The 55,273-nt window shown below is 62.8% G+C and carries 53 protein-coding genes and 1 pseudogene (2 of these 54 cut by a window edge); 24 read left to right on the top strand and 30 right to left on the bottom strand.

Features of this window, described 5'->3' with window-relative positions; genetic code table 11:
• Nucleotides 1–462: the 3' portion of a DnaJ domain-containing protein gene (locus BTO32_RS12250; RefSeq protein WP_076724905.1), read on the top strand. Its footprint begins 30 nt before the window's first position; only the last 462 of its 492 coding nucleotides appear in the window; its start codon lies off the left edge, out of view; the stop codon is at nt 460–462.
• Between the two features lie 2 nt (nt 463–464).
• Here BTO32_RS12250 and BTO32_RS12245 read toward each other — a convergent pair whose 3' ends face one another.
• On the bottom strand, nt 465–1,265 hold the full coding sequence (locus BTO32_RS12245; protein ID WP_076724904.1) for a secretin N-terminal domain-containing protein: 801 nt from the start codon (nt 1,263–1,265) through the stop codon (nt 465–467).
• Nucleotides 1,266–1,621: 356 nt separating this feature from the next.
• Here BTO32_RS12245 and BTO32_RS12240 point away from each other — a divergent pair, with 356 nt between their 5' ends.
• Nucleotides 1,622–2,674, top strand: coding sequence for a 3-deoxy-7-phosphoheptulonate synthase (locus BTO32_RS12240; RefSeq protein ID WP_076724903.1), 1,053 nt, complete (start codon nt 1,622–1,624; stop codon nt 2,672–2,674).
• On the opposite strand, the gene BTO32_RS12235 is transcribed toward BTO32_RS12240, so the two are convergent.
• Together BTO32_RS12235 and BTO32_RS12230 are read right to left on the bottom strand one after the other, a co-directional pair.
• Nucleotides 2,619–3,290, bottom strand: a complete 672-nt coding sequence (locus tag BTO32_RS12235; protein WP_076724902.1) for a LysE family transporter — start codon at nt 3,288–3,290, stop codon at nt 2,619–2,621. The genes BTO32_RS12240 and BTO32_RS12235 overlap by 56 nt on opposite strands.
• 120 nt (nt 3,291–3,410) lie before the next feature.
• Nucleotides 3,411–3,689, bottom strand: coding sequence for a DUF2061 domain-containing protein (locus tag BTO32_RS12230; protein WP_076724901.1), 279 nt, complete (start codon nt 3,687–3,689; stop codon nt 3,411–3,413).
• A 238-nt stretch (nt 3,690–3,927) separates the two neighbouring features.
• Between BTO32_RS12230 and BTO32_RS12225 the strand changes: the two genes are divergently transcribed.
• The 5 genes from BTO32_RS12225 (at nt 3,928) to BTO32_RS12210 (ending at nt 7,416) form a co-directional block, all read left to right on the top strand.
• A complete protein-coding gene (locus BTO32_RS12225; RefSeq protein WP_076724900.1) occupies nt 3,928–4,401 on the top strand; it encodes a Dps family protein in 474 nt (157 codons plus the stop codon).
• A gap of 356 nt (nt 4,402–4,757) precedes the next feature.
• Nucleotides 4,758–4,883: a hypothetical protein gene (locus BTO32_RS18205; protein ID WP_281251527.1), complete on the top strand. Its 126-nt coding sequence runs from the start codon at nt 4,758–4,760 to the stop codon at nt 4,881–4,883.
• Nucleotides 4,880–5,626: a metal ABC transporter ATP-binding protein gene (locus tag BTO32_RS12220; RefSeq protein ID WP_076724899.1), complete on the top strand. Its 747-nt coding sequence runs from the start codon at nt 4,880–4,882 to the stop codon at nt 5,624–5,626. The genes BTO32_RS18205 and BTO32_RS12220 overlap by 4 nt, the downstream gene beginning before the upstream one ends.
• The gene (locus BTO32_RS12215; protein WP_076724898.1) at nt 5,623–6,495 is read left to right on the top strand and encodes a metal ABC transporter permease; all 873 of its coding nucleotides are present in this window, start codon (nt 5,623–5,625) and stop codon (nt 6,493–6,495) included. Before BTO32_RS12220 ends, BTO32_RS12215 begins: the two co-directional genes overlap by 4 nt.
• 24 nt (nt 6,496–6,519) lie before the next feature.
• A complete protein-coding gene (locus tag BTO32_RS12210; RefSeq protein ID WP_076724897.1) occupies nt 6,520–7,416 on the top strand; it encodes a metal ABC transporter solute-binding protein, Zn/Mn family in 897 nt (298 codons plus the stop codon).
• Between the two features lie 76 nt (nt 7,417–7,492).
• Here BTO32_RS12210 and BTO32_RS12205 read toward each other — a convergent pair whose 3' ends face one another.
• Nucleotides 7,493–8,356: an alpha/beta fold hydrolase gene (locus tag BTO32_RS12205; RefSeq protein WP_076724896.1), complete on the bottom strand. Its 864-nt coding sequence runs from the start codon at nt 8,354–8,356 to the stop codon at nt 7,493–7,495.
• 33 nt (nt 8,357–8,389) lie between these two features.
• The gene (locus tag BTO32_RS12200; protein ID WP_076724895.1) at nt 8,390–8,569 is read right to left on the bottom strand and encodes a type 2 periplasmic-binding domain-containing protein; all 180 of its coding nucleotides are present in this window, start codon (nt 8,567–8,569) and stop codon (nt 8,390–8,392) included.
• 4 nt (nt 8,570–8,573) lie between these two features.
• On the opposite strand from BTO32_RS12200, the pseudogene BTO32_RS18095 reads away from it, so the two are divergent.
• Nucleotides 8,574–8,728: pseudogene (locus tag BTO32_RS18095) on the top strand (IS91 family transposase); the annotation flags it as partial.
• A gap of 49 nt (nt 8,729–8,777) precedes the next feature.
• Here BTO32_RS18095 and BTO32_RS12195 read toward each other — a convergent pair.
• The gene (locus BTO32_RS12195) at nt 8,778–9,728 is read right to left on the bottom strand and encodes a LysR family transcriptional regulator (RefSeq protein WP_076724894.1); all 951 of its coding nucleotides are present in this window, start codon (nt 9,726–9,728) and stop codon (nt 8,778–8,780) included.
• 114 nt (nt 9,729–9,842) lie between these two features.
• On the opposite strand from BTO32_RS12195, the gene BTO32_RS12190 reads away from it, so the two are divergent.
• The 8 genes from BTO32_RS12190 to aldA all read left to right on the top strand — a co-directional run bounded on the left by BTO32_RS12190 (nt 9,843) and on the right by aldA (nt 17,919).
• Entirely contained in the window at nt 9,843–11,144 is a 1,302-nt protein-coding gene (locus tag BTO32_RS12190) for an MFS transporter (RefSeq protein WP_076724893.1), read from the top strand.
• A gap of 19 nt (nt 11,145–11,163) precedes the next feature.
• Nucleotides 11,164–12,348 carry an L-rhamnonate dehydratase gene (rhmD, locus tag BTO32_RS12185; protein WP_076724892.1) on the top strand — a complete coding sequence of 395 codons (1,185 nt, stop codon included), beginning with the start codon at nt 11,164–11,166 and terminating at the stop codon, nt 12,346–12,348.
• 128 nt (nt 12,349–12,476) lie between these two features.
• On the top strand, nt 12,477–12,806 hold the full coding sequence (gene rhaM, locus BTO32_RS12180) for an L-rhamnose mutarotase (protein ID WP_076724891.1): 330 nt from the start codon (nt 12,477–12,479) through the stop codon (nt 12,804–12,806).
• Nucleotides 12,803–13,690 carry an amidohydrolase family protein gene (locus tag BTO32_RS12175; RefSeq protein WP_076724890.1) on the top strand — a complete coding sequence of 296 codons (888 nt, stop codon included), beginning with the start codon at nt 12,803–12,805 and terminating at the stop codon, nt 13,688–13,690. Before rhaM ends, BTO32_RS12175 begins: the two co-directional genes overlap by 4 nt.
• Before the next feature lie 45 nt (nt 13,691–13,735).
• Nucleotides 13,736–14,794 (top strand): L-rhamnose/proton symporter RhaT, encoded by a 1,059-nt coding sequence (rhaT, locus tag BTO32_RS12170; protein WP_076724889.1) that lies wholly within the window; start codon nt 13,736–13,738, stop codon nt 14,792–14,794.
• Between the two features lie 26 nt (nt 14,795–14,820).
• A complete protein-coding gene (lra1, locus tag BTO32_RS12165) occupies nt 14,821–15,591 on the top strand; it encodes an L-rhamnose 1-dehydrogenase Lra1 (RefSeq protein WP_076724888.1) in 771 nt (256 codons plus the stop codon).
• Between the two features lie 11 nt (nt 15,592–15,602).
• Nucleotides 15,603–16,409: an HpcH/HpaI aldolase family protein gene (locus tag BTO32_RS12160; protein ID WP_076724887.1), complete on the top strand. Its 807-nt coding sequence runs from the start codon at nt 15,603–15,605 to the stop codon at nt 16,407–16,409.
• A 73-nt stretch (nt 16,410–16,482) separates the two neighbouring features.
• Nucleotides 16,483–17,919 carry an aldehyde dehydrogenase gene (gene aldA / locus BTO32_RS12155; protein ID WP_076724886.1) on the top strand — a complete coding sequence of 479 codons (1,437 nt, stop codon included), beginning with the start codon at nt 16,483–16,485 and terminating at the stop codon, nt 17,917–17,919.
• Nucleotides 17,920–18,317: 398 nt separating this feature from the next.
• On the opposite strand, the gene BTO32_RS12150 is transcribed toward aldA, so the two are convergent.
• The 7 genes from BTO32_RS12150 to BTO32_RS12120 form a co-directional block, all read right to left on the bottom strand.
• Nucleotides 18,318–19,442, bottom strand: coding sequence for an NAD(P)/FAD-dependent oxidoreductase (locus tag BTO32_RS12150; RefSeq protein ID WP_076724885.1), 1,125 nt, complete (start codon nt 19,440–19,442; stop codon nt 18,318–18,320).
• Nucleotides 19,442–20,755 carry an SAM-dependent methyltransferase gene (locus BTO32_RS12145; protein ID WP_076724884.1) on the bottom strand — a complete coding sequence of 438 codons (1,314 nt, stop codon included), beginning with the start codon at nt 20,753–20,755 and terminating at the stop codon, nt 19,442–19,444. Before BTO32_RS12145 ends, BTO32_RS12150 begins: the two co-directional genes overlap by 1 nt.
• 146 nt (nt 20,756–20,901) lie before the next feature.
• A complete protein-coding gene (locus BTO32_RS12140; protein WP_076724883.1) occupies nt 20,902–22,197 on the bottom strand; it encodes a TRAP transporter large permease in 1,296 nt (431 codons plus the stop codon).
• The gene (locus tag BTO32_RS12135; protein WP_076724882.1) at nt 22,194–22,739 is read right to left on the bottom strand and encodes a TRAP transporter small permease subunit; all 546 of its coding nucleotides are present in this window, start codon (nt 22,737–22,739) and stop codon (nt 22,194–22,196) included. Before BTO32_RS12135 ends, BTO32_RS12140 begins: the two co-directional genes overlap by 4 nt.
• A gap of 110 nt (nt 22,740–22,849) precedes the next feature.
• Entirely contained in the window at nt 22,850–23,926 is a 1,077-nt protein-coding gene (locus tag BTO32_RS12130; RefSeq protein ID WP_076724881.1) for a TRAP transporter substrate-binding protein, read from the bottom strand.
• A 149-nt stretch (nt 23,927–24,075) separates the two neighbouring features.
• Nucleotides 24,076–24,534, bottom strand: a complete 459-nt coding sequence (locus tag BTO32_RS12125; protein WP_076724880.1) for an ATPase — start codon at nt 24,532–24,534, stop codon at nt 24,076–24,078.
• A 65-nt stretch (nt 24,535–24,599) separates the two neighbouring features.
• Nucleotides 24,600–25,673, bottom strand: a complete 1,074-nt coding sequence (locus tag BTO32_RS12120) for an acyltransferase family protein (RefSeq protein ID WP_076724879.1) — start codon at nt 25,671–25,673, stop codon at nt 24,600–24,602.
• Between the two features lie 160 nt (nt 25,674–25,833).
• Here BTO32_RS12120 and BTO32_RS12115 point away from each other — a divergent pair, with 160 nt between their 5' ends.
• A complete protein-coding gene (locus BTO32_RS12115; RefSeq protein ID WP_076724878.1) occupies nt 25,834–26,901 on the top strand; it encodes a beta-N-acetylglucosaminidase domain-containing protein in 1,068 nt (355 codons plus the stop codon).
• Between the two features lie 4 nt (nt 26,902–26,905).
• Here BTO32_RS12115 and BTO32_RS12110 read toward each other — a convergent pair whose 3' ends face one another.
• Nucleotides 26,906–27,616, bottom strand: coding sequence for an SIMPL domain-containing protein (locus BTO32_RS12110; RefSeq protein WP_076724877.1), 711 nt, complete (start codon nt 27,614–27,616; stop codon nt 26,906–26,908).
• Nucleotides 27,617–27,714: 98 nt separating this feature from the next.
• Between BTO32_RS12110 and BTO32_RS12105 the strand changes: the two genes are divergently transcribed.
• Nucleotides 27,715–28,272 (top strand): macro domain-containing protein, encoded by a 558-nt coding sequence (locus tag BTO32_RS12105; RefSeq protein ID WP_076724876.1) that lies wholly within the window; start codon nt 27,715–27,717, stop codon nt 28,270–28,272.
• On the opposite strand, the gene BTO32_RS12100 is transcribed toward BTO32_RS12105, so the two are convergent.
• Both BTO32_RS12100 and BTO32_RS12095 read right to left on the bottom strand, forming a co-directional pair.
• Nucleotides 28,241–29,179: a ChaN family lipoprotein gene (locus BTO32_RS12100; protein ID WP_076724875.1), complete on the bottom strand. Its 939-nt coding sequence runs from the start codon at nt 29,177–29,179 to the stop codon at nt 28,241–28,243. The genes BTO32_RS12105 and BTO32_RS12100 overlap by 32 nt on opposite strands.
• A gap of 76 nt (nt 29,180–29,255) precedes the next feature.
• Nucleotides 29,256–29,444: a CopG family transcriptional regulator gene (locus tag BTO32_RS12095; protein ID WP_076724874.1), complete on the bottom strand. Its 189-nt coding sequence runs from the start codon at nt 29,442–29,444 to the stop codon at nt 29,256–29,258.
• A 115-nt stretch (nt 29,445–29,559) separates the two neighbouring features.
• Here BTO32_RS12095 and dauA point away from each other — a divergent pair, with 115 nt between their 5' ends.
• The 3 genes from dauA (at nt 29,560) to BTO32_RS12080 (ending at nt 35,104) form a co-directional block, all read left to right on the top strand.
• Nucleotides 29,560–31,287 (top strand): C4-dicarboxylic acid transporter DauA, encoded by a 1,728-nt coding sequence (dauA, locus tag BTO32_RS12090; protein ID WP_076724873.1) that lies wholly within the window; start codon nt 29,560–29,562, stop codon nt 31,285–31,287.
• Nucleotides 31,288–31,356: 69 nt separating this feature from the next.
• Complete coding sequence (locus BTO32_RS12085) at nt 31,357–33,303, top strand: CASTOR/POLLUX-related putative ion channel (RefSeq protein ID WP_076724872.1); 1,947 nt, start codon at nt 31,357–31,359, stop codon at nt 33,301–33,303.
• Between the two features lie 208 nt (nt 33,304–33,511).
• The gene (locus BTO32_RS12080) at nt 33,512–35,104 is read left to right on the top strand and encodes an isocitrate lyase (protein WP_076724871.1); all 1,593 of its coding nucleotides are present in this window, start codon (nt 33,512–33,514) and stop codon (nt 35,102–35,104) included.
• 225 nt (nt 35,105–35,329) lie between these two features.
• On the opposite strand, the gene BTO32_RS12075 is transcribed toward BTO32_RS12080, so the two are convergent.
• The 11 genes from BTO32_RS12075 to BTO32_RS12025 all read right to left on the bottom strand — a co-directional run bounded on the left by BTO32_RS12075 (nt 35,330) and on the right by BTO32_RS12025 (nt 47,884).
• Entirely contained in the window at nt 35,330–36,901 is a 1,572-nt protein-coding gene (locus tag BTO32_RS12075; RefSeq protein ID WP_076724870.1) for a cation:proton antiporter family protein, read from the bottom strand.
• A 135-nt stretch (nt 36,902–37,036) separates the two neighbouring features.
• Nucleotides 37,037–38,323, bottom strand: a complete 1,287-nt coding sequence (gene purD, locus BTO32_RS12070) for a phosphoribosylamine--glycine ligase (RefSeq protein WP_076724869.1) — start codon at nt 38,321–38,323, stop codon at nt 37,037–37,039.
• Between the two features lie 12 nt (nt 38,324–38,335).
• A complete protein-coding gene (gene purH, locus BTO32_RS12065; RefSeq protein ID WP_076724868.1) occupies nt 38,336–39,916 on the bottom strand; it encodes a bifunctional phosphoribosylaminoimidazolecarboxamide formyltransferase/IMP cyclohydrolase in 1,581 nt (526 codons plus the stop codon).
• A 114-nt stretch (nt 39,917–40,030) separates the two neighbouring features.
• The gene (gene fis, locus BTO32_RS12060; protein ID WP_076724867.1) at nt 40,031–40,348 is read right to left on the bottom strand and encodes a DNA-binding transcriptional regulator Fis; all 318 of its coding nucleotides are present in this window, start codon (nt 40,346–40,348) and stop codon (nt 40,031–40,033) included.
• Nucleotides 40,345–41,343 carry a tRNA dihydrouridine synthase DusB gene (gene dusB / locus BTO32_RS12055; protein WP_076724866.1) on the bottom strand — a complete coding sequence of 333 codons (999 nt, stop codon included), beginning with the start codon at nt 41,341–41,343 and terminating at the stop codon, nt 40,345–40,347. The genes fis and dusB overlap by 4 nt, the downstream gene beginning before the upstream one ends.
• A gap of 219 nt (nt 41,344–41,562) precedes the next feature.
• Nucleotides 41,563–42,792 (bottom strand): DUF3426 domain-containing protein, encoded by a 1,230-nt coding sequence (locus BTO32_RS12050; protein WP_076724865.1) that lies wholly within the window; start codon nt 42,790–42,792, stop codon nt 41,563–41,565.
• Nucleotides 42,793–42,854: 62 nt separating this feature from the next.
• A complete protein-coding gene (prmA, locus tag BTO32_RS12045; RefSeq protein ID WP_076724864.1) occupies nt 42,855–43,751 on the bottom strand; it encodes a 50S ribosomal protein L11 methyltransferase in 897 nt (298 codons plus the stop codon).
• Between the two features lie 2 nt (nt 43,752–43,753).
• A complete protein-coding gene (gene accC, locus BTO32_RS12040; protein WP_217697025.1) occupies nt 43,754–45,094 on the bottom strand; it encodes an acetyl-CoA carboxylase biotin carboxylase subunit in 1,341 nt (446 codons plus the stop codon).
• A gap of 24 nt (nt 45,095–45,118) precedes the next feature.
• A complete protein-coding gene (accB, locus tag BTO32_RS12035) occupies nt 45,119–45,580 on the bottom strand; it encodes an acetyl-CoA carboxylase biotin carboxyl carrier protein (RefSeq protein WP_076724862.1) in 462 nt (153 codons plus the stop codon).
• Between the two features lie 2 nt (nt 45,581–45,582).
• A complete protein-coding gene (gene aroQ / locus BTO32_RS12030) occupies nt 45,583–46,047 on the bottom strand; it encodes a type II 3-dehydroquinate dehydratase (protein ID WP_076724861.1) in 465 nt (154 codons plus the stop codon).
• 223 nt (nt 46,048–46,270) lie between these two features.
• Entirely contained in the window at nt 46,271–47,884 is a 1,614-nt protein-coding gene (locus tag BTO32_RS12025) for a diguanylate cyclase (RefSeq protein WP_076724860.1), read from the bottom strand.
• Nucleotides 47,885–48,009: 125 nt separating this feature from the next.
• On the opposite strand from BTO32_RS12025, the gene BTO32_RS12020 reads away from it, so the two are divergent.
• Entirely contained in the window at nt 48,010–50,019 is a 2,010-nt protein-coding gene (locus tag BTO32_RS12020; RefSeq protein ID WP_076724859.1) for a bifunctional diguanylate cyclase/phosphodiesterase, read from the top strand.
• 8 nt (nt 50,020–50,027) lie between these two features.
• A complete protein-coding gene (locus tag BTO32_RS12015) occupies nt 50,028–51,080 on the top strand; it encodes a DUF2333 family protein (protein ID WP_076724858.1) in 1,053 nt (350 codons plus the stop codon).
• 58 nt (nt 51,081–51,138) lie between these two features.
• Here the strand turns inward: BTO32_RS12015 and ppa are convergent, their stop codons facing one another.
• From ppa to rpiA, 3 genes are all read right to left on the bottom strand, one after another.
• On the bottom strand, nt 51,139–51,675 hold the full coding sequence (ppa, locus tag BTO32_RS12010) for an inorganic diphosphatase (protein WP_076724857.1): 537 nt from the start codon (nt 51,673–51,675) through the stop codon (nt 51,139–51,141).
• A 129-nt stretch (nt 51,676–51,804) separates the two neighbouring features.
• A complete protein-coding gene (locus tag BTO32_RS12005) occupies nt 51,805–52,944 on the bottom strand; it encodes an acyl-CoA dehydrogenase family protein (RefSeq protein ID WP_076724856.1) in 1,140 nt (379 codons plus the stop codon).
• Between the two features lie 128 nt (nt 52,945–53,072).
• Nucleotides 53,073–53,753: a ribose-5-phosphate isomerase RpiA gene (rpiA, locus tag BTO32_RS12000; protein WP_076724855.1), complete on the bottom strand. Its 681-nt coding sequence runs from the start codon at nt 53,751–53,753 to the stop codon at nt 53,073–53,075.
• Nucleotides 53,754–53,887: 134 nt separating this feature from the next.
• Here rpiA and ilvA point away from each other — a divergent pair, with 134 nt between their 5' ends.
• Nucleotides 53,888–55,273 carry the 5' portion of a threonine ammonia-lyase, biosynthetic gene (gene ilvA / locus BTO32_RS11995; RefSeq protein WP_076724854.1) on the top strand. The gene runs 150 nt beyond the window's last position, so the window shows 1,386 of its 1,536 coding nt (coding positions 1–1,386); it begins with the start codon at nt 53,888–53,890; the stop codon falls past the right edge of the window.

Raw genomic sequence — 55,273 nt, 5'->3', positions numbered from 1 at the left:
GGCCTGGTCTTTTTCGCGCTGCGCTACTGGGCATCGCTCGCGCCCGAGGCGAAAAAGCGAGCCTCGTGGACATTGGTGCTCGGCGTTGCCGGGGCGGTGTTGCTGGTCCTGGTGCTGACCGGGCGGATACACCTGATCACAGCGGCGGTTGCGGCGGTGATTCCCCTGCTGCGCAAAGTCCCGGCACTGCTGCGGCACCTGCCCATCCTGACGCGCCTGGTGTCAGGCGTCAAGCGCGACCGGAACGGCCCCGACGAGCGGCTGCGGAGGGCGGCCGATGGCATGTCGGAGCGGGAAGCGTGCGAGGTGCTGGGCGTGGCCCCCGGCTGCTCCCGGGAGGAAGTGATCGCAGCGCACCGCCGGCTGATGCAGAAACTGCATCCGGACCGGGGCGGTAACGACTACCTGGCCGCCCAGGTCAACGAGGCCAAGCGAGTGCTGCTGGCCCGGCGCCCGGTCTGATCTCAGGGCAGCAGTTCGACCTTCACCTCCACCTGGCGGTCGCGGCTGCGACTGCTGTTCACCTGGTAGACCAGACCCTGGTTCTGGCGCTCCTCGCTGGTGGCGACGCCGCCCAGGGTAATCCATTGGCCAGGCTGCACCCGCCGCAGGGTCACCAGGGCTTCGGTTTCGTAGCCCTCCAGGCTGGCCGGGTCTTCCTCGAAGGACACAATGGACAGCTCCACGGCTTGGTCCGAGATCACCTGAGGCGTGACCAGAAAACCGCTGCGGGTCTTGACCTGAGCCAGGACCGCCGCCGGATTGCGGCCGGCACGGACGGCCACCGGCAGGGTCCGGATTTGCCCGGAGCTGATATGGGCGGTTTGTCCGTCCTGCACCACCAGGCTCCGCTGCTGTCCACTGCGGGTGCTGATCACCTTGCGCTCCGCCTGGGCGGCGACCTGGCCGTTGCCGCCGGACAGGCCCGCGCCGGATCGGCCGCCGCCGATGAGGTCTCGGGTTCGCAGGGTGATGCGCAGCTGGGCCGGTGCCACATCGATGGAGCGCACCAGGGTGGCGATTTCCTCCAGCTCCCGGCGGCTGGCCCGGACGATCAGGGACTGACCGTGGGGCGTGACCCGGGCGTCCGGATACAGCGCCCGGACCTGGGTTGCCACGTCGCTGGCGGGACGTTCCTGCAGGGTGAAGGTGCGGGTGGTGGTGTCGGCGAGGGCCGGCGCGGGGGACGCCAGCCCCAGAGCCAGGGTGGCCAGCGCAACAACAAGCAGGAGCCAGGTGGTTGCGGATGCCGGATGACGGGCCATGGTTACTCCATCGGTGGCGGGTCAGGCTAAAAAAGCGACATTCGGGTTGCCAAGGCGGAAACCGGAGGTATATAGTGCACAGCATGAACATCAGAAACGCGACCTGTCAATTCAATCTTCTGCAAGCTTTTGGCCTTGAACCGAAAGCGGTCGCTGCTGTGTTCTTTTGGTGGTTTGGTTATGGCTTTTACTTTAGCCAGAGCCCGGGCCGCCCATAGGATACTGATCCAAAACGTTTACGAGGAAGGCAGCCCGGCAGTTCACCCAGGCTGCCACCGGACTCGAAAAAGCCCCGACTGGTAGCCAACCCAGCCGGGGCTTTTTTGATTCTGACACAGGGAAACGGGAACACCGCGATGAACATGCCACTGAATACCGACACTCTGGAACGGGCCGTTGCCGAAGCCGCCGGCCACCGACAGGAACTGGCGCTGCCAACGCCTGCGGAACTCAAGGGTCGGTTTCCGGCCGATGATGCCCTCCTGGCCGAGATCGCGGGGCACCGCCAGGCGATACGCTCGATTCTGCGCGGCGAGGACCCTCGCACCCTGATCGTCCTCGGGCCCTGCTCCATTCACGATGAGGTGGCGGCACTGGACTATGCCCACCGGCTTAAGGCGCTGTCCGACGAGGTCAGCGACCGCTATCTTCTGGTGATGCGGGCATATCTGGAAAAGCCGCGCACCACGGTGGGCTGGAAAGGGCTTCTGTACGACCCCGAGCGCACCGGTCGGGGGGACCTGCACCAGGGGCTGGTCCGGTCCCGGCGCCTGCTGCTGGCGTTGGCCTCTCTCGGTCTGCCCCTGGCCACCGAGGCGCTGAGTCCGTTCGCCATGGACTATCTAGGCGATCTGGTGAGCTGGACCGCCATCGGCGCCCGCACCACCGAGTCCCAGGTGCACCGGGAAATGGTCAGCGGGCTGCCGATGCCCGTGGGCTTCAAGAACGGGACGGACGGCGGCATCGAGGTGGCGATCAACGCCATGAAATCCGCGGCCCACCCCCATCATCACATGGGCGTTTCCGCCACCGGCCTGCCGGTGATGGTGTCCACCCGAGGCAATCGCGACACCCACTTGGTGCTCCGGGGCGGCCGAGGGCTGACCAACTACGATGCCGCCAGTATTGCCGCGGCGGTCCGCCGCCTCGCCGAGGCCGGGTTGTCCACGGCGGTGATGGTGGACTGTAGCCACGACAACGCCCGTAAGCAGGCGGAGCGTCAGGTGGAGATCGCCCGGGAGGTGATGGCGCAGCAACGGGCCGGAAACGACCACATCCGGGCGCTCATGCTGGAGAGTTTCCTGGTGCCGGGGCGCCAGGACGACGGTGATGACCTGATCTACGGCTGTTCGCTTACCGACCCGTGCCTGGGCTGGGAGCAGACAGAGGCGTTGATCCGCTCACTGTAGACAGCAGCAGCTCGCCCGCCAGCAGGAGCAGGATGCCGCCCATCAGGCGGTCCAGCCAGTGCCCGAAGCGGGCGAAGGCCCGACGAACCCGGGGCAGGGTGAAGAACACCGCCACCAGGGTGAACCAGGTCGCGGTGGCAAGGGCCATGTATAGACCGTAACCGGCCTGGACGGCCACCGGTGTGCCGGGGCTGATGACCACGGAGAATAGGGCCACGAAGAACAGAGTGGCTTTCGGGTTAAGGGCGTTGGTGAGAAACCCGAGTCGGAAGGCGGCGCCCGGGGCCTGTTCCCGTTGCGATTCCATCACCACTTCCAGGGCGCCGGCCCGTGCCCGCAGGCACTGAAACGCAATCCACAGCAGGTACAGTGCGCCGACCACTTTCAGGACGTTGAACAGAACGAGGGACTGCTGGATCAGCAGCCCGATCCCCAGCAGTGAATAGGCCACATGCACCAGAATACCGGTGCCCACGCCCAGTGCCGTCAGCCAAGCGTTGCGCCGGCTCTGGCACAGGGCTTGGCGCAGCACCACCGCGAAATCCGGTCCGGGGCTGGCAACCGCCAGCAGGTGGGCAACGGCGATGGTCAAGAACTCGGGCCAGTATTGGGACATGCGCCTATTTCTCCAATCAGGGCTGAGGTGGGGTCAGCCGTTTAGGGTAGGCGATTTTCGGTGACTTGTCGCGCCGGGGGGCGGACAAGGAAGGGAAGGGCCACGGTGGCCCGGGCGGGGTCAACCGTGGCTGGCGGAAGCGGTTGAAGAAACGGTAATGGCCCGTTGCCTTGCTTTTTGCTGGTAGCGGGCCCATATCTTCTCGTGGAAGAAGTAGGCCACAGTGTTGATGGACGGCTCGACCATCGCAATCAAGCTGCCGATGATGATGTCCCCGGTCAGCACGTAGGCGACGGTGAACGCGACGGTAAAGTGGGTAATGGCAAAGGTGATCGTTTTCAGCAACGATTGGTCTCCCTTGATGCCATGGTCGTGGACGAACAGTTTCAAGACACTCATGATTCAATCCCCCCAACGTGTCGTGGTGTCTAACTCATAGTTAAGGGCAATTGAGAATTATTTCTAAATTGATTGTTTCAAGAGTTTTGATAGCTTGATGCTATCTGGTGCCAGGGCTGAGTATTGATTCGGTCTATGGTCGGAATTGCCACTGGCAACTTCACGCCGTTCCGGCTAATGGCTTATAGTGGCAACAAATACATTTTCAATAGATCAGGAACTGACAAGGAGAGTACCCATGAGCAAGAACTTCATCGGTCTTGATACCGGCAAAACACTGGAACTGGCAGACGCCCTGAACGATCTGCTTTCCAACTACCAGATCTTCTACATGAACGTCCGTGGCTATCACTGGAACATCAAGGGCGAAAACTTCTTCGAACTGCACGCCAAGTTCGAGGAGCTGTACAACGACCTGCTGGTGAAAATCGATGAGATCGCCGAGCGGGTCCTGACCCTGGGGCACCGGCCGGCCCATGCCTACAGCACCTACATGGAGCGGTCGGAAATCCCCGAGCGCAAAGATGTGACTGACGGCCGCGAGGCGGTGGAAAACATCGTCGAAGGCTTCGGTAAGCTGATCGGCAAGCAGCGGGCACTGCTGAGTCTGGCCGGCGAGGCCAACGACGAGGGCACCGTTGCCCTGATGAGCGACTACATTTCCCAGCAGGAAAAAACCGTCTGGATGTACCGCAGCTACCTCGGTCAGTAAATCCGGCGATGAGAGAGACGAGGCGGCCCCCGTGGCCGCCTTTTTTTGTGCGCCCGGCCGAGTCCGAAAACCAGTCGTTTAGGCCAGGATGCTGCGCTCACACCACCGCGGCAGGGGCTGCTGTGCCCGTTGGCTCGAATGGAGCCGACTCTGGCGAAAAAACGGGCAGATTGTCAGCGACGTGAGTGGCATTCAGGCGTATTCGGGGTTGTCGAACGGTTGCCGGACTTGCCATTCGCAGTCAGAGCCTGTCGGAGCTGCTGGACCTGGGCGAAATGGGTGTTTATTCTTTCTATACCGTTTTGTTATGTTATAACATATCAGGCTGTATTGTATTACCGTCGCCCGGAGTGGCCATGAAGATTTCCGACCCGTTTCTGTCCTCCTTGATGGCCCAGACATCGCTACGCCGCTTGGCGGGCATCGTGGCCATTCTGGTACCACTCTGGCTCATGATTGCCTGGGCGGTGTCGCTGCCATGAGCTTTCCAGGTATCCGCCTCGAGAACGTCACCGTCGCCTACGACCGACACCCGGCCGTGCATCATGTCTCGGGCCAGTTCGAACCGGGCAGCTTGACGGCCATCGTCGGACCGAACGGCGCGGGCAAGTCGACGCTCCTGAAGGCGATGATGGGCGAGTTGGCCCGCACCGAGGGCAGGATCGACCTTGGCGGTCTGTCGCCCCGCGATTTTGGCTATCTTCCCCAGGCCGCCGACATCGACCGGCGTTTTCCGCTGAGCGTGGCCGACACGGTCATGCTGGGCGCGTGGCGAGAGATCGGCGGCTTTGGCGGCGCCACGCCGAGCCTGGCCGAGAAGGCCCGCCAGGCGCTGACGGCGGTCGGGCTGGAGGGGTTCGAACGACGGGCCATTGGCTCGCTCTCGGCCGGTCAGTTTCAGCGCGTGCTCTTTGCCCGGCTCCTGTTGCAGGATGCACGGGTGATCGTGTTGGACGAGCCGTTTACCGCCATTGACGCGCGCACCACGCGCGACCTCCTCGAGATTGTGCGCCGCTGGCATGACAACGGTCGCACCGTCATCGCGGTGCTCCACGATTTCGAGCAGGTACGGGCGCATTTTCCGACAACACTCCTGCTGGCTCGCCGGGCCATCGCCTGGGGGGCGACCGATGAGGCGTTGTCGCCGGACAACCTCCGACGTGCCCGTGCCATGGCCGAGGATTGGGACGAGGATGCCATGGTATGCAAGGAGGACGTGGCATGAGCCTTCATTCGTTTCTCGTCTCGCCCTTCGCCGACTATGGGTTCATGCGCCGGGCCTTGGCCGCTTCCATCGCCCTCGGGTTTGGTTCGGGCCCCGTCGGGGTCCTGCTCATGCTGCGCCGCATGAGCCTTGTCGGCGATGCCATGAGCCATGCGGTCCTGCCCGGCGCCGCGATTGGTTTCCTGATTGCCGGCGGCCTGTCGCTTCCGGCCATGGGGCTTGGTGGGGTCGTCGCCGGGCTCAGCGTCGCCCTGTTTTCCGGTGTCGTCAGCCGTACCACCGCGCTCAAGGAGGACGCGAGCTTTGCCACCTTCTATCTGACCTCCCTGGCGCTCGGCGTGCTCATCGTGTCGCTGCGCGGCTCGAACATCGACCTTCTGCATGTCCTGTTCGGCACGATTCTCGCCATCGACCCGACGGCCTTGTATCTGGTGGGCAGCATCGCCTCGCTGACACTCATCAGCCTGGCAGTCGTCTATCGGCCGCTGGTCACCGAGTGCTTCGATCCCGGTTTCCTGCGCGCAGTGGGCGGCCACGGGCCGCTCTACCACTTCCTGTTCCTGTTCCTTGTGGTCATCAACCTGGTGGCTGGATTTCAGACGCTCGGCACGCTGATGGCCGTGGGCATGATGATGCTGCCGGCCGCGATCGCCCAGCTGTGGGTACGCACGCTGCCCCTGATGTTCGTGGTCGCGGCCTCGAGCGCCGCGCTATCCGGACTCGTCGGCCTGCTCATCTCCTATCACCTGCGCTTCGCTTCCGGGCCGACGATCATCCTGACCGCGGCCTTCATCTATGGCGTCTCCTTGCTCGTCGCTCCTGCCGGAGCACTGCGGCGCCTCATCAAGCGCCCGCATCTCGCGGGCTGACATTGCCACTCAAGGGAAACCACCATGAAGATACGATCGCTCCTTCTCACGTTGACCTGTTCGGCCGCACTGGGTCTGGGAACGGTGTCCAGTGCCTCGGCCAAGACGATCGATGTCGTCGCGAGTTTCACCGTGCTTGCCGATGTGGTGAAACACGTGGGCGGCGACCATGTGAATGTCACCAGCCTCGTGCCGCCGAATGGCGACCCTCATGCCTTCGAACCGTCGCCCGACGATGCCAAGGCTGTTCGGTCCGCGGCGGTCACCTTCATTAGCGGAGAAGGCCTGGAAGAATGGTTTCAGCGTCTCGTCAAGGCCTCGGGGGCCAGCAAGCCGCCGGTCGTCGTTTCCACCGGCATCAAGACGCACACCTTCGAGGAAGACGGCAAGGAGATCACCGATCCTCACGTCTGGAACAGCGTGCCGAACGTGCTGGTCTGGATCGACAACATCGAGGAGGCGCTTGCCAAGGCGGACCCGGAAGACGCGGCGGACTTCGCCGCGAATGCCGACCGCTACGCCAAGACGCTGAAGGCACTCGATGCCACGATCCATGCCAAGATCGACGCCATACCCCGCGACAAGCGCAAGGTACTCACCAGCCATGACGCCTTTGGTTACTACGGCGAGGAGTATGGCGTTACCTTCCTGGCGCCGCTGGGCATGTCGACGGAAACGGAGGCTTCCGCCGCGGACGTGGCCGAGCTGATCGACCAGATCAAGAAGGAGAACATCCGGGTCTACTTCATCGAGAACTCCAACGACCCGCGCCTGGTCAAGCAGATCGCGGCCGCCACGAACGCAAAACCCGGCGGGGAACTCTACCCGGAGGCACTGTCCACGGCCGATGGCCCGGTGCCAAGCTATGAAGCGCTGATGCGCTATAACACCGACCAGATCGTCAAGGCGATGACGGAGTAATCCCCATGCCTGGCCCGGGCGGGCCGCGCCCGGGCCAGGTCGTGGCATGTTCCAGCCGACGTCGCCAGTGGCAGACTCACCCCGAGAGGTGCGACGCCACGGCCGTCGCGACCTCTTCCGGGTACTCCTCGTGAACGGCCAGCTTGCCGGCTGGCAGCTGCCGAACATCCACGTTGGGCAATTCGCCCAGTGCGGCCATCTCCGCCCGTGATCGCCGGGGCGCCGCGCTGCCGTAGACCATCAGGATCGGTACCTCGACACGCTGCGCCAGGTCGAGAAACGCCTCCCGGCTCCCCACCCGGTCGAGGGCGCCACTGACAAAGCGCACCGAGGCATGCCGCGCGCCTGCCGCCCGGGTGACGGCCCGCTTGGCCGCCATGCGTTCGCCCGACAGCCATTCAGGGTCGTCGTAGACATGCTCGCGCGCCATCCGCCGAATGACCGGCCGACTGACGTTCAGGCGGTAGAGAGACGGGCCGATCAAGGGGTTGTCGACTGCACCCCGGACCCGGGCGAACCAGGATCGCTGACCGCCCATCATCGTCGGCAGCGGCCCACGCCAGGTGGGGGCGATCAGGACGAGATCCTCGATGGTTGCTGGATGATGCACGGCCTGGTAAAGCGCGTAGGTACCGGCATGTCCGGCGGCGACAACCGCATGCGGAGGCGTCAGGACCTCATCTAGCACCCAGTTCAGAAAGGCCGAGAGCAGATCCGGTGTCCAGTCGACCCGCGGGCGTGGCAGGTCACCAAAGCCCGGCCAATCGAGCGACGTGACGCAACAGGACGGCGCAAGCCGCTCCAGCAGCGGCTGCATCTCGCCGCGCGTGGAAATCGAACTCAATGCCGGCAACAGAACGACCGAACGCCCGCTCCCTGCCTGGCTCATGCCGACGGTGACGTCTGCGTCCTGCCACCTGAAGCGGATAGTGTCTGCCATCGATTCTCCTCCACTCTATTCGCAGCCCGGGCATCAAGCGAGGCACTTACCCCCTATGACGCCCCTGTAACGACTGTGGCACCAGGACTCGAGTACCGGCTCCAGCGTGCCCTCCTGCAGGTAGGGCGCCAGCCACTGTTCGAACAGCTGGGTGATGCCCAGCCCCTGCACCGCGTCGTCCACCACTAGATCCACCGCCGAACTCTCGCACATAGCTTACACCATCGCCCAACGGGTCGGGCGCTTTCTGGAACGCCAGGGGCTGCTGGAACGGGATATGGAGAACCGTTACCCGGCCTCGGATGCGATCCGATGAATCAGCTGCCGGGGCATTCGATCACCTACCGCCTCGCTGATGGCCCTCAGGCGGGCTGTCGACATGGTGCGCTCGCAGTAGGATAACCGCGTTGATGTTTATTCTTTAGGTGATAGGGCTGCCCTGTGCCCGTTCACGCAGCAGCTCGATAAAGTCCTGCTGCTCGCGGCGTAGGGTATCGCCTTCACGCAATAAAATACCAAACGGCTCCAGATGTGGGGCAAAGTGCAAGGGAACCGGCCGTAACAACTCCATCTCTAGATAGTCTTTCAAAACTGACTCTGACAGCACCATGACCGCATCCGTGAGCTGCACCAATTGCAGCATCGCGAACACCGAGCCGCACTCAGTAATATCCGCAGGCGAGGGAAGGTTTAGCTCGCGAAAGTGATTCTCTACGGCTTGTCTTGCAGGACTAGTGCGCGTTTGCAGAATCCAAGGCCATTGGTTTACCAGCTCGGTCATGGATGCGGGCGGTTGGCTCTCAAAGGGGTGTCCTGCGCGTGTGACTGCGATCAGCTTTTCATTGCTCAGTGGTTCAAAGGTGCAGGGAATACGTGCCCCAAAGCTCGCTCTGCGGCCAATGGCCATATCGATTTTGCCCTGTTGTAGCAGCTCCAGTAGCTGGTCGCTGGTATCGCCCATAATACGAATATTAAGCATCGGTTTATGGCGTTTGATCTCGGCGATCGATTCCGCCACTAAGCCCGGTGCTGCACCCATCACCGTACCAATCGAAAGGTGCCCGTAACCGCCTTCTCGAAAGCTTGCGACATCTTCGGCGCACCGCTCTAGAGCGCTGAGTGACTGGCGGGCAAACTTCAATACCTCCTCACCAATGGCGGTGGGCCGCATTCCACGATTTAGGCGCTCAAACAGCGCGCAGCCAAACGCGGCTTCAATCTCTTTCAACATTTTGGTTGCCGCTGGCTGCGACATGTTGAGCGCTTCACTAGCGCGATGCATGTTCAAGTTGTTGCCGAGGGTTACCAGCATCACCAGATGCTTGTAGCGCAGTCTATTCAGCAAAACCTGATATTGGACGGGAGTGGCCATCTCTGTTCACCAATAACTATTGGTTATCAATTGTTAGCTAGTTGGGATTAGACACGAATCACAATCCATTCGTAAAGTGGTCCTGCTTAAAACAAAAAATAAATGGAAAGCAAAATGAACACAGTAGAAATCTCGAAGAAGGTCGCGTGGCGCCTGCTCCCTTTCTTGCTACTCATGTATGTGATGGCGTTTCTTGATCGGGCCAATGTGGGCTTTGCGAAAGAGGCGTTTCAAGCAGATACCGGTATCTCTAACGCAGCCTTTGCATTTGGTGCAGGCATATTCTTTCTGGGCTATGCGCTGTTTGAAGTTCCCAGCAATCTCATCATGCAGCGCGTTGGCGCTAAAATTTGGATGTGCCGAATCATGGTGACTTGGGGCATGCTCTCAGCGGCGATGATGTTCGCCGACTCTGAAACCCTCTTTTATCTACTGCGCTTCATGCTAGGTGTGGCTGAGGCGGGTTTCTTTCCGGGGGTGATTCTCTATCTAACCTACTGGTTTCCTTCACAATATCGCGCTAAGGCGATGGGCTTTTTCTACTTTGGTGCTCCTATCGCCTTCATTTTAGGTGGGCCGTTATCGGGTTTTCTGCTCGAACTGCACGGTGCGGGCGGCTTACTCGGTTGGCAGTGGATGTTCCTGGTTGAAGGTCTGCTAGCCAGTATTGTGGGTGTCTGGGCCTATTTTTATCTGGATAACGGTCCTAAAGATGCTCAATGGCTGAGTGACTCTGAACGTAATCAGCTCATTGCTGCATTGGATGCGGAGAATCGCGACAAGGTGGGTCATGAAGGCCACGGCAGCTTGCTCAAGGCGATGAGGGATATGCGCACGTTGCATCTGGCGCTGATCTACGCGCTGATTCAGTGCAGCGTTTACGGCATGGTGTTCTATCTGCCAACCCAAGTAGGCGCGTTGGTCGGTGATAGCGTGGGTCTTGTGGTGGGGCTGTTTACCGCGATCCCTTGGATCTGTGCACTGCTGGCCGCTTACTTTATCCCTGCATTTTCTGACCGCACTGGGGAGCGTCGTAAAACAGCAGCTGTGACCATTCTGATTTCGGGCTGTGGTATCGCGCTGTCGGTGGCACTTTCAACGCCTGCTATCGCCTTTATTGCCCTCTGTTTTGCCGCTGCTGGTTTTATCGCTGTGCAGCCTGTGTTTTGGACTTTTCCATCCGCTTATCTCACCGGTTCTGCGGCAGCAGCGGGTATTGCGCTGATCAATACCATCGGTGCAATCGGCGCATTTTTGGCCCCTAACCTGAAAAACTGGGCAGAAACTACCTACGCATCAAATTCGGCAGGGTTGTACCTACTGGCGTCTCTCACCGTCGTTGCAGCGCTTCTATTGCTAGCGATTCGTCGTTCAGATTCCGCTGACTACGCGGCGGCTAAAACACATTTATCGTAAAGAAATGGAAGTTTGATTTATGAGCATACCGACTATTAAGCACGTAAGAGCCTACGTTGTTCGTGGCGGCGGGGCCGATTATCACGATCAGGGCGATAGCCACTGGATTGATGATCATATCTGCACGCCAATGAGCAAATACCCTGAGTACTGCCAGAGCCGTCAGAGCTTCGGGATCAACGTGCTTGGCTCGCTGGTTATCGAGATTGAGGACAGCGAAGGGCACGTCGGTTTGGGCGTAACGACCGCCGGTGAAATTGGTGCCTATATCGTTGAAAAGCACTTTGCACGTTTCCTTGAAGGCGCGCGTGTCACCGATATCGAAAAACTCTGGGACCAGATGTTTAACGCATCACTGTTCTATGGCCGTAAGGGTGTGGTTATCAACACCTTATCTGGTGTCGATCTGGCGTTGTGGGATCTGCTCGGCAAAGTGCGTGAAGAACCTGTGCATGTGATGCTTGGCGGTGCAGTGCGTGATGAGTTGCAGTTCTACGCTACGGGCGCACGTCCAGACTTGGCCAAAGATATGGGCTTTATCGGTGGCAAGATGCCACTGCAGTGGGGGCCTGCACATGGTGATGAAGGACTGAAGAAAAATATCGAAAAGCTCGCTGAGATGCGCTCGCGCGTGGGTGATGATTTCTGGCTGATGTTTGATTGCTGGATGAGTTTGAATGTCGAGTACGCCACCCGTTTGGCACATGCAGCGCAAGAGTATGGCTTGAAATGGATCGAAGAAGCACTGCCGCCTGATGATTACTGGGGTTACGCAAAACTGCGCCAGCAAGTACCGAGCACCATGATGGTCACCACCGGTGAGCATGAAGCGACCCGTTGGGGCTTTCGTATGTTGATGGAGATGGATTGTTGCGACCTGATTCAGCCAGATGTTGGTTGGTGTGGTGGTGTCACTGAGTTGCTAAAGATCTCGGCACTGGCTGATGCGCACGGCAAGCTGGTCGTACCCCATGGTTCATCGGTTTACAGCTACCACTTTGTGGCAACGCGCCATAACAGCCCCTTTGCTGAGTTTCTGATGATGGCTCCGCAGGCCGATAAGGTGGTCCCAATGTTCAATCCGCTGCTGTTGGATGAACCCGTACCAGTCAACGGACGCCTGAAAATCTCTGAGTTGGACAAACCGGGCTTTGGTGTGCGCTTGAACCCAGAGTGCAAGCTGCATCGGCCATACACGCACTAACCCAGAGGAATCTTGTAAACCGGGGGGCAGGGGGGCTCCCCACTCATGAACCGCGACATGGATAGAACGTCGGCCTCGTTGATAAGAGCCAGACACCGCCCTAGCGGTTTAGCCTCAAGGAGTACGCTATGCAGATTCGTGCCTTTCGCATGTCACTCAACCCCGGACAGGAGGTGGAGTATCAGCGCCGTCATGCTGAGATTTGGCCTGACCTTGCAGAACTGCTGAAAGCGAGTGGAATTCGCTGGTATCGCATCTTTTTAGATCGCGAACATCATGCGCTGTTTGCGCTGATGTTTCTTGAAGATGAGCATCAAGTTGATTGCCTGCCAGAGCAAGCAATCATGCAGAAGTGGTGGGAGTACATGGCTGATCTGATGCCCGCCAACGCAGATAAATCTCCGGTATCGGTTGATCTGGAAGAAATGTTCTCACTCTATCCGCAGGTGATGCCATGAGAGTTGTCGATCCGCACCTGCATTTCTGGAGCTTGGCAGAACAGAATCAAGGCTGGCTCTCACAGCCTGTACACAATCTGTTAGGTGATTACACACCAATGGTGCGCGATTTTGGTCCGCAACAGCTGATGGCTGAGCGGGGTGAGATTGAGTTAGAGGCCTTTGTGCACGTCGAAGCGAATGCCGATAATCCGTTAGCGGAAACACAATGGCTCAGTCAGTTATTGACCCGCAAGACTGCCGATCTGCCGTACTCCTTAGTGGTACATGTCAATTTGGCGGCAGAAGATGCCGAGCAGCAACTGCTCGATCATATCGCGTTAAGCCCGCGTGTGACGGGTGTACGTCAGATTCTGAATGTGCATGCCGACCCGTTGTTTGACTATGTGGGTTATCACTTTATGAGCGATGAGCGTTGGCTAAAACAGCTGTCATTGCTGGCGCAATACAATCTCAGTTTTGACCTGCAGATCTATCCCGATCAGATGGCACAAGCGGCCCAAGTGATCGCCCAGCATCCAGATATTCAGTTCATTCTCAATCATGCCGGTATGTACGTTGATCGTGTCGGCCCACAGGGGTGGTGTACTTGGCGCGATGGCATTCGCCAGTTAGCAACACTGCCCAATGTGGCGGTAAAACTGAGCGGTTTTGGCATGTTGGACCATGAGCCGACCGCCAATAGTATTCGTCCTCTGGTGTATGAAGTGATCGACCAAATGGGTGTCGAGCGCGTCATGTTTGCCTCCAATTATCCGGTTGAAAGCCTCTACTGCAGCTACGAAGAGATATGGCAGTGCTTTGCTGCACTCGTAGCGAACGCCTCAGCGACAGATAAGGAGGCGATGTTCGCGGCCAACGCGCGACGCTTTTACCGACTCTGATCCAGAAAAACTCGTTCAATAAACATAACGTTAAGAGTTCAGATTATGGAAATAATACTGCTGGGGATCTTTCTCCACTTTGTAGGCGGCTTTGCTTCCGGCAGCTTCTATATCCCTTACAAAGGCGTTAAACAGTGGTCTTGGGAGAGTTACTGGATTACTGGTGGTCTCTTCTCATGGCTGATTGTGCCGCTGATTGCGGCCTACTTTACCGTCCCGCATTTCATCGAAATTTTGCAGAACGCCGACAGTTCTGTGCTGATGTGGACCTACACCTTTGGTGTGCTCTGGGGGATTGGTGGTCTGACGTTTGGTTTGACCATGCGCTACCTCGGCCTGTCGCTGGGTATGTCCGTCATTATGGGCCTCACCTCGGCGTTTGGGGCCCTGGCTCCGCCTATCTATCGTGATCTGTTTACGGATTCTACCGAGCAAACCTTCACCTCCATGCTGCAATCGACCGGTGGATTATGGGTGTTAGCAGGTGTGGCCGTCTCGCTGGTTGGTATCGCATTTTGTGGACGCGCAGGCATCATCAAAGAGCAGGAGATGGCCGACCATCATAAAAAAGCCGGTGTTGCAGAATTTTCGCTTACGAAGGGAATCACGGTCGCGCTGATTTCAGGCATGTTAAGTGCCTGCTTTAGTTACGGCATCTCTGCGGGTCGCCCCTTGGCAGAAGCGGCGGTGGCGATGGGGTCGAACTCACTGTTTCAGAACAATGTGACCTTTATGGTGATCATGTGGGGAGGGCTGACCACGAATTTGATCTGGTGTGCGGCGATGGCGATTCGTAATCGTAGCTATACCGATTTTGTGAATCCTGAGACACCACGTCTGCGCAATTGGCTGCTCAGTGCAGCGGCAGGCACGACTTGGTTCTTGCAGTTCTTTTTTTACGGCATGGGAGAGAGCCGTCTTAACAATGATGCCAGTTCATGGGTGTTGCACATGTCATTCATCATCATTGTTTCCAATTTCTGGGGAATGTTTTTCCGTGAATGGCGTGGGGCCAGTCGCCGCAATATGCGGGTTCTCTACATAGGGATCGCCATCATCCTATTTTCAATTTGCATGGTTGGTTGGGGTAACTACCTCCGCTAAGCCACAACAACAGAAGGATGGTTATTATGTTGCTTAAAGACAAAAGTGTGATTATCACCGGTGCTTCACGTGGTATCGGTAAGGCTGCAGCACTGGAGTGTGCACGTCACGGAGCAAACGTTGTGATTGGCTACAGCGGCCGTGAAAGCAGCAAACCTAAGGCAGAGAAGTTGATCGCTGAGATTAACGAACTGGGTCGGCGGGCGGTTGCTGTCGGTGCACCGGCGGGTGATCCTGAAACCGGCGAGCTGTTGGTTAAAGCGGCAGTCGATAACTTTGGTGGTGTCGACGTGTTCGTCAATAACGCCGGTATCTGCCCATTCCATAGCTTCTTAGACATGCCAAAAGAGATCTACCTGGAAACGGTCAACACCAACCTGAATGGTGCTTTCTTTGCGGTGCAAGCGGCGGCTAATCAGATGAAAAAGCAGGGCCGTGGTGGTGCGATTATCGCGGTTAGCTCAATTAGTGCGCTGGTGGGCGGTGCCATGCAGACTCACTACACACCAACCAAAGCGGGCGTACTTTCCCTGATGCAGTCCTGCGCAGTGGCACTGGGCCAATATGGTATCCGTTGTAATGCGGTGCTGCCGGGCACAATCGAAACCGATATCAATGCCGATGACCTCTCCGATAAAGAGAAACACGATTACATGGTGAGCCGTACGCCGCTGGGCCGTTTGGGTAAACCCGAAGATATCGGTGGCCCAATCGTATTCTTGGCGTCGGATATGGCCAGCTACGTGACCGGCGCATCGCTGCTGGTTGATGGCGGCATGTTTGTGAATCTGCAGTAAGGAGTCGGTCGATGGAATTGCCAAAAAACCGTTTTAAAGAGGCGCTGCAAAAGAGCGACGCGCTGCAATTGGGCTGCTGGGCGGGGTTTGCTCACAGCTATGCCGCTGAGATTCTGGCCACAGTCGGCTACGACTGGTTGCTGGTCGATGGTGAACATGCCCCGAATACCGTTCAGACATTGTTGACCCAGCTACAAGCGCTGGCGCCATACAGATCCGCACCGGTGGTTCGGATTCCAAACCATGATCCCTCGCTGATTAAACAGGTACTCGATATTGGTACGTTGAGCCTGATGGTGCCAATGGTCGAATCAGAGGAGCAGGCTAAAGCGCTGGTACGCGCGATGCGTTATCCGCCGTATGGCATTCGCGGTGTCGGTGGTGGATTGGCACGTGCCACCGTTTGGGATGGTGTTGAGAACTACCTTGAAACTGCGCATCAGGAGCAGTGTTTGGTTGTTCAGATTGAATCGCCAACCGGTGTTGAACATGTTGAAACGATTGCAGCGACAGAGGGGGTCGATGCACTGTTTGTTGGTCCTGCTGATCTTTCACTGGGTATGGGACACCCTAACAACCCCAACCATCCTGAGGTGCAAGCGGCTATCGCAAGGGTGCTGAAAGCAGCGCAAGCCAACGGCAAAGCCTGCGGCATTTTGGCACCGCGTCTAGAAGATGCCCGCCGTTACGAAGCACAGGGTTTTCGGTTTATTGCCATCGGTATCGATATCTCGTTCCTGAAACAGGCGGCTCAGCAGAAGTTGCAGGCTTATCGGGATGAAACCGGTGTAACGACAGGCGAGCGCGCGACCTATTAAACCGTGCTTTGCCGATTTAACGCGGTGTTCAATGAACAGAACTGACAAATCACAAAAATAAAGGAATGTGGCCATGACTCAAGAGATGACGCACTACCGCAACTTTATCAACGGTGACTTCAGCAATACGGCTGACAAGATTGAGGTGTTTAACCCCTCAACGCAGGAGCTGCTGGCAACCGTTCCGGCATCAACTGAACAAGATGTGGACCGTGCACTGGCTGCAGCGCGTAATGCTCAAAAAGCGTGGGCCGAGCGTCCAGCAATTGAGCGCGCGAACTACCTCACCACCCTTGCCAACAAGATTCGCGAAAACGCACCGCGTTTGGCCCGAGTTATCACTGCTGAGCAAGGCAAAATTCTACCGCTGGCCGAGGTTGAGGTTAACTTTACCGCGGATTATATGGATTACATGGCGGGTTGGGCGCGCCGTATCGAAGGCGAGATCATCAACAGCGATCGCCCGGGTGAACAGATGTTCCTATTCCGTAAACCTCTGGGTGTTGTAGCGGGTATTCTGCCGTGGAACTTTCCGTTCTTCCTGATCGCTCGCAAAATGGCTCCCGCTTTGGTGACAGGCAATACCATTGTCATAAAGCCAAGTGAAGAGACGCCCATTAACTGTTTCGAGTTTGCCAAACTGGTAGCAGAAACCGGTCTGCCAGCGGGTGTGTTCAACGTCGTTGGCGGCGCGGGATCTGTTGGTGGTGCGTTGAGCGCGCACTCCAACGTTGACATGATCAGCTTCACCGGCAGCGTGGTGACGGGGCAACGTATCATGGCTGCGGCGTCTGAAAACATCACCAAGCTGAACTTGGAGTTGGGGGGTAAAGCGCCAGCCATCGTGTTAGCCGATGCTGATGTTGATTTGGCTGTGAAGGCGATTCGTGACTCGCGCATCATCAACACCGGACAGGTTTGTAACTGTGCAGAGCGTGTCTACGTTGAGCGCAGTGTGGCGAAAGAGTTTACCGAGAAGATGGTTGCCGCCATGCAGGCCACCAAATTTGGTGACCCACTTGCAGATGAGAGCGTTGAGATGGGGCCGCTCATCAACCAGCAGGCGCTCGAAAAAGTGGCTGCAAGCGTAGAAAAAGCCCAAGCGCAGGGTGCGACGCTGCTGTGTGGTGGTCAGGTGGCCGATTTGGGGCAGGGCTATCACTATCAGCCAACCGTGCTGTCAGATTGTGATCACTCGATGGCGATTATGCGTGAAGAGATCTTTGGGCCGGTGCTACCGATTCAGATTGTGGATGACCTGGATGAAGCGATCGCGTTGGCGAATGACTGCGAGTATGGCCTGACCTCATCGGTTTATACGCGTGACCTTAACAAAGCGATGAAAACCATCAACGCACTCGATTTTGGTGAGACTTACGTTAACCGCGAAAACTTTGAAGCGATGCAGGGTTATCACGCGGGTGTGCGTAAGTCAGGTGTGGGCGGTGCAGATGGTAAGCACGGTCTGTACGAGTTCATGCATACCCATGTGGTCTACATGCAACTGTAAAGCGGATGTGGATTTCAGCGTCAAAGAGGGGCTTTTTTGCCCCTCTCGGACTGCGGAGATAGCTGCTGGTCTCGGGATCATAAGTGGAGGGCCCGCGTTGAGAGGTAACCCTTGGGTTTGTTCGGTCGCCGGTAACCTGGAACCGCCGCTGGCGGTTCTGCCTCAGGGTGGACGTGTCCGAAATCTTGTCGGTCCGGTTGAAGCACAGGAACCCGCGATTCGAGACTGACCATCTCGAGTTCGTGTTGTTGGGGGGGATGGCTCATTGAGCATAGGGCAGCCTCTGAAAAGTCGGTGCCCCCATTACAACACCCCCACCATAATGGCGGGGGCTTGTCAGCAGTCTGAGGCAGTCCCCGTGGCCGCCTTTTTTGTATTTGGAGTCCGCCAAGCGGTGTTCACACCGCCCGGGCCAGCGGCGGTACGTCCCGGTGCAGGAACCACTTTTCCGTCACTACCTTGCGGGTGAACCAGTGCGAGCGCATCAGGGCGCTGGCCAGACCGTTCCGGACCCAGACGGGCAGCTGCCAGCCGGGTTCGGACTCGCCGGCCCGGTTGCCGAAGCGCCGGGCGATGGCCTCGCCGTATGCCTGCAGTGAGGACGCTGAGTAGTCACCGGCCGAACGAATGACCTCCGCCGCCAGCAGGGCCGATTCCACCGCCGGGCGGATGCCCTCGCCACTTTGGGTGTAGGCGAGGCCGGCGGAGTCACCGATCAGCATGACGCCATCATCCACCAGCGGTCGCTCGGCATGGGCATAGAGCAGGTAGGCATGCCCCTTGAACCGGCCGGGCAGGTCCGGGGGGATGCGGCCGCCCTGTTTCATGGCCTCGACGAAGGCTTCCAAGTGGTCGCCCAGCTTGCGATTGTCCTCCCGGCCCAGGCCAATGTTCAGGTAGTTGCCTTTTCGGAAGATCCAGGCATAGCCCTTGAGGTCCCGGCAGAACCAGAGCTCGGGCGTGTCGCCGCGGGCTTGGCAGGCGCGGGCCTGGGCCGGGCTCATTTCAAACTCCACTTCCTTGGCGGCGACCACCGTTTCATGGCGACCGGGGCCGTCCCCCAGCAGGCGGGCGACCGGGCAGAAGTGGCCACCGGCGCCGACCAGCAGCGGGGCCGCCCACTGGCCGTTGACGACCCAGTTGCCGCCTTGGCGTTGGAGGCTTTTGACCGCCGTGCCCAGCTGGGTCGGGCCCCGCACCCGGCTGAGCAGGAAGTGGTCGAACTCACAGCGGCGGATGCCGTAACTGACAATGTCCCGGTGGTCGTTCTCCACTGCCGGCTGCCCCATCATGCCAATCCGGAAGCGGCGAATCGGTTGCAGGGTACGGCCACGGGCGTAGTCGTCCAGGTCGATGTCCAGGCTGGCCATCACCGCCGGCGTGACCCAGCCGGCGCAGGTTTTGTCCCGGGGGAATGACTGTTTGTCGATGAGCAGGGCGCGCCGGCCACTGTCCTCCAGCGCGTGGGCCAGGGTGGAGCCGGCCGGGCCGGCCCCGACGATGATCAGGTCGTAGTACTCCATCACACATCCTCCGGCGCGGCCGGGCTGGCGTACAGGTCCCGCCGGCTCCGGGGCAGTTGATTGTTGCTGCCGTGGCTGAATACCACTTGGAACAACTGCAGCGAACCGGCCCGGAAGGCGGCGATCGAACCGGCCAGGTACAGCCGCCAAGCCCGTGTGAAATGTTCATCGTACATGGCGGTCACGGCCTCTTGGTGCGCGTCAAACCGCTGCAGCCAGTGGCTCAGGGTTTGGGCGTAGTGCAGGCGCAGGTTTTCCACGTCCAGCACCGAGAAGCCGCCGTGTTCGCAGATTTCCATAAACTCGGCGATGCTGGGGGGGTAGGCGCCGGGGAAAATGCGTTTTTCGATCCAGGCGTTCATCAGCATGGGCCGGTTGCGGCCGATGCTGTGCAGAAGCGCCAAGCCATCGGGCCGGAGGGTGCGCTGGATCAGCTCCGCCAGGGCCGGATAGTTGTCCTTGCCGACGTGTTCCAGCATGCCGACGGAAACAAAGGCGTCGTACTGGCCGGAGATGTTGCGGTAGTCGTCTTCGATGTACTCGACCCGGTCGGACAGGCCCTGCCGCCGGGCTTCTTCCCGGGCATAGCGGACCTGCTCGCGGGAAATGTTGTAGGCGTGCACCGTGACGCCGTGGTGACGGGCCATGTAGCGGGCCAGGCCACCCCAGCCGCAGCCGGCTTCCACCACGGCCATGCCCGGCCGCAGCCGCAACTTGCGACACACGTGTTCCAATTTGGCCAGCTGGGCCTGCTCCAGGGTCAGGTCGGGCTGCTCGTAGTAGGCGCAGGTGTACTGCATGGCGGCTTGGTCCAACCACAGGCGGTAGAAGTCGTTACCCAGGTCGTAGTGGTGATGGATGTTTTCCTTGGCTTCGTCGATGCCGGTGGCGCGGGGGTTGTGGTTTTTCCACAGGGCATCCAGCCAGCGGGGCCAGCGCTGCCTGGCCTCGTGGATGGCCCGGTACAGGGTTTCCATGAGGTCGGGCAGGTCGCCCTCCACCGCCAGTCGCCCGGCGCTGTACAGGTCGCCGAAGGCCAGGTTGGGGTTGGCGACCAGAGCGTAGAGCGCCTTGGGGTCCTTCAAGTGCAGGGTAAACCGGGCTTCCTGGCCCTCGGGGGTGACCTCTGCCCCGTTCCACAGCCGGAACCGGACCGGCGGCGACCCGGCCATTCGCATCAGCTTGCCGACCATCCAGCGCTCGTAACTGTGCGGGTCCCGGTCCACGTGACTGTCGGTCATGGGCAGGGACAGCACGTGCCCCTTGCGGCTGTCGTGGGGCGTTCTGGACTTGCGGGCGGTACTTTCGGTCATGGCGGCCACTCTCCCTTGCGCGGGTTCCCGGTCATCGTCCATTCAGTATAGAAAATGATCGGGGAATGTCAGGGCACGGGTGTGGTTCCGGCTGGACATGAAAAAACCGGGCCAGAGCCCGGTTTTTTTGGTGACGACGTGTGGGATCAGTAGGTGGCACTCATACCGAACCACTCCGGGAATACCACGATCAGCGCCAGGACCAGGATCTGGATGGCGATGAAGGGGATGATGCCCCGGTAGATGTCCACGGTGCGCACCTCCGGGGGCGCCACGCCCTTGAGGTAGAACAGCGAGAACCCGAAGGGAGGGGTCAGGAAGCTGGTCTGCAGGTTCATGGCGACCAGAATCGCGAACCAGAGCATGTTGATGCCCAGGGACTCCGCCACCGGTGCCAGGATCGGCACGATGATGAAGGAAATCTCCACGAAGTCGATGAAGAAGCCCAGGATCAGGATCACCAGCATGGCCAGGATGATGAAGCCCCAGTGCTCGCCCGGCAGCATCGTCAGCCACTCTTCCAGGAGGTAGTCGCCCCCGGTGTAGCTGAACACCATGGAGAAGGCGGTGGCGCCGATCAGGATCGCGAATACCATGGCAGTCACGCTGACGGTGTCCTTGGCCGCTTCCCAGACCATCTTGAAGGAAAACTGACGATAGATGATGGCCAGTACCACGGCCCCGACACCGCCCAGGGCGGAGGACTCGGTGGGCGTGGCAATGCCGGTGAAGATGGAGCCCAGCACCACCACGATCAGCGCCAGCGGCGGGATGATCGCGATCAGGGCGGCGACAATTTCCTGTTTGCGGGAGCGGGTCGGGTCCTCCGGCATGGGGGGTGCGGTCTCCGGTTTCAGACGGGTCAGCACCAGGATGTAGACGATGTACAGGCCGATCAGCACCACGCCCGGCCATACCGCCGCCTTGAACAGGTCACCCACCGGCAGCCCGAGCACGTCGCCCAGGATGATCAGGATGATCGACGGCGGCACGATCTGGCCCAAAGTCCCGGACGCGCAGATGGTGCCGGTGCTCAGGCGCTTGTCGTACTTGTGGGCCAGCATGACCGGCAGCGAGATCAGACCCATGGCGACGACGGAGGCACCCACCACGCCGGTGGAAGCCGCCAGCAGCGCACCCACCAGGATGGTGGAAATGGCCAGGCCGCCGGGCAGGCCGCCAAACAGCCGCCCCATGGAGGTCAGCAGCTGCTCGGCCAGTTTCGTGCGCTGCAGCACCACGCCCATGAAGATGAACAGGGGCACCGCCATCAGCACGGTGTTCTGCATCACGCTCATGATGCGGTAGGGCATGAACGCGAACAGGTCCATGCCCTGGGCGAAGACGCCGAAGAACAGGGCGACACCGCCAAAGGTGAACGCGACCGGGAAGCCCAGCATCAGCATGACCAGGGCCGCGGCGAACATAATCATGCCAATCATGCCAGGCCACCTCCGCTGTGTTCGGTTTCGTAACTCCGATCACCGGCCAAGACGCGAATGGCGTAGGTCGCCATGTTCAGTCCGGCAGTGGCGATGAACACAGCGGTGAACGGGATGACCGCCTTGATGATCCACCGGTTCGGCAGGCCGCCCGGGTCGCCGCTGCTTTCCCCCATGTGGTAGGAGTCCAGGGCGAACTCGTAGCCGTAGAAGCCGATCAGAAAGGCAAACGGAATCACAAAGATCAGCGCACCCACCAGGTTGACCCAGGCTTTTCGGGTGTTGCTCCAGTTGGTATAGAACACGTCCACCCGGACGTGTCCGTCGGTCCTGAGGGCGTAGGGAATGCCCAGCAGAAACACCACCGAGTACAGGTGCCACTCCATCTCCTGCATGGCGATGGAGACGTCGTTGAATGCGTAGCGCGCCACGACGTCATAAAACACATTGGCCGCCATCAGGATCATGGCGACACAGGCTATCCAGCCACAGACCTTGGAGAGCCACCCCAGGCCCTCATCGAGCTTGATAATCCACCCCATTGAACATCTCCCGCGAAGCGGTTTTGGATTTTCGTCGGTTACCAGAAACGACAAAACCGGGATTGCTGATCAGAGCAATCCCGGCTCCGTTGACTCACGCCGGCCCAAGTTTACTCGACTTCGGCCATGGTGTTGAGGTATGCCCGTTCGGAGATGTCGGTGTAGGCGCGGCTCTTCTGCAGGTAGTTGCGCTGCGACTCGATGATCTTCGCCGCCATCTCGCTGTTCTCGGCGGCCTCCTTCAGGAGCTTCTTATTGGCCTCATACATGGCCTGGAAGATCTCCTTGGGGAACTTCTTGATCTTGACGTTCGGGTAGTCCTTCTTGATGTTGGCCCAGGCCTCGGCGTTGGCGTGCTGGGACTGGATCAGCATGTCGTAGGCGGAGGAACGCATGGCCACGCGCATGATTTCCTGCAGGTCGGCCGGCAGTTTCTCCCAGACCTTTTTGTTGACCAGGAACTGCAGCTCGGTGGCCGGTTCATGCCAGCCGGTGTAGTAGTAGTCGGCAATCTGCTGGAAGCCCAGGCGCAGGTCCAGGGCCGGGCCGACCCACTCGACGGCGTCGATGGTGTTGCGTTCCAGCGCGGTGTAGAGCTCGCCCGGTGCGATGTTGGTCGGGTTGACGCCCACCTCGGCGAACACTTCCCCGGCGAAGCCCGGGATCCGCATCTTCAGCCCCTTGAGGTCATCCAGGGACTTGATTTCCTTGCGGAACCAGCCGCCCATCTGGACGCCGGTGTTGCCCCCCGGGAACGACAGCAGGTTGTGCGGCTCGTACACTTCCTCCATCAGCTCCATGCCGCCACCGTAGTAGAACCAGGCGTACTGTTCGATGGCGTTCATGCCGAACGGCATGCTGGTGAAGAACAGGGTCTCGGGGACCTTGCCTTTCCAGTAATAGGACGCGGAGTGGCCCATGTCGTACTGACCGGCCTTGACCATATCGAATACGCCGAGCGGAGCCTTGTGCTTGTTGGCGGAGTCGATGCGGATACGGATGCGGCCATCCGACATCTTCTCGACGGTTTCCTTGAAGCGCTTGGTGGTATCGCCAAAGATCGGGAAGTTCGGGCCCCAGGTTTCTGCCAGTCGAAGGGTGAACGTCTCCTGGGCGAGGGCCTGTGCGGAGCCTACAGCGGTAGCCACGGCCAGCACGGCTGCGGAAAGAACAGAACGGATCTTCATTACTCTTCCATCCTCAATTGTCGTTTTTATGATGAGTGTTTTGCTTCCCTGTAGGGAACAACAACTCCTTAAGAGGAATTAAGTTAGCAAGTATCGGTGTGGAGTGAAACGGATAACCGTTTGTTCTACGACTTAGGTCGTAATCGTGGCTAGAGGTCCTCCATACGCCCGACCTGACGGGCCAGGCGCATGGCCTCGTGCTCTTCCAGAGCCTTGAGCTCCTCCAGCAGGGACTTGGCTTCCGGGATTTCCGCCTTGCCGATGAGGCTGTCGTAGAGGTCCATGACCTGCCGGTGGAAATCGAACACCTCCCGCTCGATGCCCTCGAAGTCCAGCGCCTCGTAGTGGGTCTCGCAGGTGCGGTGACTTTCGATCGGCGGATGACTGCCGTAGTCGTAGAGCCGGGTGGTCAGGGCCTTGGGGTCGGCCTGGCGCTCGAACTCGGCGACAGCCTTCTCCAGCAATGTTTCGTGCTTGCTGAGGTAGTCAAGCAGGGCCCCGGCCCGTTCGTCCCGGGTCCGGGTGGCCGATTCGTGCAGACATCTGGCCAGGTGCGCGTGCAGCTGGCGGGTCCAGTCGATCAGGTCTCCGAAGGTCTTGATGTCCATGACGGGCTCCTGTTTCCGTGTGCCGTGGCGAACGCATGGGGTTGCGACGAGTCTAGACGATATTGTCACCCTTCGCCTGGGCAGGCGGCTTGACCCAGGTCAGGGCCGGGCCGTTGGTCCTGTCGTTCCCGATAGCGTCGGAAGCGCTCCAGGCAGGGGCGTTCGATACCGTAGTGCAGCAGGCAAGCCAGTGCCAGGGCCGTGGTCACCGCCAGCGGCACCGCCGCCTCCGGGGGCAGTCCCTGGCGGTAGGCCAGCCCCAGCACGCCGTAGCCGATGTTCTGGTGGATCAGGTAGAGCGAATAGGACAGCCGCCCCAGCCACAGCAGCGGACGGTTGGCCAGGAATCCCAGATACCCGAACACCGCCAGCAGGAACAGGCCATGGCAGGCCAGCACGAACAGATTGAAGGGGGCCTTGTAGGCCAGCAGCGCGTGGCCCATGGCAAAGGCCAGCAGGATCCGTTCGGCGGGCGGCAAGGTGCCTCCGCGGTACCAGCGATACACCAGGATGCCGGCGATGAACAGGGGCGCGTACTTCACGAACAGCAGATCCTTGACCAGGAACTCGAGCGGCCCCGGGAGGTGTTTCCAGAAGATCACGCCCGTGTAGCTGACCGCCAGCCAGACCGCCAGGGCGAGTCGGATTCGGGACCACTGCCGCATGCCAAAGAACAGCGCCGCGATCCAGACGTAGAAGGTCACCTCCACCACCAGACTCCAGTAAGCGCCGTCCACGTGGGGTTGCCCCAGGTACTCGTGCAGCAGGGTCAGGTTCAGCAGGGCCTGGGGCAGGGTGACGGCCCGGTTTTCCGGGCCCAGTGCCTGGACGCAGAGGTAGGTCATGAAAATGCCGGCCCAGAGCGCGGGCAGCAGCCGGCTGGCCCGGGCCATGGCGAACCAGCCGGCGGTCCGGGTTCGCTCCAGGGTCATAAAAATCACGAAGCCGCTCAGGATGAAAAACAGGTGTACGCCGTAGCGGCCGAACTCCAGCGGCCCGGTCAGTGGTTCCGGCAAGGGGGCGCCATGGCCGTACAGGTGGCCGTAGTAGGGCAGGTAGTGGAACAGCACCACACCCAACGCGGCCACGCCGCGCAGGGCGTCCAAGGTTTGCAGGCGGGGTTGGTGGTCCGTGGTCATCGGCGTTCGGGGCTCGTGGTGGCGGACAATGGAACTATGGTAAACCGCCGGCGCCGTGACGCCTACGGCGCTTCTACACCGTCTGCTTGCGGTGGGTATACCATGTGGTAATCCTGGCCGGGTCGATTCCGGCATCACCAAGCGTCGGGAGCGGGATACCATGACACTACCCCTGGGCATTATCGAAGGTTTCTACGGCCCCCTGTGGAGTTGGGACGAGCGGCGCAGCCTGGTGCGGCGGCTGTGCTCCCGGGGCTACGCCTTCTATCTGTACGCCCCCAAGGCGGACCCGTTTCTGCGGCGCCGCTGGCAGGAACCCCACCCGCCGGCGGAAGCGGCCGAGCTGGCGGCGTTTGGCCGGTTCTGCCGGAAGCACGGCGTGCGCTTCGGCGTCGGTCTCAGTCCCTACGAAGCGTACCGCCGGTTCGACGACGACTGCCGCCGGGCGCTGCTGGCCAAGCTGCGTTGGCTGGAGCGCCTGGAGCTGGACGAACTGGCGATCCTGTTTGACGATATGCGCTCGGATGTGCCGGAACTGGCGCGGACCCAGGTGGACATGATGCACTGGGTGCGTGACCACACCCAGGTCGACACCCTACGGGTCTGTCCCAGCTACTATTCCGAGGATCCGGTGCTGGACCGGGTGTTCGGCGCGCGTCCGTCGGACTATCTCAGCACTCTGGGACGGAGCCTGGATCCGGCCATCGAGGTGTTCTGGACCGGCGAGGAAGTGTGCTCGCGGGAGGTGTCGCCCGGCCATCTGAAGCGCATCGGCGACCTGCTCCGGCGCAAGCCGGTATTGTGGGACAACTACCCGGTCAACGACGGCGACCGGATGTCCCGGCACCTGCACCTGCGGGCGTTCACCGGCCGGCCGGCGGCCAACGCCGCCCATCTGGCCGGGCACGGCATCAATCCGGCGCTGCAGCCCACGCTGACCGCCATTCCGGCACTGACCCTGGCCGAGTCCTACCGGCTGGGGCCGGACTACCAGTACGGCCGAGCCTTTCGCCAGGCGGCGCGCGAGGTGCTGGGGGCGGAGCTGGCCCAGCAGGTCCAGGCGGATCTGCTGGTACTGGAGGACGGCGGCTTGGCACGCATCGGCGAAGAGAAGCGCCAGGCTCTGCTGCGCACCTACGATGGCTTCGATCATCCCGGCGCGCAGGAGATCATGCGCTGGCTGATGGGCGAGTATCAGGTTACCGACGAGATGGTGGCGACCCAGTAGCCGGTCAGCGCAGGCGGTATTCGAAGGTGGATACCACCCGCACCTTCTTGACCGGTTGCTGCTGCTCCATGATTCCCGGTGCTGGGTCCCGGGGCAGGATCTGGAACACGCCCTGATTGGCCCGGCGCAGCGGCCCCAGCTCGGCGTCGGCATCCCGCGCGAACTGCAGGGCCGCGTCCCGGGCCGCCTCGGTGGCTTCGGCGATCATCGCCGGCTTGATGTCGTTCAGGCCGGTGAACAGGTAGGTCGGGCCCCCCGGACCGTAGTCGGAGGACAGCACCACCCCGGAGTCCACCAGGTCGCTCAGGTTCTGGGCCGCCTGACGTACCCGCTCGATCTCGGTGCTGCGCACCATCAGCGTCTGGTGGATGACGAACGGATGCTGGGCGCCGTTGCCGGAATAGGGGTTGGCCCGGGTGTCGGTGACGTCCAGCCGCAGCAGCTCCACGGCGCCCGGGTCGATGGCCTGGAGCTTCAGGAAGGCGAGGATGGCTTCGCGGCTGGACTGAGCCTTGCGCTGAGCTTCGTCCAACGTGTTGCCGGTGGCCACGAAGCGGATCGGCCACAGGGCCAGGTCGGCGTCGACGTAGCGCTCCGCGACGCCCTTGACGGTGACGAAACGGTCGCCGGTGCGCAGACCGGTGAGGCCGTTGCCCACCAGCGAGGCGGCAACGATGGCGCAGAGGCCGAGGATCAGGGCCGAGGTGGCTTTCATGGGGAACTCCTTGTGCTGGGCCGCCACGGTGGCGGAGCGGCTATCCCGGATCCGGACCAGACTAGCGGCAATGCCGGCGCGAGAAAAGAGGAAAGCCTATGGACCCGTGTCAGATCGAATGCGTGCGGGGCGACATCGCCCACCAGCCGGACATGGACGTGGTGGTTAACGCCGCCAACGCGCAGTTGCTGCCCGGCAGCGGCGTTGCCGGCGCCATTCATGGCGCGGCCGGGCCGGAGCTGGCCCGGGCCTGCCGGCCGCTGGCGCCGATCCGGCCTGGGCAGGCAGTGATGACCGAAGCCTTCGGGCTGCCCAACCGCTACGTGATCCACTGCCTGGGCCCGGTGTACGGGGTCGACCGCCCCGAGGACCGCCTGCTTGCCGAGTGCTACCGCAACGCCCTGCATCTGGCGGAGGCGGCCCGAGTGTCGTCCATTGCCTTTCCTGCCATCGCCACCGGCGTATTCGGATACCCGCTGGCGGACGCGGCGGCGGTGACCGCCGAGGCGCTCCGGACCGAGCGCCCGGCGCTGCGTCACCTGCGCCGGATTCGGCTGGTGCTGTTTTCCGACAGCGACCGGGCGGTGTTTCAGCAGGCCCTGGCGGCGGCCGGCCTGATCCAGGTCACGGACAGCGTCCGGTCCCGGCACCGCTGAATCGGGCTCGCATGGCCTCGCGGGCCCGTTCCGGGTCTTGATACTCCGGTGGCAGGGGCTGGATAAAGTACAGATAGTCCCCCTTGTCCCGGTTGCCCGGCAGGGGGGGATCGTCGACGTCGGTTGGCCAGAACACCGGGCTGATCACGGTCACGTCGAGGTCGGGAGCCCGCTGCAGCAGGACGGCGACGGTGCCCAGCCGCTGCTCGCTGTGAAACGTACCGGTGGTGTGCAGCACCTGATCGCCGGGGTGGCGCGCCAGTGCGTCCAGGATGGATTCGGCCATGGTGTTGTCTCGCAGCAGTTGCGCGAGGTAGGCGTTGCGCATGCGCTCGCTCATGGACGCATCGTCGGTGCCATGGCTGCCGCCGATGGCGTCGGCGAACTTGTCCTGATAGGCGTCGGAGTCCAGGAACGGCTGCCTGGCCAACCAGGCCCGCTCCGCCGCCGGCATCCGTGCCAAGGCCTCCCGGCCCTGGCGGCCGACACAGCGGACCAAGGCCCCGGGCGCGTTGGCCGCCACCACCGGCAGCCGGTGCTGGCGGGCGAACTCCACCAGGGCACGATAGGAGCCCCGGTAGTTGTCCCAGGCTCCGGTGTCCTCGATCATTTCCGCCTCGCCGAGCTCGCCGGCCAGGTAGCGGTCCAGGTCCGCCTGATGATCCCGCTCGAACTGCTCCATGCTCAGTATCTGGTGGGGCTGGCGCTGGTACAGGGCCAGTTGCAGGCGTGATTGCAGTAAATGCGAGGCGGGATGGCCGTGGTACTCGCCGACCACCACCACCCGGGAGCCGGCGAGCCGGTCGGCCAACTGTTCCGGACTCAGGCGAGCGCCATCGGCGGGATCGACGATCACTGCCTGGTACAGGGTTTGCGGCGCGGTGAGGGCGGACGTGTCCGATGTCATGGCGGCGCATCCGGTCAGGGTGAGAGTCAGGGCCGCTAGGACGGCCAGCAAGCGCGTGTTCATCACCTCAGTATAGTCACTCTGGGCTGCCGGGACGGGCCCGGGTTTCGCGCCAGTCCGGGCCCAGACGGGCCTCCACGTACTCGCGGATGAACTGCCGCACCTTCTGGGACGGGGTGACATCCTCCTCCCGGCATAGGGCTTCGAAGGCGGCCTTCTTTTCCGGATCGATCAGTAGGGTGAGTCGGGCGGTGCGGTTTTCCATGGGGACCTCGTGTGGTGATTCCTGAGTGTTTTCACGAATGTTAATTTGATTAACATTGAATGTACAACTCATGATCATATAATGAAGCATCCTGTCGACCGGCGAGTAAGATTCCATGCCCCACCGTGCCCACCTGTTTTCTCTTCGCATTGCTCACGCCTTCCGCGAGGCTTGCTTGGATGAGCGCTACGACGCCCGCCGCTTTGCCCGGGATGCCATGGCTGGGGTTACGGTCGGGATCATCGCCATTCCACTGGCCATGGCACTGGCGATCGCCAGTGGCGTGGCGCCCCAGTACGGGCTGTACACCGCCTGTATCGCCGGTTTCCTAATCGCCCTGACCGGCGGCAGCCGGTTCAGCATTTCCGGCCCGACAGCCGCCTTCGTGGTCATTCTGTACCCCATCGCCGAACAGTATGGCCTGGGCGGGTTGCTGCTGGCCACGTTCATGGCCGGGCTGCTGCTGGTGCTGATGGCGGTGATGCGGCTGGGCCGCTTCATCGAGTACATCCCCGAGCCGGTTACCCTGGGCTTCACCGCCGGGATCTCCGTGGTGATCGCCACGTTGCAGGTCAAGGATGCGCTTGGCTTGCCGCTGGCCGAACTGCCGGAACACTATTGGGCCAAGCTGGCGGCCCTGGCCGGGGCCCTGCCGCAGCTGGACCCGATGAGCCTGGCGGTGACGCTGGCCACTCTGGCCACCCTGTTGCTGTGGCCGCGTCTGCGCACCCCGGTGCCGGCGCATCTGCCGGCGGTTCTGGTCGGCAGTGGTCTGGCGTTGTGGCTGAACGGCCAGGGTGCCGGCATCGAAACCATCGGCTCGCGTTTCAGCTACCTGTTGCCGGACGGCTCCACCGGCGCCGGTATCCCGCCGGTGCTGCCGGAGTTTGCCTGGCCCTGGCAGCAGCCGGGACCGGATGGCCAACCGCTGGGGCTGTCCTGGGATCTGGTGCGGGCGCTGCTGCCGGCCGCCTTTGCCATCGCCATGCTGGGGGCCATTGAATCGCTGCTGTGCGCGGTGGTGCTTGATGGCATGTCCGGCAAGCGGCACAGCGCCAACAGCGAGCTGCTCGGGCAGGGTCTGGGCAATCTGGTCACCCCGTTCTTCGGCGGCATTACCGCGACTGCGGCCATTGCCCGTTCCGCCGCCAACTACCGGGCGGGCGCCGAGTCGCCGGTGGCTGCGATGATCCATGCCCTGGTGGTGTTGTTGGCGCTGGTCTCCCTGGCCGGCGTCCTGGCCTATCTGCCGATGCCGGCCATGGCGGCGCTGTTGCTGATGGTGGCCTGGAACATGAGCGAGGCCCCCAAGGCCTGGCACCTGCTGCGCACCGCGCCCCGGGGGGATGTTTGGGTGTTCCTGACCTGTTTCGGCCTGACCGTGGCGCTGGACATGGTCATCGCCATTACCGCCGGCGTGTTACTGGCGGCCGTGTTGTTCATGCGCGAGGTGGCGCAGATGACCAAGGTGACCGACATCACCGAGAGCTCAAGGGTGACACCGCCGCTGCCCGAGGGCTGGCGCGTGTTCAAGATCAACGGGCCGCTGTTCTTCGCCGCCGCCGACCGGATTTTCGGTGAACTGGCCGAGCGGTCGCAGGAGCTGCGGGGCTTCGTCCTGTACCTGGACGGCGTCACGGTGCTGGACGGCGGCGGCCTGTCGGCGCTGACCAAACTGCTGGCCAGCTGCCGCCGCAGCGGGACCCAGGTCATCATTGCCGACCTGCAGTTCCAGCCGCTGCGCACCCTGGCCCGGGCCGGCGTGCAGCCCGAACCTGGGCTCAGTCGGTTCTGTCCGACCCTGGAATCCGCGCTTGCCCTGGTCCGATCGGAATCCGGTTGAGACGACCGGCTCACCCACTGGCGTGCGATGCTCTATGCTTGGAGCATTGCCAAGCCATGAGGGGTGTCCATGCTGCCGTTCCGAATCATTGACCGTGCCAAGTTTCTCGTCGAACGCCAACTGGTGAAGGGAGCGGGATTCCAGCTTCTGGTGGTGGGGCTGTTCATCGGTGTCATCTCGCTGCTGGGCGGGATCCTGGTGATACCCCAGGGCGGTGAGTTCGAGCACGTGGGCTCGGCGATCTGGTGGGCGTTCCTGAGGCTGACCGATCCCGGTTACCTGGGGGACGATGTCGGCACCTGGCAGCGCATCGTTTCTACCCTGTTGACGCTGTCCGGCTACGTGGTGTTCATGGGCACCCTGGTGGCCATCCTGACCCGTTGGTTGATTGCCAAGATGGAGGACCTGGAGCGGGGGCTGACGCCGGTCACCCTGAAGAACCACATCGTGGTGCTGGGCTGGACCAGTCAGACCCTGCCGCTGCTGTCGGAGCTGCTGGGCTCGACCGGCCGGATGCGCCGCTTCCTGGAACGGCACGAGGCGCAGCGGCTCAACCTGGTGGTACTGTCGGAGGCCTCCTCCGCCGAACAGGTCCACCTGTTGCGCTCGGAACCGGGCATCGGCCGCCGCGCCCGCCAGGTCATCCTGCGCTCGGGCACTGCGATCCAGCCGGAGGCCCTGCACCGGGTGGCCTGCCTGGAAGCGGCGGCGGTCATCGTGCCCAGCGCCGCGCACCACCAGGGCAGCCTGGTGACCTCGGACGTGGAAACCGTGAAGGCGCTGCTGTCGATCGCCGCCCAGGCCCGCCAGCGCCAGGCCCCGCTGCCATACGTGGTGGCGGAGATTCAGGATGTGCGCAAGCTGCCGGTGATCGAACGGGCCTACCCAGGGGCGGTGGAGGTGGTCGCCGGTGACGCCACCATCAGCCGCCTGATGGTTCAGAACGTGCTTCACCCCGGCCTGTCAGAGGTCTACAACGAGCTGCTGACCGCGGGCGAGGGCAACGAAATCTACGTGCGCAGTGGCGAACCGGTCGCGGGCCGGACCCTGGCGGAGCTGGCCGCCGAGCGCCCCGAGGCGATTGTGCTGGGGCTGCTGCGACCGCATCCGGAGCGCTGGGACGTGCGCCTGGTGGCCCCCTCGGACACCCGGATCGAGGCCAGCGACCGACTGGTGCTGATGGCCCGGAACTACCAGCAGACGGAGCCCGACCCGAAAGCCGAGCGCTTGCCCGAGGTGACGCGGCCGCAGCCGCGACCGGTGGTGCGACCGGCCGACACCGGCACGCGCCGGATACTGGTGCTGGGCTGGAACCGGCGGGTGCCGAGTCTGGTGGCGGAGTTTGCCAGTTACCGGGATCTGTCGTTCCAGCTGGATCTGGTGTCCGTGGTGCCCGCGTCCGAGCGTACACGTGCCATCGAGCGCTCGGTCCAGACGTCGGGCACGGTGCGCTGCCGCCACATCGAGGCCGACTACATGAACGAAGCCGAGCTCCGCGCCCTGGGGCCGGAGGGCTACGACCACATCCTGCTGCTGAGCAGCGACTGGTTGCCGTCGGGGGAAGAGGCGGATGCTCGGGCCATGGTGGGGTATCTGCAACTGGAGGACCGTCTGGCGGAAGCCGGCGTGCATCCCCACCGGATCGTTGAACTGAGCGACCCGGCCAACCGCTCCCTGCTTGGCAGCCATCTGGGCGAGATGATGATCAGCCCGATGATCCTCAGCCACCTGCTGGCCCAGGTGGCGCTGCGCAGGGAGCTGCGGGTGGTCATGGAGGAGCTGTTCACCGCCGGCGGTGCCGAGGTTCAGTTCCGGGATCCGGACGACTATCCGCTCCCTGCCAGCGCCGACTTCCACCTGCTGGAGAAAACGGTGGCGGCCGGGGGGGAGATCGCCCTGGGCGTCTGGCGCCACGCACCGGACGAGAACGGCCGGCATCTGTCGCTCAATCCGCCCCGCCGGGCCTACCTGGACCTGCGTCCGGGCGACCGTCTGGTGGTGCTGTGCCAGACCTGATCGGTGGCTGCTTCGGGCATTCATGGTAAAAATGCCGACTATAGATCATATAAATTTCAATTATAAATTCGAAACCACTAAAGTAACTCTCATCGCCGGTGACCTGATTAAAAAATGAACGGGCGCCGGTATGCGGACGTTGCACACGCGCTTCGCAACACGTGAGCCAAGAGACCAACGCAGAACCAACGTAGAAAGGATAGAGACCATGCCCTACGCACAAGACGTTGACCACATTGCTTCCCTGGTGAAGCAAAACCCGACCTGGAAGGCGATCAACCCGAAGCACGCTGCCCGGATGCGGGCCCAGAACCGCTTCAAGACCGGTCTGGACATCGCCAAGTACACCGCCAAGATCATGCGCGAGGACATGGCTGCCTATGACAAGGATCCGTCCCTGTACACCCAGTCCCTGGGGTGCTGGCACGGGTTCATCGGTCAGCAGAAGATGATTTCCATCAAGAAGCACTTCGGCAGCACCAAGCGTCGTTACCTGTACCTCTCCGGCTGGATGGTCGCCGCGCTGCGTTCCGAGTTCGGCCCGCTGCCTGACCAGTCCATGCACGAGAAAACCGCGGTCGCCAACCTGATCGAGGAGCTGTATACCTTCCTGCGTCAGGCCGACGCCTGGGAACTGAACCACCTGTTCCGTGCCCTGGACGAAGCCGAGAAGGCCGGCGACACGGCCAAGGCCAAGGAGCTGGAAGCGAAGATCGACAACTACGAAACCCACGTGGTGCCCATCATCGCGGACATCGACGCCGGCTTTGGTAACGAGGAAGCCACCTACCTGCTGGCCAAGAAGATGATCGAAGCCGGTGCCTGCTGCATTCAGATCGAGAACCAGGTTTCCGACGAGAAACAGTGCGGCCACCAGGACGGCAAGGTCACCGTACCCCACGCCGACTTCCTGTCCAAGATCAACGCCGTTCGCATGGCCTTCCTGGAACTGGGTGTGGACGACGGCGTCATCGTGGCCCGTACCGACTCCCTGGGTGCCGGCCTGACCAAGCAGATCGCCGTGACCAAGGAACCGGGTGATCTGGGCGACAAGTACAACAGCTTCCTGGACGGCGACTTCATCAACAGCGCCGACGAAATCGAGAACGGCGACGTGGTGATCAAGGCCGAAGGCAAACTGAAGAAGGTCAAGCGCCTGCCGTCCGGTCTGTTCTGCTTCAAGCCGGGTACCGGCGAGGACCGCGTGGTTCTGGACTGCATCACCAGCCTGCAGAACGGCGCCGACCTGCTGTGGATCGAGACCGAGAAGCCTCACGTTGGCCAGATCAAAGGCATGGTTGACCGCATCCGCGAAGCGGTTCCCAACGCCAAACTGGTCTACAACAACAGCCCGTCCTTCAACTGGACTCTGAACTTCCGTCAGCAGGTTTACGATGCGTGGAAGGAAGAAGGCAAGGATGTGTCCGCGTACGACCGCGCCAACCTGATGAGCGCCGAGTACGACAGCACCGAGCTGGGCATCGAGGCCGACCGCTGGACCCAGGAATTCCAACGTCGCGCGTCCGCCGAAGCGGGTGTGTTCCACCACCTGATCACCCTGCCGACCTACCACACCGCGGCCCTGTCCACCGACAACCTGGCCAAGGGCTACTTCGGTGACGAAGGCATGCTGGCCTACGTGGCGGGCGTGCAGCGTCAGGAAATCCGTCAGGGCATCGCCACCGTTAAGCACCAGGACATGGCCGGCTCCAACATTGGCGACGACCACAAAGAGTTCTTCTCCGGTGAAGCGGCTCTGAAGGCGGGGGGTAAGGACAACACCATGAACCAGTTCGGCTAAGCCGAGGTTCGCCGTCGACCGCCAGGGCCTGTCCCTGGCGGGCCCGATAAAACGAAATGCCCTGGACTATGTCCAGGGCATTTTTTTTGGCCATTCGTCAGGCGGTTGCCGGTTTGCGGTTGTCCAGGGGTACGCCGTAACCAGAGCGACGGTCAGGCCGGTGAACATGATGGCGCTGGCCCATGCTGTAGCGGTCTCCAGCCTGGATGCCGTGGCCCGGGGGCCTCAGCGTTCGGGCGCGGTGGCCGGCTGGGCCTCGGGGCTGTGGTTGAGCACGTGGCTGGCCAAGGCGACGCCGGTTTCGTTCATGGTCAGGTAGGCGTCGTTGGCACCCGCCGCGCGGATCTGGGTGGCTTCGTCGGCGAACATGGTGTGCGCCACGATGTAGCCCCGGAACCCCTTCTTGCGCAGCGTCCGGGCCGCGATCAGTTTGCCTTCGATGTCCCCCAGCGCCAGGATCACCGCTTCCACCGAGGGCATGTGCAGGCCGCTCCAGAACGAGGCGTCCTCGGCATCGGCGAACACCACGTTGCGGCCCTGGCGCTGGTGTTCCTGGGCCTTGGCGGGGTCGGAGTCGAGCCCCATGATGTTGGTTTCCTGCCGAATCAGCCAGTCGTAGGCGGCGGTGCCGGTGCGGCCCATGCCCATAATCAGGATACGGGTGTTGCCCAGTGACAGCGGTTGTTCGTCCGGATGGCGCTTGCGGGTCTCGAACCGGGCCAGGGGCTGGCCGACCCGTTCATACAGGGCGTGGGCGAGGCGATTCAGCGGCGCGGAAATCACGAAGGACAGGGACACGCTGATGGCCAGTGGTACCAGCCATTCGGGCAACGCGATACTGGCCACGATCAGCCCGAATTCGCTGTAGTTGGTGAGGGCCAGGCTGCTGAGGAAGGCGCTGCGCGAGCGCAGCCGGAATGCCAGCAGCAGGAAGAAGAACAGGGCGCCCTTGAGCGGCAGCACCAGGGCCGCTACCAGGGCAAAGAGCATGGCTTGGTGGTCGGGCAGGCCTTCGATGCCAATCTGCAGGAAGAAGCCGACCAGAAAGACCTCCTTCACGCTCCACAGCGACTTGGCCAACTCCTGGGAGCGGGGATGGTTGGCCAACATGGCGCCGAACACCAGGGCCCCGAGTTCCGAGCTCAGGCCAATGGTCTCGAAACCGTAACCGCCCAGCACCAGGGCCAGCAGCAGGCCCAGCAGCACCAGCAGTTCGTCGTGGCCACTGGCATCCAGCAGCCTGAACAGCAGGGGCCGCAGCAACGGCAGGCCGAACACCACCAGTGCCCATTGCGAGGGCGTCTGGCCGGTGGCCAGGCTCATGACGCCCAGGGCGATCAGGTCCTGCATGATCAGGATGCCAATGGCCACGCGGCCGTGGAAAGCACGCAGCTCCCGCTTGGACTCCAGAACCTTGGCCGCCAGTACGGTGGAGGAAAACGACAGGGCGATGGCCAGCAGCAGCGCGGTTCCCCAGGCCAGGTCCATCAGCAGGTAGAGCCCGGGAGTGAAGACCAGGCAGGTGATACCGAAATGCAGTAGGCTGCCGCCAATGACTTCGGGGCTGACCACGGAGCGGAGCTTGAGCTTCAGGCCCACGGTGAACAACAGCAGCAGCACGCCCAGATGGGCGATGTGATCCAGGGCATCGGTGGCTTCGATGGTCAGGCCGGTGCTGGCGGCCAGGCCGCTGAGGACGAAGCCGGCACCGAGGTAACCGACCAGGGGCGGCAGGCCGATGCCCTTGACCAGCAGACCGAGGGCGAAGGCGAAGACAATCCAAAGTGCTTCAGGCATGACAGGGGGATATCCAGGCCGGGACAAGGTGCCTAAAAGGTACCGTGTTTTGCGGGAGGGTTGTAGTCGCGGCGGGGTGGGGCACAGCCCCAGACAGGAAAAAGCCCGGTCGGAGACCGGGCTGGGCGGGTGGGGTCAGGCCTGTTCCCGGGCAATGGCCCGGTAGGCGATGTCCTTGCGGTAGAACACATCCCGCCACTGGATACGGCCGGCCAGAGCGTAGGCCCGCTGCTGAGCCTCCGTCACGGTGGCCCCCAGCGCCGTGGCGCACAGGACCCGACCGCCGGCGGTTACTACCTGGTCGCCCTCAAGCCGGGTGCCCGCGTGGAACACCTTCTCACCGTCCACCTCGGTGTCCGGCAGGCCGGTGATGGCATCGCCCTTGGCGTAGCTGCCGGGATAACCGCCGGCGGCGAGCACCACGCCCACCGCGGCGCGCTCGTCCCACTCGGACTGACACTGGTCCAGACGGCCGTCGACGGCGGCCTGACACAGGGCCACCAGGTCCGACTTCATCCGCAGCATGATCGGCTGGGTTTCCGGATCGCCGAAGCGGCAGTTGAATTCAATGACCTTGGGGGCCCCGCTGGGATCGATCATCAGGCCCGCGTACAGGAAGCCCTTGTAGGGGTGGCCTTCGGCCGCCATGCCGCGGACGGTCGGGTAGATCACCTCGTCCAGGATGCGCTGGTGTACATCGGCGGTCACCACCGGCGCCGGGGAGTAGGCGCCCATGCCACCGGTGTTGGGGCCGGTATCGCCATCGCCGACCCGTTTGTGATCCTGGGAGGTGGCCATGGCCAGCACGTGTTCGCCGTCGACCATGACAATAAACGAGGCCTCTTCGCCTTCCAGGAACTCCTCAATCACCACCCGGCTGCCGGCCTCGCCAAAGGCATTGCCGGCCAGCATGTCACGGATTGCCGCCTCGGCCTCGGCCAGCGTCATCGCCACGATGACGCCCTTGCCGGCAGCCAGGCCGTCGGCCTTGACCACGATCGGCGCGCCTTTCTCGCGCACGTAGGCCAGGGCCTGGTCGACGTCGGTGAAATTGGCGTAGTCGGCGGTCGGAATGGCATGCCGGGCCAGGAAGTCCTTGGTGAAGGCCTTGGAACCTTCCAGCTGGGCGGCGCCTGCGCTGGGGCCGAAGATACGCAGGCCACGGGCTTCGAAGGTATCCACCACGCCGGCGACCAGGGGAGCCTCGGGGCCGACAATGGTCAGGCCGACGTCGTTGCGCTCGGCGAAGTCCGCCAGCGCCTCCAGGTCCATCACCTCGATGTCGACGTTTTTCAGGCCCGGCTCCCGAGCGGTGCCGGCATTGCCGGGTGCTACGAACACGGTGTCCGCCAGGGGAGACTGGGCGGCTTTCCAGGCCAGGGCGTGCTCACGGCCGCCGCTGCCGATAACCAGAATGTTCATTCAGTGTTCTCCTCAGTGACGGAAGTGGCGCATGCCGGTGAAGACCATGGCAATGCCGTGCTCGTTGGCGGCGTCGATCACTTCCTGATCGCGCATGGAGCCGCCCGGCTGGATCACCGCGGTGATGCCGGCCTCGGCGGCGGCGTCGATGCCGTCCCGGAACGGGAAGAAGGCGTCGGAGGCCATCACCGAGCCCTTCACCTCCAGGCCCTCGTCCGCCGCCTTGATGCCGGCGATCCTTGCGCTGTAGACCCGGCTCATCTGGCCGGCACCGATGCCGATGGTCCGGCCGGCTTTGGCGTAGACGATGGCGTTGGATTTGACGTACTTGGCCACTTCCCAGGCAAACAGCAGGTCGTTCAGTTCTTCCTCGGTGGGTTGGCGCTTGGTCACCACCTGGACGTCGTCCATGGCCACCATGCCGAGGTCGCGGTCCTGCACCAGCAGGCCACCGGTGACCCGTTTGAAGTCAAGGCCGGGGGCCCGTTCGGCGGCGAAGGGGCCGCACGCCAGCAGGCGCACATTCTTCTTGGTGGCGACGATCTCCGCGGCCGCCGGGGTGACGCTGGGCGCGATGATGACTTCCACGAACTGGCGGTCGATGATGGCCTTGGCGGTGTCGGCGTCCAGTTCCCGGTTAAAGGCAATGATGCCGCCAAACGCGGACGTGGGGTCGGTGGCAAAGGCCAGCTCATAGGCCTGACGGATGTCGGCGCCGATAGCCACGCCGCAGGGGTTGGCGTGCTTGACGATGACGCAGGCCGGGTCGGCGAACGGCTTGACGCATTCCAGTGCCGCGTCGGTGTCGGCGACGTTGTTGAACGACAGCTCCTTGCCCTGCAGCTGTTTGGCGGTGGCGACACAGGCCTCTTTCGGCTGACGTTCGGCGTAGAAGGCGGCGCGCTGGTGCGGATTCTCGCCGTAACGCATGTCCTGCACCTTGACGAACTGGGCGTTGAAGGTGCGGGGGAAATCCGGGTTGTCGTTGTCCGGGGTCCGGCCGCCCAGATAGTTGGCAATGGCGCCGTCATAACCGGCGGTGTGTTCGAAGGCCTTGACCGCCAGATCGAAACGGGTGTCGTAGCTGAGCTGGCCGTCGTTTTCGTCCAGTTCCCGCAGCACCCTTGGGTAATCGGAGGCGTTGACCACGATGGCTACGTCGTTGAAGTTTTTGGCCGCCGCCCGGACCATGGTGGGGCCGCCGATGTCGATGTTCTCGATCGCGGTGGCCAGGTCGCAGTCGGGGTTGGCGACGGTGGCTTCGAATGGGTACAGGTTCACCACCACCATGTCGATGGGCTGGATGCCGTGCTCGGACATGACCTGGTCATCGGTGCCACGGCGGCCGAGAATGCCGCCGTGAATTTTCGGATGCAGGGTTTTCACCCGTCCGTCCATCATTTCCGGGAAGCCGGTGTAGTCGGACACTTCGGTGACGGGAACCTGGTTGTCCCGGAGCAGCCGGTAGGTGCCTCCGGTGGACAACAGTTCGATACCCCGCGCGGTGAGCGCCCGGCCGAAATCGACGATGCCGGTCTTGTCACTCACGCTGATCAGGGCGCGACGGACGGGAGTGTTAGCCTGGTTTGCCATGGGAGCCTTTCTTCACTGGTCAGATGCCGATGGACAAGGCGGGGTCGCGGGAACCCCGCCGGAACGAACAAGGGCCTCGCGAACGTGATCCGGGAGGCCCTTGGTCAGGTCAGATTATAGCAGACCGTACTGCTTGAGCTTCTTGCGCAGGGTACCGCGGTTCAGACCCAGCATGGTGGACGCCTTGGTCTGGTTGTTGCGAGTGTACTTCATCACCTGCTCCAGCAGGGGCGCTTCCACCTCCGACAGGACCAGCTGGTAGACGTCGGTGACCGGGGCGCCGTCCAGCTGCGCGAAGTAGTTCTTCAGGGCCACCTCGACGCTGTCGCGCAGGGTCACGGTGTGGCCACCGTTGTCAGCGGTGTGCAGCGGATGCACATCGTCGTTGGCCGGGGTGTTCAGGTTGTCGTTTGCCAAAGTCTCAGCGGTCATGCTGCGAATACCTCTCCATTTCGTAAGCCTGCAAAATACTCGTGAATGCTGTCTTTCTGCTCCCGCGCATCGTCGATGGCGTTGAAGCGGTTCCGGAACTGTTTACGGGTGTCATGGGACTGGAGATACCAGCCCACGTGTTTTCTGGCAATACGCACGCCCAGGGTCTCGCCGTAGAACCGGTGCAGCTCGGTCAGGTGCTCCACCAGGATTCGCTCCACCTCATCCAGTGAGGGTTCCGGTAGGTGTTCCCCGGTTTCCAGATAATGGAGAATCTCCCGGAAAATCCAGGGCCGTCCCTGGGCCGCCCGACCGATCAGCAGCCCGTCCGCGCCGGTATGGTCAAGCACGTAGCGGGCCTTCTCCGGCGAGGTGATGTCGCCGTTGGCGAACACCGGGATCCGCACCCGGGATTTGATCTCGGCGATGGTGTCGTACTCCGCCTGCCCGTTGTACTTGTCCTCACGGGTACGGCCGTGAATGGCCAGGGCCTGGATCCCGGCCTGTTCCGCCATCCGAGCGATGACCGGCGCGTTGCGGTGTTCGGCGCTCCAGCCGGTGCGCATTTTCAGGGTCACGGGCACATCCACCGCCTGCACCACCGCCTCCAGAATTTCCCCAACCAGGCGCTCGTCCCGCATCAGCGCCGAGCCGGCGGCCTTGTTGCACACCTTCTTGGCTGGGCAGCCCATGTTGATGTCGATGATCTGGGCACCCAGCTCGGCGTTGCGACGGGCCGCGTCCGCCATCATTTCCGGGTCGCCCCCGGCGATCTGGACCGAGCGTGGTTCCGGCTCGCCGTCGTGGTTCATACGCGTCCGGGATTTGCGTGTATGCCAGAGCTTGCTGTCCGCTATGACCATTTCCGAGACCGCCAGCCCCGCGCCCAGGCGCCGGCACAGTTGCCGGAAGGGGCGGTCGGTCACACCGGCCATGGGTGCGACGATCAGCGGGTTGGGCAGGGTGTACGGCCCGATGGTTGCCGTTGGCAGCATGATCTGAGTCCGTGTCACAGCGGGTTAAGCAAGGATTCAGTTCTGCGCGACTGGTTAATAAATGATCGCCTCAGACTCTGAAGGGCGCTAATGATACCGTCGGGGCCCCGGGGATTGAAGGGGCTTGACAGCGAAAAAAGGCGATTATTTTTTGCGCTGTCTGGTTGACTTTTGGCCGGCCTGGTGTCTTCGCGCCCAGCGGTGACGGTGGTGCGCCGGTCAGGGGGGATGGGGGCGGAAATCCAGATTGTAGTTGACGGCGTCGCGACCGGGGTCGCGGATGCGGATGGCGATGCGCACCGGCGTGTCGATGGGCATGCTGTCGAGTTCCCGGGCCTCGCCTGCGAGGTATTCCTCGGGGGTGAAAATGCTTTGCGCGACCACATCGCCGTTAAGGTTGGAGAAGGTCAGGGCAATGGCCGGGAACGGCTGCTCGAAATCCGCCCGGTTGATGATCACCGCATCCACCAGCAGCTGGCTGCGGTTGTCCGGGTCGGTCCGCACCACCAGTTTGCGGCTCTGGATGGCGGCGACGTTGACCAGAGGCTTGAGCTGGCAGCCCGCCAGTTCACAGCCTTTTTCATAGAAAGGGCGCAGCTCGGGAATGGCGGAGAGCCGGTCGAACTGGAACCAGGTCACCTGTGCCACCAGCAGGCCGAGCAGTGCGATCACCACCAGGCTCCAGAGCAGGGTCCGGGTCCGGCTGCTTCGGCCGCCGGCCACCGAGACCGGCTCCCGGCGCAGGTCGCCGAACGGAACCGTGGCCCGGATGGGGGTGTCATCCTCCGGTGTCGACGCTGCGCCGGTGGCCGGGGCGGCCGGACCGGGCGCCGGTGATGTGGGCGCGCCTGCTGCCGGTGCAGGGCGGTCTTCCGGACGGGCACTGAGGTGCCATTCCGAGGTGTCCGGCGTTTCCGGGGCGGGGGGCGTGGAGGGGCGGTCGGTCGCGGCAGAAGCGGCACGGTTGTCACCCTCGGGCGGCCTGTCCCGGTCCCGGGCCGGCCTGACCGGCTCATCCTCGTTCAGGATGGCTTCCGCCCAGCTCTCGTCGATCTGTTCGGGCTCGGGCTCGTCGTCGGCGTCCTTGAAGTCCGGTCCCGGCTGCTGGTCGATGGACAGGAAGCTGTCGCTCAGCTCGTCCTCCGAGAAGGTCAGCCGGGTACCGGCGTACCGGCCCTCGGCCGCGTCTTCCTCAGGGTTGTCGGCAAAGATGATGTCCTCGTCGTCGCTGTGCGGGGGACTCCAGTCCCGGGCGCTGGTGGTCTCGGACGGCTCCGGCGCGGTGGGTCGAGGCCCGGGTGTGGCGGCCACCTGGTGCTCCAGGGCGTTGAAGATCTCCATGCAGTGCCCGCAGCGCACTTTCCCCTTGGCGACGCCAAGCTGTTCGTCGGTCACCCGAAACCGGGTGTGACAATTGGGACACTCTGTCTGCAGGCTGTTCTGGGTCATGCTTCGTTCCTGAACGCGACGCGACTACACGAGTCGGAGTTTAGTCCCTTGCACCGGCGGCGTCATCTGTCCCGGCGTCGACCTGTGAGCCGGATCCACTCTTCCTTTTGTTCCGGCTCGTCCATCAGGAACCAGGGTTCGTAAGCGGCCATGACCTCCCGGGCCTGGGGCGCGAGGATGCCGGACAGCACCAGATCGCCCCCGGGGCGGGTAAGCCGGGCCAGGCGCGGCGCCAGATCGATCAGGGGGTTGGCGAGGATGTTGGCCAGCAGCACGTCACACGGGGTGTCCGGCTCGTTTTCCGGCAGGTACAGGTCCAGCCGGTGGGTCTCGATGCCGTTGCGGAGAGCGTTGTCGCGGCTCGCTTCCAGCGCCTGGGGGTCGGTATCGACGCCGGTGACGTGGGCCGCGCCCAGCAGCAGGGCCGCCAGCCCGAGGATACCGGAGCCGCAGCCGTAGTCGATCACCTGCTTGCCGCTCATGTCCTGGCCGTCGAGCCATTCCAGGCACAGCGCGGTGGTGGGGTGGGTGCCGGTACCGAAGGCCAGCCCCGGGTCCAGCAGCAGGTTGGCGGCGTCCGGGTTGGGCGGCGAGTGCCAGCTGGGCACGATCCACAGGCGATCGCCGAAGCGCAGGGGTTGGAAGTCATCCATCCAGGCCCGCTCCCAGTCCTTGTCCTCGACCAGGGTGACCTCGATGTCCGCCAGGGACTGCTGGGTCTGCTGGTGCCAGGCATCGCGGATCTCGGCACACAGCTGCTCGATGTCCTGACCGGACTGGAACAGGCCGGTCACCCGGGTCTGGCTCCACAGCGGCGTGGTGCCCGGGTCCGGTTCGTACAGGGGTTGATCGGCGGCGTCTTCCATGGAGACGGCATCCGCCCCCAGGGCCATCAGGAGGTCTTCCAGCTGATCCACGGTGTCCGGATCAGCTGGAATCTGGAGTTGAATCCAGGGCATGGTTATTCCCGCATCAGTTTTTCCAGGTAGTGAATGGTGAAGTCTACCTGTTTGAAGCCGCCATCGCGTATCAGTTTTCGATGCAGGGGTTGGTTGGTCTTGATGCCTTCCACGACCAGCTCGTCCAGGGCGTTCTTCATCCGGCGCCGGGCGATGTCCCGGTCGCTGCCCCAGGTGATGAGCTTGGCGACCAGGGAATCGTAGTAGGGCGGTACGGTGTAGCCGCTGTAGAGGTGCGAATCGACCCGGACGCCGTTGCCGCCCGGCGCGTGGAAGTGCTTGACCTTGCCCGGGCTCGGCACAAAGGTCTGCGGATCTTCCGCGTTGATCCGGCACTCGATGGCGTGGCCGTTGATCTGGATGTCCTCCTGGCGGTACTGCAGCGGCAGGCCGCTGGCGATGCGCAGCTGCTCGCGTACGATGTCGACGCCGGTGACCATTTCCGACACCGGGTGCTCCACCTGGACCCGGGTGTTCATTTCGATGAAGTAGTACTCGCCGTCCTGGTACAGGAACTCGAAGGTACCGGCGCCCACGTAGCCGATCTGCCGGCAGGCATCGACGCAGGCCTGGAGGGTGCGTGCCCGGGCCTCGGGATCGACGTTCGGTGCCGGGGCTTCCTCGATGACCTTCTGGTTGCGCCGTTGCATGGAGCAGTCGCGGTCGCCCAGGTGAATGACGTTGCCGTGCATATCGGCCAGAACCTGGACCTCGACATGGCGGGGCGCTTCCAGGAACTTCTCCAGATACACGGTGGGGTCGCCGAAGGCGTTGCGGGCCTCGCTCTGGGTGATCTGGATCGACTTGAGCAGGGCCGCCTCGGAGTGCACCACCTGCATGCCGCGACCGCCGCCGCCGGCGGCGGCCTTGATCATGACCGGATAACCGATGCGCCGGGCGATTTTCAGGGTCCGTTCGTCGTCATCGGTGAGCGGACCGTCGGAACCGGGCACGGTGGGCACGCCGGCCTTCTTCATGGCCTCGATGGCGGACACCTTGTTGCCCATCAGGCGGATGGTGTCGGCACGCGGGCCGATGAAGCGGAAGCCGCTCTTTTCCACCTGTTCGGCGAAGTCGGCGTTTTCCGCCAGGAAACCGTAGCCGGGGTGGATGCCGACCGAGTCGGTCACTTCCGCGGCGCTGATGATGGCGGGAATGTTCAGGTAGCTGTCGACCGGGCTGTTCGGGCCGATGCAGACGGATTCATCCGCCAGGCGCACGTGCATCAGGTCGCGGTCGACCTGGGAGTGCACCGCAACCGTTTTGATACCCAGCTCCTTGCAGGCGCGCAGGATCCGCAGCGCGATTTCACCGCGGTTTGCGATCAGAACTTTTTCTAACATGGCCATGGGTCACGCTCAGCTGTCTCAGGAAATGACGACCAGGGGCTGGTCAAACTCCACCGGCTGGCCGTTCTCGACCAGGATCTCGGTAATGGTGCCGGCCTTGTCTGCCTCGATCTGGTTCATCATCTTCATGGCCTCGACGATACAGATCACGTCACCTTTGTTGACGGTCTGGCCCACTTCCACGAAGGGCGCGGCGGTGGGCGACGGCGCTCGGTAGAAGGTGCCCACCATCGGTGACTTGACGGTGTGCCCGGCCGGTACGGACGGCGCGGCCGGTGCGTCGGCGGCCGGCGCCGGGGCTTCCGCCGGAGTGGCGGCCTGGGGGGCCGGTGCCGGAATCTGGCTGACGTACTGTGTGCCCACCGGCTGCTCGCGACGGCGGGAGATGCGAACCGAGTCGTCGCCTTCGTGAATCTCCAGCTCCTCGACGTCGGATTCTTCCAGCAGTTCGATGAGTTTCTTGATCTTGCGAATGTCCATAGTCAATCCAGTCTCTTTGTCTTGGTCGATTGGTGAATTCGATGCAGGGCGGCTTCCAGGGCCAGGTCGTAGCCCTGGCTGCCGAGCCCGCAGATAACGCCCTCGGCGATATCGGAAAAATAGGAGTGGTGCCGGAACGGCTCCCGGGCGTGCACGTTGGACAGGTGCACCTCGATGAAGGGAATGGCGGTGGCCAGCAGGGCGTCCCGCAGGGCCACGCTGGTGTGGGTGAACGCCGCCGGGTTGATGATGATGTAGTCCACGCCCTCGCCACGGGCCTCGTGGACCCGTTCGATCAGCTCGTACTCGGCGTTGGACTGGAAATGCAGCAGATGGTGGCCCAGGGCGGTGGCCCTGGCTTTCAGGCGGTCATCGATGTCCGTCAGGGTTTCGTGCCCGTACACCTCGGGCTCCCGGGTCCCGAGCATGTTGAGGTTGGGGCCGTGGAGAACAAGAATGGTGGACATGCGTCAAGTCTGCCTTCTGTTTTACAGGATCGCCGAAATTCGCGGCATTTACCCCCAATGGTGCGTGCTTGTTTGCTTCAGATCAACACTTTTTGACAATCATTCGTGTTGGCAATTGGTCGTAAAAAGGCGGGGCCGGTGACCCGGGCGGGCGATCCATCAGGGAGGGTTATTGTCGGCAAGGCGCCCGCCGGGCGCCATACGACGTTGGGCTCATAGGGGGTCAGCCGTCGGCGACGTTGACGCAGTTGCGCCCCTGGGCCTTGGACACGTAGAGCGCCCGGTCGGCCCGTTCGCACAAGGCCTGGGCGCTCTCGCCACGCCAGGCGGCGACACCGCAGCTGAAGGTGACCTTGAACTCCCGGTCGCCCGCGGGTTGTTGCAGCTCCGAGAAGCGCTCCCGGATTTCGTTGAGCACGTTGCGGGCGTCGCTGAGCCGGGTGCCCGGCAGGATGATGGCGAATTCCTCGCCGCCGTAACGGCCGATGTGGTCGGTTTTGCGCAGGCGCTGTTTCAGGAACATCGACAGGCTGCGCAGCACCCGGTCCCCGATCGGGTGGCCGAACGTGTCGTTCACCTTCTTGAAGTAGTCGATGTCGATCATCGCGAAGCACAGCGGTTGGTCTTTCTTGCGGGCCCGGACGATCTCCTGCTCCAGCAGGTGCAGGGTGTGGGTGTGGTTGTACAGTCCGGTGAGGCTGTCGCGGATCATCAGCGCCAGCAGCGAGCGGGCCCGCCGGCCCCGGTTGTGCAGGGTGGCGATCAGGTGCTTGGGGTCGATCGGCTTGGTCAGGAAGTCGTCGCCGCCCAGACTCATGGCGTGCAGCTGCTTGCTGATGTCGTCCTCTGCCGACAGATAGATGATGGGCACGCTGTGAAAGCGGTCCTGCTGGCGGATGACGCGGGCGATCTCCATGCCGGTGCAGCCGGGCATGTACATGTCGAGGATGATGATCTCCGGCGAGAAGGCGTCGAGGGCATGGATGATCTGCATGGGGTCGGTGATGATGTGGGAGGTCATGCCCGCCTTTTTCAGCACCGTTTCCATGTATTTGGCCTGGGCCTTGGAGTCGTCCAGCACCAGGACCCGATAGGGTTCCACGGCGTTACCGTGGGTGTAGGTTTCGATCTTCTCGATCAGTTGGCCGGGGTCCACGGCGGGGTGGAAAAACTCCTCGCCGCCGCTGCGGGATGCCCGCAGTCGGGTCTCGATGGAACCGTCCTCCTCGCTGACGTAGATGATCGGAATGGGGGTGTCGTGTTGTGCCTGGAGCCGTTCGATGGTGGCGATGCCCGCGTTGGCGGCACCGCCGAAATTGACGTCCATCAGAATGGTTTCGGGCTTGTTCAGGGCGCAGGCCTCAATCAGGCTGTCGCCGTTGTCGAAGGCGGAGGCCCGGAAACCGAAAAATTCCAGCTGACGGATCAGCCGGGACGACATTTCGTCGTTGCCCAGCGCGATGTAAATCGGGGTGCGCCGATACTGTTGCGGGGCCTCGCTGTTCTGGTGGTCGGTTCGGCGCAGGGTGCAGCGGCCGAGTTGGTCCATGGCTTCCTGCAGGCGTGGCCAGAGGGGCTCGCCGGGGGCTTCGCCGGCCGGCCAGTCGGCCATCAGGGTCAGCACCTGCTGGCCGGCGTCGGCGTGGCTGGCCATCTCGAAGCGCTGGGCGTAGCGGACCAGTTTGTCGGCCGCGGTGGCCAGTTCTTCCCGGTGGTCGGCTGCCAGCGTGTGGTCGGAGTGGATCTTCTGCCAGGTATCCAGCACCACCCGTGCCTGGGTCGTCACGCGTCGCGCGAAATGCTGTCGGAGTTTCTCTTTCTGGCTTTCCTCGGTCATTGTGTTCCGGCCTGCCCGTGTCTGTGGTCGCGTTCTACCGTCCGGTCCTGGACGCATTTTCTAACCTTAGTGCTTTTGCAGAGTCTATAGTGTTTAAAGTTGTCGGCGTAGGTTGCTCAATGTAAATGTTTGTCAACTCTGGGGGGCGGGTCACAATCCGGCGGCAGCGCGGCGTCATGTCGCTGGGCAGCCTGCTGCTGATCTTCACCGGAACGCTGCTGGTGGCGGTGCTGCTGGCGGGCATTGTCACCAGCTTTGGCTATTTCCGAGGGTACGTGTCCGAGCAGCTGGCCGGGCATGCCCGGGACGGCGCCACGGCGATCGGGCTGTCCCTGTCCAATGCCATCGACGGCGCCGATCCGGTGGCCTCCGCCTCCCTCATCGACGCCGTGTTCGACAGCGGCCGCTACCTGAGTATCCGGTATCTGGACTTGCAGGGTGCGCCGGTGGCCGGCCGTGCAAAGCCGTTGTCCAGCCCGGGGGTTCCCGGCTGGTTCCGGCGCCTGGCGGACCTGGCCCTGCCGGTGGCCGAGGCGGAGGTGGTCCGGGGCTGGCGGCGCCTGGGCAAGGTGCAGGTGGTCAGCGACCCGGGGCGGGCTTATCGTGATCTGTGGCGGATCAGTCTTGCCCTGATACTGGGGGCCGCGGTCATTGGCGTGGCCGGGCTGGTGGTGCTGTTCGTGCTGATCCGCTGGACCCTGCGCCCGCTGGCGGCCCTAGAAGCTCAGGCCCATGCCCTGGGACAACGGGACTTCCGGCGTCGGGTCTCGGTGCGCTCGACCCGCGAGCTGAACCGGGTGACCGAGGCCATGAATCAGATGGCGGACGACCTCGGCCTGCTGTTTGAAGGCCAAGCCAAGCTGATTCAGCACCTGCGTCGGCTGAGCAACGAGGACGGGGTGACTGGACTGGCCAGTCGGAAGGCGTTCGACCAGCGCCTGAAGACGGAGCTGGAATCGGAGGAGAAGTCGGCCCCGGGCATCCTGATGCTGCTGCAACTGCGGGATTTTGCCGGTTTCAACCAGGCCTGTGGCCGCGCTGCCGGGGATCAGCTGCTACGCCAGGTGGCGACAGTCATCCAGCGTTTCCTGGCGGGCCATAGCGGAGGCTTCGCTGGCCGCCGGACCGGTGCCGAGTTCGCCATCTATCTGCCGGGTGCACTGCCGTCCGATGCCCGCGTCTGGTGCCAGGCGTTGGTGCAGGAGCTGGATGGCCTGTATGCCGACCGGGCGTCGCCACGGGCGGTGGCGGTACACGCCGGGATTGCCCGTGCCGAGCCGGGGCTTCGGGCCCGGACGCTGATGGCGGCGGCGGATGAGGCGTTGCGGCAGGCTCAGTCCCGGGAGGACTCAGACTGGGCATTCGCCGACGGCGGTCAGGAGCATCACCATTCCATGGAAACCTGGCGCGCCATCATCGCCCAGGCCATCCGCGAGGGCCAGGTGGTGTTCTGGCTGCAGCCGATGCTGAGGGAGGCGGGCGGCCGGCCGATCTACCATCAGGTCTTTTCCCGCATCCGGACCCCCGAGGGAACGCTCAAGGCGGGTGTGTTCGTGCCAATGGCCGAGCGTTTCGGGTTGGTGGAGGCAATTGACCGGCTGCTGGTACGCCAAGTATTGGCGCGGCTGAAGGCGCACCCGGAGCAGCCGCTGGCGGTGTCGCTGGCCGGGGCCTCGGTGGCCAGTGAGCCGTTTCGCCGGGACCTGGTGGCGTGGCTGGCCCGGGCCGGCCGGCCGGTGGTGTCGAATCTTTGGATCGGCCTGTCCGAGCAGACGATCCACCACCACCGCAAAGCCGTGGGGCAGTTGCTGCGGGCGCTGGCCAGGCTGGATGTGCCGGTGCTGGTGGACCACTTCGGGGTCGGCGGTGTGCCGTTCAGCTATCTGAGAAATCTGCCGTTTTGTGCCCTGCGTATCGATCACAGTTTCATCCACGGCATCGATGGTCACGAGGAGAACCGTTTCTATCTGGAATCGGTGATCGCCATCGCCCACAGCCGCGGTGTCCGCGTTTTCGCCAGCGGTGTGGAAACGGCGGCGGAGTACGCGATACTGTGCAAGCTGGGTATCGACGGCGCCATGGGGTACCATTTGGGGCGGCCGTTTGCAGCGGATCAGCAACCGACAGGGGATTGAGGAGTCTTATGGCTGGCAAGATCGGACAATTCTTCAGGGAACGCAAAGAGGACGCGCTGGATTATGTCGGCGGGGGCGGTGTGTTCGGCAAGTTCATTGTCGCGGCGCTGGTGGTCTACCTGCTGGTGGCCATTGTTCTGGGCATGTACTGGAGCCGGGAGCCGGAAACGTTCTCGGTGCGGGAGCACACCCGCAACCTGGCCAACGCCATGGGGCGGGAGCCGGTAACCGGATTCGCCACCACCGCCACCATGATCCGGCTGGCGGAAACCCTGCTGGACAAGCCCGGCGGATACATTTCCAATGATATCTTCCCGCCCGGGCTGTGGCTGGACAACATGCCAAACTGGGAATACGGGGTGCTGGTGCAGCTCCGGGACCTGTCCCGGGCCATGCGTAAGGACATCAGTCGTTCCCAGAGCCAGTCCGCCGAGGACCCGGACTTGATCATTGCCGAGCCCCAGTTCCACTTCGACAGCCGAAGCTGGGCGATTCCGTCGACCGAGGCGGAGTACCGCCGGGGCATCGAGGCGCTGAAGCGCTACCTGAACCGGCTGTCCAACCCCGAGCACGCGGATGCCCAGTTCTTTGCCCGGGCCGACAATCTCAGCAATTGGCTGGCGGACCTGGAAACACGGCTGGGCAGTCTGTCCCGGACCCTGGGCGAAAGTGTCGGCAAGGCCTCCATCTCCGATGCCATCGCCAATCTGGATCCGGACAACCCCCTGGATGAGGAAACCGGTGGCGAGAGTGTGAAGACGCCCTGGACCAAGATCGACGACGTGTTCTACGAGGCCCGTGGCAGTGCCTGGGCCCTGCTGCACATCTTCCGGGCCATCGAGGTGGATTTCCGCAAGGTGCTGCAGGACAAGAACGCCATGGCCAGCGTCAAGCAGATCATCATCGAGCTGGAGGGCACTCAGGGCGAGATGTGGAGCCCGGTGATTCTCAACGGCAGCGGCTTTGGTGTTCTGGCCAACCACTCGCTGACCATGGCCGCCTACCTGTCCCGGGCCAACGCCGCGATCAGCGACATGCGGGACCTTCTGTCCCGGGGTTGAGGCGGGCTTTTCCGACCATAAAAAACCGGGCCGTGGCCCGGTTTTTTGTCGCCGTCGATCAGGCTTTGCTCTTCTGGTAGGCGCTGATGGCGTCTTCGATGGCTTTCTTGGCCGCGGCGGCGTTGTCCCAGCCTTCGACCTTCACCCACTTGCCGGGCTCCAGGGTCTTGTAGTTTTCGAAGAAGTGTTTGATCTGGTCGCGCAGCAGCTCGGGCAGATCTTCCACTTCCTTGATACCGTGATAGGACTGGGTCAGCTTGTCGTGCGGTACCGCCACCAGCTTGGCGTCGCCACCGGCCTCGTCCACCATGTTCAGCACACCGACCGGGCGGCAGCGGATCACGGATCCGGCCTGAACCGGGTACGGGGTGACCACCAGCACGTCGAGGGGGTCGCCGTCGTCGGCCAGGGTGTGGGGGATGAAGCCGTAGTTGGCCGGGTAGAACATCGGGGTGGCCATGAAGCGGTCAACCAGCAGAGTGCCCATGTCTTTGTCCAGCTCGTACTTGACCGGGGAGCTGTTGGCCGGGATTTCGATCGCCACGTAGATGTCTTCGGGCGGGTTCTTGCCAGCGGGAATGTTGTCGAATTGCATGTTCGGTCCTTCCTGGGTTGAAGGTGGGTTGGACTGCGATGAAGAAAAAGTGGCCGCAATTATACGGAACTTGGCTGCCGTTCGGAACTAAACCTTGGTCTCGTCGTGCCACCTGGCGATGGGCCCCGGCTACAGCCGCAGCTGCTTGGCGATCAGCTCTTTCATGATTTCCGTCGTGCCGCCGCCGATCGACAGGATCTTCGCGTCCCGGTACAGCCGTTCCACCACCGACTCCCGCATGTAGCCCATGCCGCCCAGCAGCTGCACCGCTTCCCGGGTAACCCGCTCGCAGACCTCCACCGCGAAGTTCTTGGCCATGGCGACCTGGGTGACCGGCCTATGCCCGGCCTGCATCAGGGCGGCGCAGCGGTAGGTGTACTCCCGGGCCACGTCGATCCCGGAGGCCATGTCCACCAGTTTGTGGCGGGTGACCTGGAAGCCGGTCAGCGAACGGCCGAAAGCCTGGCGTTGCCGGCTGTGGTCGAGGGCGGCCTCGTAGGCGAGCTGGGCCGTCATGTAGGCCATCACGCACAGACTCAGGCGCTCGCTCAGAAAATTATCCATGATGGCGATGAAGCCGGCGTTCTCGGCGCCGATCAGCCGCTCCGCAGGCACCCGGCAGTCCTGGAAGAACAGCTCGGCGGTGTCGCTGGCCCACCAGCCCATCTTCCGCAGTTTGCGGCCGGTGCTGAAGCCGGGGGTGTCGCGGTCGATCAGCAGCAGGCTGATGCCACCGTGGCCGTCGCCACCGGTGCGCACCGCCACGGTGACGTGATCGGCCCGGGCGCCGCTGGTGATGAACGTCTTGCTGCCGTTGACGCGGTAGTGATCGCCCTCGCGGACGGCCCGGGTTCGCAGGCTGGCCACGTCCGAACCGCCCCCCGGCTCGGTGATCGCGAGGGCGGCGATGGCGTCGCCCCGGAGCACGGCGGGAACCACCGCGTCACGCACTGCCGGTCGGGCCCACTTGACCACCGGGGGCAGGGCGATATCGAGGGCGCCCAGGCTGGCCACCAAGCCCCCGGAGGTCGAGCGCATCAGCTCTTCCGAGACCGCGATCTTCAGAAACAGGTCGCCTTCGCCGCTGCCGCCCAGGGCCTCCGGATAGCCGATGCCCAGCAGGCCGGCGGCGCCCGCCTTGCGGTAGAGTTCCCTGGGAAATTCGCCGGCTTCCTCCCAGTCCTGGATGTCGGGAAGCACCTCGGTGTCGATGAAACGGCGCGCGGTCAGGCGTGCCTGCTGGTGGGTCTCGTTGAAGTATGAGCTCACGGCCGTCCCCTGTGTTGGTCTTGTTATGGTCGCCGTGTCAGTGTCCCGTAAAACCGGATACCAAGCAAGCGCTTGGTTTGTCGGCGGGGCGGAAAAAAGCCGGCTCTTGGCCGGCTTGGCTGGCGGGTTCAGGCGCCGGGCCGTGCGATGCTCTGGACGCCGTTGGCGGTGCCCAACAGCAGCAGATCCGCGGGGCGGCGGGCGAACAGGCCGTTGGTGACCACCCCGACGATGTGATTCAGCTGCTCCTCCACCTGGATCGGGCGGGCGATGTCCAGGTTGTGAATGTCCAGGATGATGTTGCCGTTGTCGGTGACGAATCCCTCCCGGTAAACCGGGTCGCCGCCCAGTTTGACGATCTCCCGGCCGACGTGGCTGCGGGCCATGGGAATGACTTCCACCGGCAGCGGGAACCGGCCGAGCACGTCGACTTTCTTGGATTCGTCGGCGATGCAGATGAAGGTGCGTGCCACCGCCGCCACGATTTTCTCCCGGGTCAGGGCGCCGCCGCCGCCCTTGATCAGTTCCAGCCGCTCGTTGGTTTCGTCGGCGCCGTCCACGTAGAACTCCAGCTCACCCACGGCGTTCAGATCGTACACCGGGATGCCGTGGCGCTTCAGCCGCTCGGCGGTGGCCTCGGAGCTGGCTACGGCACCGTCGAACTCGTTCTTCAGTTTGGCCAGGCAGTCAATGAAGTGGTTGGCAGTGCTGCCGGTACCGACGCCGACGATGCTGTCCCGGTCGAGCCGGGGGGCGATGTAGTCGACGGCGGCCTGGGCCACGGCCCGCTTGAGTTCGTCCTGGGTCATGTTGCGCTCCGAGTGTCTGGGGTCAAAGATCCCGCCATTATAGCGGCCCAGGGCGGGTGCATGTAGACGGCTGCCCGGCAAAGTTTCTACACTGTGAGTTTTTCCCGCTGACCCACCTGATAACCGGAACCACTATGCCGCAACGCTACATCAAGAAGATTCTCGATGCGCGCGTCTATGACGTCGCCATCGAAACACCCCTGACGGAAGCCCGTAACCTGTCCAAACGCCTTGGCAACACCATTCTGCTCAAGCGTGAAGACCTTCAGCCGGTGTTCTCCTTCAAGATTCGTGGCGCCTACAACCGGATCGCCCAGCTCTCGGAAGAGCAGAAGGCCAGGGGCGTCATCTGTGCGTCCGCAGGCAATCACGCCCAGGGGGTGGCTCTGGCGGCCCGCAAACTCGGCATCCGGGCGGTGATTGTGATGCCCCAGACCACGCCGGACATCAAGGTGAAATCGGTGCGGGACCACGGTGCCCGGGTGGTGCTCAAGGGCGACGCCTTCGACGAGGCGGCCGCCCATGCTCAGGAGCTGATCCAGAAGCACGGCTATACCTACATCCCGCCCTACGATGACCCTGACGTCATCGCCGGCCAGGGAACCGTGGCCATGGAGATGATGTGGCAGTTCTCGCAGCCCCTGCACGCGGTGTTCATTCCGGTCGGTGGTGGCGGGCTGATTGCCGGCATGGCGGCCTACATCAAGTACCTGCGCCCGGACATCAAGGTGATCGGGGTGGAGCCGGAGGACTCCAACTGCCTTCAGGCCGCACTGCGCGCGGGCGAGCGGGTGGTTCTGGATGACGTGGGCATCTTCGCCGATGGCGTGGCGGTGCGCCAGATTGGCGAGGAACCCTGGAACCTCTGCAAGGACAGGGTGGATGAGGTGATCACCGTTGGTACCGACGAGATCTGCGCGGCGATCAAGGATGTGTTTGAGGATACCCGTTCCATCGCCGAGCCCGCCGGCGCCCTGTCCGTGGCGGGCCTGAAGCGGTACGTGGAACGGGAAGGACTGGAGGGCGAGAACCTGGCGGCGGTGCTCAGTGGCGCCAACATGAACTTCGACCGGCTGCGCTACATTTCGGAACGCACCGAGATCGGCGAGCGCCGGGAGGCGATCCTGGCGGTGACCATTCCGGAGCAGCCGGGGGCCTTCAAGACCTTCATCAACGCCCTACACAAGCGCAGCATCACCGAGTTCAATTACCGCTACGCGGATGCGCGCAAGGCGGTCATCTTCGTCGGCATCCAGATCCAGGCCGGAGGCTATGGCCGGGATGAGCTGGTACAGGAACTGCGGCAATCCGGCTACTCGGTGGTGGACCTGACCGACAGCGACCTGGCCAAGCAGCACATCCGGCACATGGTGGGCGGGCACGCCCCGACCATCGATAATGAGAAAGTCTACCAGTTCGAGTTTCCGGAACGGCCGGGGGCGCTGCTGAAGTTCCTCATGTCCCTGGGCACCCGTTGGAACATTTCCATGTTCCATTACCGCAACCACGGTGCGGCCTAC

Origin of the sequence: Marinobacter lutaoensis (genome assembly GCF_001981305.1) — a bacterium.
Lineage (GTDB): Bacteria > Pseudomonadota > Gammaproteobacteria > Pseudomonadales > Oleiphilaceae > Marinobacter > Marinobacter lutaoensis.
The sequence above is the reverse complement of the archived record's forward strand: the minus strand, read 5'-3'. Positions and strand labels throughout refer to the sequence as shown.

Excerpts from the sequence above, each read along its gene's own strand:
- BTO32_RS12105 (WP_076724876.1), top strand. The coding sequence starts at position 27,715 with ATGGACCCGTGTCAGATCGAATGCGTGCGGGGCGACATCGCCCACCAG.
- BTO32_RS12015 (WP_076724858.1), top strand. The coding sequence starts at position 50,028 with ATGGCTGGCAAGATCGGACAATTCTTCAGGGAACGCAAAGAGGACGCG.
- dauA (WP_076724873.1), top strand. The coding sequence starts at position 29,560 with ATGCCCCACCGTGCCCACCTGTTTTCTCTTCGCATTGCTCACGCCTTC.
- BTO32_RS12225 (WP_076724900.1), top strand. The coding sequence starts at position 3,928 with ATGAGCAAGAACTTCATCGGTCTTGATACCGGCAAAACACTGGAACTG.
- BTO32_RS12135 (WP_076724882.1), bottom strand. The coding sequence starts at position 22,739 with ATGGGGTGGATTATCAAGCTCGATGAGGGCCTGGGGTGGCTCTCCAAG.
- BTO32_RS12215 (WP_076724898.1), top strand. The coding sequence starts at position 5,623 with ATGAGCCTTCATTCGTTTCTCGTCTCGCCCTTCGCCGACTATGGGTTC.
- BTO32_RS12130 (WP_076724881.1), bottom strand. The coding sequence starts at position 23,926 with ATGAAGATCCGTTCTGTTCTTTCCGCAGCCGTGCTGGCCGTGGCTACC.
- BTO32_RS12150 (WP_076724885.1), bottom strand. The coding sequence starts at position 19,442 with ATGGAGTACTACGACCTGATCATCGTCGGGGCCGGCCCGGCCGGCTCC.
- BTO32_RS12195 (WP_076724894.1), bottom strand. The coding sequence starts at position 9,728 with ATGGCCACTCCCGTCCAATATCAGGTTTTGCTGAATAGACTGCGCTAC.
- BTO32_RS12100 (WP_076724875.1), bottom strand. The coding sequence starts at position 29,179 with ATGACATCGGACACGTCCGCCCTCACCGCGCCGCAAACCCTGTACCAG.
- BTO32_RS12220 (WP_076724899.1), top strand. The coding sequence starts at position 4,880 with ATGAGCTTTCCAGGTATCCGCCTCGAGAACGTCACCGTCGCCTACGAC.
- BTO32_RS18205 (WP_281251527.1), top strand. The coding sequence starts at position 4,758 with ATGAAGATTTCCGACCCGTTTCTGTCCTCCTTGATGGCCCAGACATCG.
- BTO32_RS12205 (WP_076724896.1), bottom strand. The coding sequence starts at position 8,356 with ATGGCAGACACTATCCGCTTCAGGTGGCAGGACGCAGACGTCACCGTC.
- BTO32_RS12230 (WP_076724901.1), bottom strand. The coding sequence starts at position 3,689 with ATGAGTGTCTTGAAACTGTTCGTCCACGACCATGGCATCAAGGGAGAC.
- BTO32_RS12025 (WP_076724860.1), bottom strand. The coding sequence starts at position 47,884 with ATGACCGAGGAAAGCCAGAAAGAGAAACTCCGACAGCATTTCGCGCGA.
- BTO32_RS12140 (WP_076724883.1), bottom strand. The coding sequence starts at position 22,197 with ATGATTGGCATGATTATGTTCGCCGCGGCCCTGGTCATGCTGATGCTG.
- BTO32_RS12020 (WP_076724859.1), top strand. The coding sequence starts at position 48,010 with ATGTTTGTCAACTCTGGGGGGCGGGTCACAATCCGGCGGCAGCGCGGC.
- accB (WP_076724862.1), bottom strand. The coding sequence starts at position 45,580 with ATGGACATTCGCAAGATCAAGAAACTCATCGAACTGCTGGAAGAATCC.
- BTO32_RS12210 (WP_076724897.1), top strand. The coding sequence starts at position 6,520 with ATGAAGATACGATCGCTCCTTCTCACGTTGACCTGTTCGGCCGCACTG.
- BTO32_RS12050 (WP_076724865.1), bottom strand. The coding sequence starts at position 42,792 with ATGACCCAGAACAGCCTGCAGACAGAGTGTCCCAATTGTCACACCCGG.
- purD (WP_076724869.1), bottom strand. The coding sequence starts at position 38,323 with ATGAACATTCTGGTTATCGGCAGCGGCGGCCGTGAGCACGCCCTGGCC.
- purH (WP_076724868.1), bottom strand. The coding sequence starts at position 39,916 with ATGGCAAACCAGGCTAACACTCCCGTCCGTCGCGCCCTGATCAGCGTG.
- BTO32_RS12160 (WP_076724887.1), top strand. The coding sequence starts at position 15,603 with ATGGAATTGCCAAAAAACCGTTTTAAAGAGGCGCTGCAAAAGAGCGAC.
- BTO32_RS12200 (WP_076724895.1), bottom strand. The coding sequence starts at position 8,569 with ATGTGCGAGAGTTCGGCGGTGGATCTAGTGGTGGACGACGCGGTGCAG.
- BTO32_RS12145 (WP_076724884.1), bottom strand. The coding sequence starts at position 20,755 with ATGACCGAAAGTACCGCCCGCAAGTCCAGAACGCCCCACGACAGCCGC.
- BTO32_RS12125 (WP_076724880.1), bottom strand. The coding sequence starts at position 24,534 with ATGGACATCAAGACCTTCGGAGACCTGATCGACTGGACCCGCCAGCTG.
- rhaT (WP_076724889.1), top strand. The coding sequence starts at position 13,736 with ATGGAAATAATACTGCTGGGGATCTTTCTCCACTTTGTAGGCGGCTTT.
- BTO32_RS12095 (WP_076724874.1), bottom strand. The coding sequence starts at position 29,444 with ATGGAAAACCGCACCGCCCGACTCACCCTACTGATCGATCCGGAAAAG.
- lra1 (WP_076724888.1), top strand. The coding sequence starts at position 14,821 with ATGTTGCTTAAAGACAAAAGTGTGATTATCACCGGTGCTTCACGTGGT.
- dusB (WP_076724866.1), bottom strand. The coding sequence starts at position 41,343 with ATGCTGCCAACGGCAACCATCGGGCCGTACACCCTGCCCAACCCGCTG.
- BTO32_RS12120 (WP_076724879.1), bottom strand. The coding sequence starts at position 25,673 with ATGACCACGGACCACCAACCCCGCCTGCAAACCTTGGACGCCCTGCGC.
- BTO32_RS12085 (WP_076724872.1), top strand. The coding sequence starts at position 31,357 with ATGCTGCCGTTCCGAATCATTGACCGTGCCAAGTTTCTCGTCGAACGC.
- BTO32_RS12240 (WP_076724903.1), top strand. The coding sequence starts at position 1,622 with ATGAACATGCCACTGAATACCGACACTCTGGAACGGGCCGTTGCCGAA.
- rpiA (WP_076724855.1), bottom strand. The coding sequence starts at position 53,753 with ATGACCCAGGACGAACTCAAGCGGGCCGTGGCCCAGGCCGCCGTCGAC.
- ppa (WP_076724857.1), bottom strand. The coding sequence starts at position 51,675 with ATGCAATTCGACAACATTCCCGCTGGCAAGAACCCGCCCGAAGACATC.
- BTO32_RS12075 (WP_076724870.1), bottom strand. The coding sequence starts at position 36,901 with ATGCCTGAAGCACTTTGGATTGTCTTCGCCTTCGCCCTCGGTCTGCTG.
- aldA (WP_076724886.1), top strand. The coding sequence starts at position 16,483 with ATGACTCAAGAGATGACGCACTACCGCAACTTTATCAACGGTGACTTC.
- BTO32_RS12245 (WP_076724904.1), bottom strand. The coding sequence starts at position 1,265 with ATGGCCCGTCATCCGGCATCCGCAACCACCTGGCTCCTGCTTGTTGTT.
- aroQ (WP_076724861.1), bottom strand. The coding sequence starts at position 46,047 with ATGTCCACCATTCTTGTTCTCCACGGCCCCAACCTCAACATGCTCGGG.
- rhaM (WP_076724891.1), top strand. The coding sequence starts at position 12,477 with ATGCAGATTCGTGCCTTTCGCATGTCACTCAACCCCGGACAGGAGGTG.
- BTO32_RS12110 (WP_076724877.1), bottom strand. The coding sequence starts at position 27,616 with ATGAAAGCCACCTCGGCCCTGATCCTCGGCCTCTGCGCCATCGTTGCC.
- accC (WP_217697025.1), bottom strand. The coding sequence starts at position 45,094 with ATGTTAGAAAAAGTTCTGATCGCAAACCGCGGTGAAATCGCGCTGCGG.
- fis (WP_076724867.1), bottom strand. The coding sequence starts at position 40,348 with ATGACCGCTGAGACTTTGGCAAACGACAACCTGAACACCCCGGCCAAC.
- BTO32_RS12190 (WP_076724893.1), top strand. The coding sequence starts at position 9,843 with ATGAACACAGTAGAAATCTCGAAGAAGGTCGCGTGGCGCCTGCTCCCT.
- rhmD (WP_076724892.1), top strand. The coding sequence starts at position 11,164 with ATGAGCATACCGACTATTAAGCACGTAAGAGCCTACGTTGTTCGTGGC.
- prmA (WP_076724864.1), bottom strand. The coding sequence starts at position 43,751 with ATGCCCTGGATTCAACTCCAGATTCCAGCTGATCCGGACACCGTGGAT.
- BTO32_RS12080 (WP_076724871.1), top strand. The coding sequence starts at position 33,512 with ATGCCCTACGCACAAGACGTTGACCACATTGCTTCCCTGGTGAAGCAA.
- BTO32_RS12115 (WP_076724878.1), top strand. The coding sequence starts at position 25,834 with ATGACACTACCCCTGGGCATTATCGAAGGTTTCTACGGCCCCCTGTGG.
- BTO32_RS12175 (WP_076724890.1), top strand. The coding sequence starts at position 12,803 with ATGAGAGTTGTCGATCCGCACCTGCATTTCTGGAGCTTGGCAGAACAG.
- BTO32_RS12235 (WP_076724902.1), bottom strand. The coding sequence starts at position 3,290 with ATGTCCCAATACTGGCCCGAGTTCTTGACCATCGCCGTTGCCCACCTG.